The organism is Paenibacillus maysiensis (assembly GCF_000520815.1).
GTDB lineage: Bacteria > Bacillota > Bacilli > Paenibacillales > Paenibacillaceae > Paenibacillus > Paenibacillus maysiensis.
Genome location: NZ_ASRY01000341.1, coordinates 1 through 51,153 on the forward strand (window position 1 = coordinate 1; position 51,153 = coordinate 51,153).

The window sequence follows — 51,153 nt, forward strand, 5'->3', positions numbered from 1 at the left end:
AATTATGTGTCCGTGGCGAATGTGGTCATGGCCTTTAATAAAAAAGACATCGAGAATGTCTTTGATGGTTCCGGTTTTCTGGTTCCCCGTAAAGAGGGACGCAGTGTGACGGCATGTACGTGGACGTCCGCCAAGTGGCTGCATACCAGTCCGGACGATAAGGTACTGCTGCGCTGCTACGTGGGGCGTGCCGGAGCCGAAGAAACGGTGGAACTACCCGATGATGAACTGACTGCGCTGGTACGTAAGGATTTGCAGGACATGATGGGCGTTATGGCGACTCCGCTATTTACGGAAATTACCCGTCTTCGCCACTCCATGCCGCAATATCCGGTAGGACACCCGCAGGCTATCGCCGATCTGCGAGAGGAACTGCGTACAACGATGCCGGGAGTGTATGTTTTGGGTGCTGGCTATGATGCCATCGGCTTGCCGGATTGTATCCGCCAAGCCAAGGAATGGGCCTCTGTCGCCGTCCAAGCTGCGGAACGGGAAGCGGTCAAGGTACAGGCATAATTATAAATGGTTGGAGTACTTGAATAACGAACCCTTCGCGCTCCCAAGCGAGGGGTTCTATTTATACCGAAATTTGATATATAATGGAGAAGGTGTTAAAATCGCCGGATCATTCAAGAAGGTAATGCATATGCAACAGCATAGAAGGAGTGAAGCATGTACCCTCCCAGATCAGAGAAAAATAAAGGTCGAAAGAAAGCAAGGAAGCACAAAATAGGCAAGGCTTGGATCATCACGAATCTTGTCCTGCTGCTTATGATCGTAGGTCTTTTCGGATATTATTACATATTTGAACATGGGAAGAGTAACTCTCTTGCGGAAAACGCCGGACTATTGCAACAGGAGAACAAGGGCAAAACGGATTCAGCGGGTGGAGGACAGTCTTCTAGCCCGGTAAGAGAGAACGTTACAGCCGTTTCAAATGAACCACCGGACGACAGCTCCAATGGAGATGAGCACGCTGCTGACGATAAGACAGAGCAACCTTCTGATACTGATACAGATACAGACAGCCGCCCCGCGACCTCATCTGACACAAATGTTGCCGAAGGCAAATCGTCAGAATCAGGGTCAACTTCTGAGAAAGACGGGCAGTCACCGGACAGCTCTTCAAATAAAGATGCATCGGACAGTGGGAAATCTACTGACCCCAACGAATCGGAGCAGGGAAGGAAAGCCGTATCGGATGGAACAGCTTCACCGACAGTCACGCTTCGTTTTGTAGGGGATGTGCAGTTTTCCGGTAAGGTCGAGCAGCGGTTGGAAAAGAACGGATTTGATTTTCCATATCAATATCTCGGAAATCTGTTTCGCAAGGACGATCTGACGATAGCCAATCTGGAAACGCCGGTTACAACCGCGGGCGTGGGTGCGCTGAATAAAACGTATGTGTATAAGTCTTCTCCCAAGGCGTTGACTGCGTTGGCTGCGGCAGGGATAGACGCTGTAAATTTGGCCAACAATCATATTTTGGATCAGGGCACAGACGGTTTACTGGATACGCTGAAATATTTGAAAGAAAATGGTATAGCGTATACCGGAGCTGGGCGTAATGCAAAAGAAGCGTATGCTCCGCACTATTTTGAGCGTAAAGGTATTAAAATCGCGTTGCTGGGCGCTACACGGGTTATGCCCGAGGCCAACTGGAATGCAGGCGCCAAACAGCCCGGGGTTGCAGGGGCCTATGATTCGACCGCGATTGTGAAGTCGATTCGCGAAGCGCGCAAGCAGGCTGATTTGGTCATTGTCCTTGCCCATTGGGGCAAGGAGCGCGTGACTGTATTGGAGCCTCATCAAACCGAGCTATCGCATGCTTTTATTGATGCAGGGGCAGATCTCGTAATCGGAGGTCACCCGCACGTACTACAGGGGATGGAGCAGTATAGAGGCAAATGGATTGCATACAGCACAGGGAATTTTATTTTTTCTAAATCTACACTACCAGCCACTTGGGATACAGCGATATTTCAGGCAACCTGTACCCGGACTGGGGCTTGCGGCATGAAGCTGACTCCTTATAGGGCGGAGCTGGGGCAACCGATTCCATTGAAGGATGCGGAAGCCAGCAAAATTTTGCAAGGAGTAGCGGCGATGTCACCGGGGAATGTCTCAGTAGGCGCAGACGGTACAGTAACCGCCCGATAGTTGTCGAAGGAATCTTTGGCTTGAAACAACCTGTGGATGGAGGTCATAACCGGAATGGACCATTTGTGCGTGGCTCACCGCGGTTTTTCAGGAATTGCTCCCGAGAACACGTTGGCGGCTTTTAAGCTTGCAATAGATCAGCCGTTTGTGCGCTGGATTGAGCTGGATGTACAACTGTCGAAGGACGGCGTTCCGGTGGTCATTCATGATTTCACGCTGGAGCGCACGACTAACGGCACAGGTCGGGTGAAGGATACGGACTGGAAAGAGCTGAAACGTCTGGATGCAGGTGGCTGGAAAAGCACGGAATATCAAGGTGAAAGCATTCCTGCTCTCGCACAAGTGCTGGATCTGTGTCGTGGCCGCGTATCGCTCAATATTGAGTTAAAAACCGCAGGAGATATGTATCCGGGGCTGGAGAAGGCTGTACTCCGTGAAATTGTGGCGCGGGATATGGAGAATGAGGTGGTATTGACCTCTTTTGAGCGTTCGGCCTTACGTCGGGCCAAGGAGCTGGCGCCTGGTATCCGTACCGGGCTGATTATTGATGCTCGTCCAGACGATCTGGTAAAGCAGTTGGAAGGGCTGCAATGCTCTTTTCTATCCATGGGCTACCCGCGTTTGGATCGAAAGCTGATGAAAGACTTGACCGGACGCGGTATCACTGTCATGGCATGGACGGTGGATGACCGTAGCATGATGCAGAGATTGGCCTCGTTACATCCCGATTTGATGATTTGTACCAATTGGCCGGATCGCTGGGAGCAGGTTTTTTTGCATTCCAAGCACCGGATGTGGCACTATATACGTAATCTATTTATTAAATAATGGGGCTACATGTGCGGGAAGGGTGACGGGTCGTAATGAACGTGGAAATTCGTAATGTTTACTGTGTCGGGCGCAATTATAAGCTGCATGCCGAGGAACTGGGAAATGAGCTTCCCACAGAGCCGATGATTTTTTTAAAGCCTTCTCATGCGGTAGTACCGCTGGATGGAGCAACACTGGAGCTTCCTAAAGATCAAGGAGATGTTCATTACGAGGCTGAACTGGTTGTGGCTGTGGGTCGTAATTACGAACCGGGTATGTCTGCGGAAGCGATTTTGAATGCTTTTGCCATCGGAATTGATTTTACCCTGCGTGATGTACAAAGCGTCCTTAAGAAAAAAGGTCACCCATGGACGGCAGCTAAAGGTTTTAAATCTTCTGCTCCCGTTACACCGTTCTTATCTTTAGAGAAACTGGACACGCTGGAGGAGCAGGAATTTTCATTGCTCAAAAATGGGCAGGAAGTACAGCGCGGCCATATCAAGGATATGATTTTTTCCATCCGGCATATCATTGATTACATAGGGAGCCATTATGGTCTGGGTGAGGGAGATATTATTTTCACAGGCACTCCGGCAGGTGTAGGGCCAACAATGAGTGGAGATCGTTTCGAGCTATTTTGGGGAACTGACCGTCAAGGAAGCTGTACAATCGGTTAAGCTGATCCGTGGATAGTATCAATGAAAATGATTAAAAAGAGTTCTTTTGGTAGTTGGGCAGTATGGAGTGATTCTCGTACGCAAGAATGTAAGGGCCGTGTCCTGTGCCGTAGCATGGGACGCGGTTTTTATATAAGTGTAGAGCGTTGTACAATAATATACGAACTGAAAAATGAAAAACGAGAGATTCCTTTCAAAGTGGGGGTATATCATGGATTGGATCATTGGATTGCTTGGCGCTGCTATAGTGGCGGGGGCTGCTTTTTATAAAAAATCCTTAACCTTATCGGGCTTTGCGGCAGCTGTGCTGATGGGAACCGTGTATTATGGTGCAGGTAACCTGTTTTGGTTTGGGACCTTGCTCCTGTTCTTCATCACATCGACTTTGCTGTCGAGGTTCAAAAAGGAGCGCAAGGCAGAGCTTGAAAAATCATATGCCAAAACCGGAAACCGGGATGCAGGACAGGTATGGGCCAACGGGGGATTAGGTATGCTGCTGTGCCTGGGATATGCGATCTGGCCTCATGTTGCCTGGCAGTTGGCTTTTGTTGGTGTCATGGCTACGGTCACGTCGGATACGTGGGCAACGGAATTTGGCAGCCTGAGCCGCAAGCCGCCTCGCTCGATACTGAACGGCAAGGTGCTGGCACCCGGAACCTCGGGAGGTGTATCTTCTCTGGGGACGGCTGCGGCTTTGGCTGGGGGCGTGCTGATTGGAATAGGGGCATGGGTCTTTGGATACGCCGCAGGAATGCCGGGCCTGCCACTATGGCTGTGGGCACTGATCGGAGGAATATCTGGCAGTGCTGGGGCTTTTGCTGATTCCTATCTGGGTGCTACGGTGCAAAGGATGCGGTTCTGCGCGGTTTGTGATCGGGAGGTAGAGGTAGACTCGCATTGTGGACAACCGACGGTCTATGTGCGAGGATGGCGCTGGATGAGCAATGATCGAGTGAACAGCATTAGCTCCATTTTCGGGGGGCTGGTCGCTCTGGCAGGAATTCTGTTTATACTTTAGTACAGGGTGGTGCGAAGATGGGCGGTATACACGGAGATAAATATGAAGCTATTTTGGACGCCGCTCATACAATCTTCGGCACCAAAGGCTTTTATGAAAGCAAGATTTCCGAGATTGCAGAACAGGCGGGTGTTGCCAAAGGCACGGTATATTTGTACTTCAAAAGCAAAGAACAGCTTTTTACAGCGGTTACGCGCAGAGATTGCGAGCAATACCTGGCCGAAATGCAGGGCGCACTGGCTAACCGCGCTTTGGGAGAGGGACTGCTGCGAATGGCAAATCTGCACTTATATTACTACTACAAGCGCAAGCAGCATACCAAGTTGTTTTTTATGACCCCGAACAATGACCCTGATTTAATGGAGTTTATGCGCGGATTTATTCAGGATTATACCGATATGGTCAAAAACAAACTGGCTTTGGAGGGTGTGCAGCAGCCTGAGCTTCATGCGAAGGCTTTCATTGGCATGATGGAGCGCCTCAAAATGGACATTTTACTGGATAAAGATTTCCGTGAATGCGATCTGGATCAGACGCCTGAATTTGCGACTAACTTGTTTATGTACGGCTGTGAAGCCGGGAGTGGGATACGCAGACCGTGATATTGTAAAGCTAGAAACCGTACTGACCTCGTTCAGATCACGGTTTTTTTAATCATTTGGTGTGACTGTGTTAAAATAAACAAGATGCATCACAAAATAGGGGAAGAGTAGGGAATCCGTATGAATATTATGACCGTTGAACATATAACGAAAAGCTATGGCGAAAAAATGTTGTTTGAGGATGCTTCCTTTGGCATGGATGAACGTGACAAAATAGGGGTCGTTGGTGTGAATGGCACTGGGAAATCAACGTTTTTACGTGTGATTTCCGGCTTAGAGCCACCGGATGATGGCAATATTGCGGTCAACAACGGTGTACGCATTCAATATTTGGCGCAAAATCCGGAGTTTGACCCCGAGGTGAAGGTACTCCAGCATATTTTCCACGGCAACCAGCCAGAAATGAAGGCGGTGCGCGAATATACGGAAACGATGGAGATGCTTGAGCTGAATCCGGGCAGCGAGGAGCTTCAAAACCGCCTGTTGCGAGCAAGCCAGCAAATGGATACGCTCCAGGCATGGCAGTTGGAGAGTGAGGCCAAAAACATACTGACCCGGCTGGGTATCACGCAGTTTGAGGCACGCATGGGAGTGCTCTCTGGTGGACAGCGTAAGCGTGTTGCTTTGGCAGCGGCCTTGATCCAGCCCTGTGAGTTGCTCATTTTGGATGAGCCTACTAACCATATCGATAATGAGTCGGTTGAATGGCTGGAGCAGTATTTGCAGAAAAGACGCGGCGCGTTGCTGATGATTACGCATGATCGCTATTTTCTGGATAGAGTGGCGAATGTCATGCTGGAGCTGGATCATGGTCGACTTTTCCGCTATGAGGCCAACTATACCCGTTTTCTGGAGCTAAAGGCGGAACGCGAGGAACGGGAAGCATCTTCGGAGCAAAAACGGCAAAACCTGTTGCGCAATGAACTAGCCTGGATTCGCCGGGGGGCAAAGGCCCGTTCGACCAAACAGAAAGCGCGTATTGAACGATTTGAACAGCTTAAGGATCAGCAGCCGGAAGCCCGCTCCGGGTCTGTAGACATGTCGGTTGCCTCCACGCGTCTCGGTAAAAAAATACTGGAGCTGGATCACCTATCTAAATCAGTAGGTTCACGTAAGCTGATTCAGGATTTGAGCTATATCGCTGTGCCCGGTGACCGGGTCGGGATTGTGGGTCCCAATGGTAGCGGAAAATCGACTCTGCTGCAAATGATTGCACAGCGCGTAGAACCGGACTCAGGCAGTGTGATCGTGGGACCGACCGTGAAGCTCGGTTATTTTACCCAGGAGCATCAGGAAATGAACGAATCGCTGCGTGTCATCGAATATATTAAGGAAGAAGCCGAAGTGATCCGGACAGCAGATGGTTCGGCTATTACAGCCGCGCAAATGCTGGAGCGTTTTCTGTTTGCGCCAAGCGCGCAATGGACGGTCATTTCCCGGTTGTCAGGGGGCGAGAAACGGCGCTTGTACCTGCTGCGTGTGCTGATGTCCGCACCGAATGTATTGTTACTGGATGAACCGACGAATGATCTGGATATTCAGACTCTTTCCGTGCTGGAGGACTATCTGGATGAGTTTCCGGGTGTTGTTTTTATCGTTTCTCATGACCGGTACTTCCTAGACCGCACGATAGACAAGGTACTGGCATTCGAAGGAGAAGGACAGGTGCGTGTGCATGTGGGCGATTATAGCGAGTATGCAGAATGGATCAGTAAAAATGCTCCATCCGCTGCGAATTCGTCTGTCTCGGCAGGTACTTCTTCTGCTCAGTCTTCCACGTCTAAGTCTGCGGATGCTTCGGATTCAGTCAAGGAGACCACCAAAACCAAGCTTAAATTTACCTTTAAGGAACAGCGGGAATATGAGCAAATTGACGAATTGATCGAACAGGCTGAGGAGAAGTTGGCTAGCATCCAGCGACAGATGGAAGAGTCTTTCAATGATTCCGCACGACTACAGGAGCTTATGGCTGAGCAAACGAAGGCCGAACAGCATTTGGAGCATCAAATGGAGCGCTGGACCTATCTGAACGAGCTGGCCGAGCAGATCGAACAAAGTAAATCTTAAAATACGAAAAAAGTATGATGCGTGAATCGTTTTTCCGCCGTTACTTAAACAAGCAAGTCTCCGTTAAAGATGGAGGCTTGCTTGTTTGTATTTATTCCAGTATATCGGTCGTGGAAATAACTAATGTCCTGACTTGAAAACTCGAAGCTACCTAACAATATGCAAATGTATGAATTTATTAATATGTTTTTCGTATTAATAAGTAGTTTATTATATATTTCTAATATTAAAATTTGCTTGCTATAATCAAATTTATATAGAAGGGAGGAATTCAAAATGGAATATCGTAAACTTGGAAAAAGCGGTTTGGGGGTAAGCGAGATAGCATTGGGAAACTGGATAACCCATGGTGCACAAGTGGATGACACCACAGCGAAGGCATGTGTCCATGCTGCACTGGATTCAGGGATCACAACGTTTGATACTGCTGATGTTTATTCAGAAACGATGGCGGAAACGGTTTTAGGTCATTCTTTAAAGGGAATACGCCGTGAAAGTATTGAACTATGCACAAAGGTTTTTCATCCAACAGGTACCGGACAGAATGATAAAGGGCTATCACGCAAGCATATTATGGAGGCCTGCCATGCTTCCCTTAGACGCTTGCAGACGGATTATATTGATGTTTATTATGCACATCGTTTTGATCCAACCGTATCGCTTGAAGAGACATTTTTGGCATTATCCGACTTGGTTCGTCAGGGGAAGGTTTTGTATGTAGGGGTAAGCGAGTGGACAGCAGACCAGATAAAGCAAGGAGCGGATTTAGCGAGAGAACTAAAGGTTCCCTTCGTGGCAAGTCAACCCCAATATTCCATGCTATGGCGTGTCATTGAAGCTGAAGTGATTCCCGTTTGTGAGCAGGAAGGAATTGGACAGGTCGTTTGGTCACCTCTGGCACAGGGTATTCTTTCAGGCAAATATGCAGTAGACAAGCCGTTTCCCGAGGGTTCGCGTGCTTCTACGACAGCAGGTTCACCATTTTTCGAACGCTTGGCCGGACAATGGTTACGTAAAGAGGTCCTTCAGGCAGTGGAGCAGATCCGGCCGATTGCACAGGAATATGGTTTGACGCTACCGCAGCTTGCAGTAGCATGGGTTTTACAAAACCCGCAAGTGTCCTCAGCTATTATCGGTGCTTCCAAGCCAGAGCAGGTTAAGGAGAACGTAAAAGCTGCGGGTGTTCGTCTGGATGGAGAGGTTATGAGACAAATGGATAGTATTTTAAACGGTGTTGTTGAACGTGATCCGAGTAAAACGGGTTAAGACTACGTGCTGATGGTAGTTTACATGTCTAATTACTCATTACAAGCTGTTTCTTCAACCACCTCCAGAAAATGAGTCAGAACAGCGTCATTCGCATCTGTTTTCCATGCAGCGTAAAGCGGGATGGACGGAGAATCTTCGTGAAAAGAACGAAATACGACATCACTACGTTGGAAAACAGAAACGAAAGAGGGAACAATGGAGATGCCTATACCAGCAGCTACCAAATTAACGATTGTATACATTTGAACGGCTTCCTGTACGATTTGGGGCTGGAATCCGTGTTGTCCGCAAAAGTCTAATATGAGGTCATGAAAAGACGCTCCCATATGAGGCGGAGATAGGATAAAAGATTCTTCCGCTAAAGAACCTAAAGACAAGGTTGGATGGTGGGCTAGCGGATGTGTTGCGGGAAGTACGGCGATGAGTGATTCGTTGGTGTAGAGCCGAGAGGTGATATGTATAGATGGATCTGCCCAGCGCATGAAGCCCACATGAACTTTGCCATCGTGTATGGCTTTCAGTTGTTGGGCAGATGTCATTTCAAACAACATAAGCTTCACGTCTGGACAACGCTCCCGGAATTTCTTTAAGGCGTTAACCATCAGACTGCCAGATGCTGAATCTACAAAAGCGATGGATAAATGTCCGAATTTCCCCTGACTTGCAAGCTGTGTCATCTTAATGGATTTTTCCAATTGAGAAACCATGTTTCTGGATTCTTCTAAAAAGATCGCTCCTGCTGACGTAAGTCGAACTTGCCTTCTGGTTCGTTCCAAAAGTTTCACGCCAAGCTCTTCCTCAAGGCTTTGGATTTGTTGGCTCAAGGGAGGCTGGGTGATATTCAGTTTTTTTGCAGCACGATTAAAATGTAGTTCTTCCGCCACTGCGATAAAGTAACGTAGTTTTTTCAGATCCATAGCTGTGATTTCCTTTCGCTAAGCCTTCGCCGACCTATTCTCCAGTGGAACAGGCCGGTCGTCATCATTCGGATTAAACCGTCACATAAGCCGCAAGCAGACGGGCAGTGTTCACTACAGCCTGCTTGTGCGTACGCTCCATCGCATGGGAGGCGTGTACGCCAGGGCCGATCAGCGCAGCGCGGATATTGTTGCCTGCTTTCAGCGCAGCGGAAGCGTCCGAACCATAGTGCGGATAAATATCAACCGCATACGGGATATTCAACTCCTTGACCAGCTCAATCAGGCGAGTCGTCATGTCATAATCATAAGGCCCGGAGGAATCCTTGGCACAAATGGATACATCCGTCTCCTTGCAACTCAGATCCTCGCCTATGCAGCCCATATCAACAGCAATCATCTCACTGATTCCTTCGGGTATGTAAGCAGCCCCGTGCCCCACTTCCTCATAGTTGGAAATGAGCAGCTTAACGGTATGACGGGGCTTCCAGTCTTCGCGTACAGCGGATTCCAGTAAACCAAACAGTGCAGCCACGCTGGCTTTATCATCCAGATGCCGTGACTTGATAAAGCCGCTGGGTGTCACGACCGGACGGGCGTCGAACGAAATAAAATCGCCTACCGCAATGCCGAGCTGAAGCACGTCTTCTTTAGATTCGACAAGCTCGTCAATCCGTACCTCCATATGGCTCTCCTTGCGTTCAAAGCTACGTGCATCATCATAGACATGCACAGATGGATGGCTCGACAGAATCGTGCCTGTATATGTTTGTCCGCTTCTGGTATGAATCAGGCAGTATTCGTTCTCGATGCTGTTCATCATAAAACCGCCGACAGATGTCAGCCGCAAGGTACCGTGACTGGTTATTGAGCGTATCATCGCGCCCAATGTATCCACATGCGCGCTCAGCGCAACGGTACGGTCTGTTTGCTGGCCCTCCAGGGTCAAGATGGCCCCGCCCTTGGCGTTCCATTCTAAGGGCACCCCAAGGCTTGCGGCTTCCTTACGGATCAGTTCCATCACATGATGTGTGTAGCCGCTGGGACTGGGAGTGTTCAAGAGTTGATTCAGAAAGGTCATGATATAATTTTCGTTCAGATGAATCGTCATGTTGTTGCTCCTCCTCATTTGGACAACCGGTCAAGGTCAGAGGGCGTTTGCTCTGTATCCTTGTCAGATGTAGACACCGCACTGGACGAACCAGACGTGTTATAGGCCGTATCCGCATATGCTTCCACAGCGGGTGTGTGTTCTTCTTGCAGTGTATGAAGCTGGGTGTTTAGACGTTTGAGTTCTCTCTGAAGCTTATATTGACGGAAAATACCGAAGGAACCGACGATAAGCCCTCCAAGAAGAGTGCAGCCGAGAATAAGCAAAATCAAAGGAACATTGACCGTACGAAATAGTAGATTTACTTGGACCGATTTCACGTTAATGACAGCGAATACTGCCGTTAACAAAGCGATAACAAGAGCTGCGATCAGAGACCATTGTGTTTTCAAAATGCCACCTCCTTCCACTACATTATAAAATCCCTTGCCCGTCATGGACAAGGGATTTATCCTTGCATTGTTTTAATGCTGGATTCTAATCGTGTATGGTTTTACTTTCCGGCGGTCAGCTTTTCCATTTCCGTAATAACTTCCTCGAATACGCTCATCGCTTCGCGGATCGGTTGCGGAGAGGACATATCCACGCCGGCCTTCTTCAAAATATTAATCGAATAATCGCTACCGCCGCTCTTCAGGAATCCTAAATAACGGTCAACGGCTGGTTGGCCTTCTTCCAGAATCTGTTTCGAGAAGCTGGTTGCCGCAGAGAAGCCGGTAGCATATTTGTAGACATAAAAGCTGTTATAAAAATGGGGGATACGGGCCCATTCCATTTCAATGTCTTTGTCAACTTTCATGCCAGGGCCGTGATATTTTACATTCAGATCATAGTAAATCTCCGACAAAAGCTGCGGTGTAAGGGATTCTCCCTGTTCAGCGCGTTCATGTACGATTTTCTCAAACTCCGCAAACATCGTTTGACGGAATACCGTTGTACGGAATTGGTCTGCATAGTAGGTGAGAAGGTACATTTTCTCTTTTGGATCGGTAGACTTTTTCAGCAAGTAATCCATCAGCAACGCTTCATTGGTTGTAGATGCTACTTCAGCCAGGAAAATAGTGTACTGGGCATCTCGATATTTCAACGCATTATCCGAGTAATACGAATGCAGCGCGTGTCCCATCTCATGAGCGAGCGTAAACATGCTGTTCAGGTTATCTTTATGGTTCAGCAGCACATAAGGATGAGTGCCGTAAGCACCCCAGCTATATGCGCCTGTACGTTTATTTTCATTTTCGTACACATCAATCCAGCGATCATCGTAGCCTTTTTGCAACGAAGCCAGATAGTCCTTGCCCAGCGGCTTTAGACCTTCCTTCGTTTGCTTTTTAGCATCTTCATACGAAATGTCAAGCTTATATTCGTCCACAAGCGGAGCGAACAGGTCATACATATGGAGCTCATCCACGGCCAGCAGCTTTTTGCGCAGCTTGATATAACGGTGCAGCAAAGGCAAGCTCTCGTGAATGGTATCAATTAGATTGGTGTACACTTCCTTCGGAATATTGTCACCGTATAATGACATTTCCAGTACGGAAGGGTATTTGCGAACACGGGAATAAAAAACATTTTTGTTCACATTGGCACTTAATGTGGAAGCAATCGTGTTTTTATTCTTGGCATAAGTGTCGTACACCGCTTTAAAAGCACGCTCACGAACTTCACGGTGCGGGCTTTCGAGGAATTGAATATAGCTGCCATGTGTTAGCTCAACCTCTTTGCCGTTTTCATCCTTGATTTTAGGGAATTTCATATCGGCATTGTTCAGCATGCCGAAAATGGTTTGAGGTGCTTGAGCCAGGTTACCGACCTGTGCGAGCAGGGCTTCTTCCGACTTACCCAAAATATGCGCTTTCTCCCGTTTCATTTCCTGGAGTGTAAAGCGATAATCTGCCAGCTTCGGATCTTCAATCAAGGCATCGAGCTGATTGTCGGGCAGCGCCAAAATTTCAGGTGTCACGAAAGACAGGGATTCACTGACCTCAACGCCTAATTTTTTGGCTTTTTGCGAAAGGCCCTGATATGTAGGTTCAGCCGTATCCTCGTCATGATGTAGATGGGCGTACACATATACGCGCTCGGTTTTAAGCGATAGTTCATCTTCCAGCTTAAAGCAGTTGACAATTGCTTCAGCTGAATTCAGCTTGCCTTGGAATTGTGTAGCCTTTTTGGCTAGTTGTTTGACTTCTTCGTACTCTTGATCCCATGCATTGCGGTCTGGAAACAGATCTTCAAGCTTCCAGGTATTTTCTACAGACGCGTCTGCGCGTTTTACGATTTCACTCATGGAGAGCCTCCTCTGATCGAACGAAATATGGGGTGGGGCTGCGGCGGTACGGGGCGGCTGCCAAAACGAAGAAACCGCCACGCTGACCGTGAGCAACAGAGCAAGAGGTTTTGTGACATGCATGTAACGGCATATCCTCCTTATACCATGGCTTGTTATGCCATAGTATGACCTCCTGCGCCCAAAAGTATAATTTTCTTTACCTTGGGTCGGAACCTATATTTAATAAGCTGTATACAATAAGATAAAAGGCAAAGCAAACCATGATTACGGCAGTGAGGGCCATCCACTTTTTGAGAGGAGCCGGTAACGTATCACGTTTCATGATCAGCACTCCGCCTAGCGTAAAGGCGAGAATAATGAAGATGAGAAAGCTGTTGGACACCATGAAGCGCTATACCTGTTTGAAAGCGTTCATGATCCGCTGCCACTCTTCCACGTTATCTTGAAAGGATTGCTTGGGAAACCGATTTTCAGCCCAATGCATCAGCGCCGGACGGCTCAAAAACGTGTGGGCTTCTTCGCCCCAGTCATCGGATATTTCTCGTAGAACGATGTAACGGCCCTGCACCTCGACAGTCATCATGTTCCAATTGTCTTTTTTGTATATTTCGTGTTTTTTCATCATATGCATGTCTCCGATTTTAAAGATGTTTTGGTTCATGATACCGCAGTTTCCGCCGCAAAAGCAAATCATTCCAGCCTGTAAAAGCCCTCAAAACATCAATTGCATTGTGAAAAAGCATGAAGTATAATATGGATATTCGCCATAGATGGCGGTATTTTTAGGAGGTTGTTCACTTGAAAGGTACAGTAAAATGGTTTAACGCAGAAAAGGGTTATGGCTTCATCCAAGTGGATGGTGGCGAGGACGTATTCGTACATTTCTCCGCAATCCAGGGCGACGGCTTTAAGACTTTGGAAGAAGGTCAAGCGGTTGAATTCGAAATCACTGAAGGTAACCGTGGACCCCAAGCAGCTAACGTAAATAAACTGTAAGTGTAACTGAATTGTAAGAAATGTTCCGTTCATACGGATGTCTTATATATTACGGTTAAACGATGAATTGAGAGCGCAGTTCCTTAAAATTTAAGGGATTGCGCTTTTTTGCGTAAAAAAGTTTATGATATGAGAAGGTTAAGCAGGATGTGGGTGTTATCGGATTTTTTTTGGATCTCCCTGGATTCTTCGTGTGCTGAATACACCTGCTGAATCTGTGGATATGGCAGTCACATATACGCTATGGATTGGAATGCGGAGGCGGTCATTTTCTATTATGCTTTTGGAAAATGGAAGCAGGCGAGCATGGGGGATGGCTTTCAAGGCGTAAGACCGGGAGAGGATAAGGGGTAGGCAGGGATTTTAACCTATTTTGAAATTAATAAGATTATCAGGGTAAATTTTGTTTAATTTCAATTTTTGTGTATTCAATCATGACAGGTATAAAGCTTTTTTGTGAAAATGGATCGTTTTTCTTAAATATTAAAGAAAAAGTGAGGTTGTTCATTTGTGCTAAAAGGACGATCATATTATAATGAATATGGTTTGGATAGGTATAATTACGTAGACAACAATGTGGAGGCACCGTCATTTGAGTTATGTTGAGCAAGGACGTTATCAAGTTCCGAGAGGCCCCATAGGTCTAATGAGCCGAATGTATAAGCACATTCTCCCTGAAACGAAGCAGGAATTGGCAAATTGGAAATACAAGGCTGAACAGATTCCGGATCCCGAGCTGAGAAGTCAGGCACTTGCAAGCATAGCAGAGAAGACGTTTCACTGTGTAGGCGGGGCGGTGTATGCCGCAGGGAATATGTCTGCCCGGCAGACGTTAATTCCGCTTATTGTGGCGTACCAGACGATTAGCGATTATCTGGACAACCTGTGTGATCGCAGCACGTCCATGGACCCGGATGATTTCAGGCTGTTGCATCAGTCTATGCTGGATGCGGTCAACCCCGCAGCTAAGCCGGTGAATTATTACGCTTTGCGTCGTGAGCAGGAGGATGGCGGTTATTTGACCGGGCTGGTGACAACCTGTCAGTCTTGTGTAAGCAGGCTTCCGGGCTATGAGGCGGCAATGCCTTACGTTCAGGATCTGGCGGGATTATACACGGATTTGCAAGTTTACAAGCATATTAAACCCGAATTGCGCGAACAAGCGCTATTGGATTGGTGGTCGGTTCATAAGGACCGTACACCGGAGCTGCGCTGGAACGAATTTGCTGCGGCTACCGGTTCAACCCTGGGGGTGTTTATGCTGTTTCTTGCTGCTAGCGACCAGCATCTCACGGATGCGGGGGCTGCCTCAATACATGTATCGTATTTTCCACATGTGTGCAGTCTTCATATTTTGCTGGATTATCTAATCGATCAAGACGAAGACCGGAAGGGCGGAGATCTTAACTTCTGCAATTATTATGAAGATACCGACATGATGCTGGACCGGATCGCCTTTGTTGTGAATCGGGCGCGGGTTGATATTGCAGATGTCCCTGCCAGCTCCTTTCACCGGATGATTATCGAGGGATTGCTGGCGTTATATTTATCCGACCCCAAAGTTAGCGAGCAGCAGGAAGTGCGCTCGGTTTCGAAACGTTTAATGAAAAACAGTCCGCTCATGCGTTTGTTTTTCTTTTTAAACAGTCGATGGATAAGAAGGCTTTTATGAACATTTTGAGGAGGTCATAAATCATGACAGCAGTTAAGAAAATCGCAGTATTAACGAGTGGTGGAGATTCACAGGGGATGAACGCCGCAGTTCGCGCCGTTGTGCGCAGCGGCTTGTATTTTGGACTTGAAGTATTCGGGGTTCAGCGCGGATATCAGGGCCTGCTGAATGATGATATTTTTCCGATGGATCTGAGAAGCGTCGGAGATATTATCCAACGTGGGGGTACTGTACTTCAATCTGCCCGGTGTCTGGAATTTATGACCGAGGAAGGACAGAAGCGAGGCGCTGAAATTTTGCGTAACCATGGAATTGATGGCCTAGTCGTGATCGGTGGCGATGGTTCCTATCAAGGAGCTAACAAACTGACCAAACAAGGAATTAAAACAATGTGCCTTCCAGGTACGATTGACAATGACATTTCCTTCACCGACTACACGATTGGTTTTGATACGGCGGTTAGTATCGTAGTGGACGCCATCAACAAGCTGCGTGATACGATGTCATCCCACGAACGTTCTTCTATCGTAGAAGTTATGGGACGTCATTGCGGCGATATTGCTTTGCATGCAGGTCTGGCCTCCGGCGCAGAAACGATTTTGGTGCCCGAAGTAGAGTTTGACCTGAATGAAGTATCTGATCGGATGAAGCAAAACTTTAAGCACGGCAAACGCCACAGTATTATTATCGTTGCTGAAGGCGCAGGCAAAAGTGAAGCCGTGTCACAGGTAATCCAGGAAAACTGTCCGGATTATGAGCCGCGTGTAACGGTGCTTGGACACATTCAACGTGGAGGCACACCAACCGCATTTGACCGTAATCTGGCAAGCCGTTTGGGTGACTTTGCTGTTCGTCAATTGATTGAGGGTATATCGGACAAGGCTTGCGGAACGATTGATGGCAAGCTGGTAGCCACTGATATTGACAAGGTCGTAAATACGAAAAAAGATTTCAATATGGAGCTTTACGAGCTGGCCTTGCGCTTGTCCCAATAATAATTAGCTATTGTATGTACCAGATGGATTCACAGCTAGGAATTCTTAAACTCATGCGGATGACCCGAGTCATCCGCATATTTTTTAACATTTAAAGTTAACATTTAAAGCAGGTATGGAGGGAATAAATATGTATTTGTTCAAAATCGAAGTGGACAGCTCGGAAGGAGCCTTAACCGTTATTCTCGTTGCGGAAAATGAGGAGCAGGCATTTCAGGCGGTGGACCAGCATGTGGAGAGACATTTTCTGTATCCTCCAAAGCTGAACGAAGTAGCTATTGTGGAGAAAAAAAGAATAACTTCGGGTACTGCATATGTCATGGAAACACGCTGATACACGCAAAGGCTAAACAGCCTCTGCGTGTTGTTTTTTTTCGGCAAAACGTCGTTGTACAACTAGCAGGCGGAAGAGAAGGGACACTGCTCCCGCGGCCAAACCTGTAATCAAGCCGATCCAGTAGCCGTAGGGACCAAATGATGTGCAACGTGCGATAATATATCCTACAGGAAGTCCAATAACCCAATAGGCCAGAAACGTAATCAGAAAGGCCGAATTGACATCCTTATATCCACGCAGTGCTCCTTGAGTAGGTGTAGCGATAGCGTCGGATATTTGGAAGAAAATCGCATAGAGCAGGAAATGTTGCGTTAACTGAATAACCTGTGGATCGGTGGAGTACAGCCTGGCGACCTGTTCGCCCCAGATCACAAGCACAACAGCCGTGATCAATGACAGACCAACCGCACTACTGATTCCCATTACGCTGTATATTTTTGCATCCCGCGGCCGTCCTGCCCCCACCTCATACCCGACCAGAATCGTGAGCGCCATACAAATACTGAGCGGAATCATATACAGTGTTGTCGCAAAGTTCATAGCGGCCTGATGAGCCGCAATTGTTGCCGTATTATAATTGCTCATGAAGAGGGTTACGGCTGCGAAGACAGCAGTTTCGAAAAATATCGCAAAGCCGATGGGTACCCCGATTTTGATAAGGTCTTTCCAGGCACTGGTAGCAATGCTGTATATCTTGTGGAAAATCCCGTATTCGGCAAATATCTTTCCCCGATGTGCGGTGATGCCAGCAACAAGCATAACAATCCAGTACGTGGCGGCAGTTGCCACTCCAGAGCCTACACCCCCCAGACGAGGAAAACCCCAGTTTCCATAAATGAGTAAGTAGTTCAACAAGACATTGATAGGCAACGATATCAGCGTGATGGTCATCGTAAACCGGGTTTGTCCCAGTGCATCCATAAAGCTCCGTAGGACCGTATAAGCAAAGAGCGGGGCAATGCCGAAGGCCATCGCACAAAGGTAGTACAAGGCCACATTATGAACCCTCAACTCCAGATTCATCCCGTGCAGAATAGGCTTAACGAGAAAAATACCTGCAATCAGAACAATCATCGATAGAGTGAGCGAGAGCCATAGCGCCTGAATGACGTAGTAAGAAACCTTGTCCTTGCGCTGTGCTCCAACCAATTGGGATACAATAGGGGTGATGGCCATAAGTATTCCGTTGAGGCCTGTTTGTACAGGGACCCACAGACTCACTCCGATGGCTACACCAGCCAAATCGGCAGAAGAAAAGTGTCCCGACATATTAGTATCAAAAAAAGTCATCGCGGATAGTGCAAGCTGTGTTACCAGAATAGGGAGCAAAATGTTAAAAAGCTGCTTCCATTTTTGGGTGTTAGTTAGCGTCAAATGCATGTTTATGTCCCCACTTACTTGGAAGTTATCAATCGTATATATCATAACGTGTCAAATATTTATTGTAAGGGATGTAGCAGTATTTGAACAGCAACAAAAAAGACTGCACCCATGTTCAAACGTATGGGGCAGCCTTGTGAAGCCTTTAAATGATTTGGTGTATTGTGTAGAAATAATGATAAGACCGGGATACATGGATTATTTGTACGTTACTCCGCTAGTATAGCGGTTTGTAGCATTCCAGAGTAAATATTCGTCAACCTTCATATCCTTGAGCGCTCGAATTTGATCCTCGACCTGGGTGTTACCATATTTGGCATAATGACCGTTTCCCAGCCAGCTTGCGGTAAAATCCTGAATCCATGGACGAATGATTGGTTTCAGCTTGCCTGTTGGGTCAAGCTTTTTATGCGTATCTGCCATCGAACCTTTAATGGTCTGGTACGGATTTTTGTCAGGGTCCTTTACACCGAACCAGCCTGTTGTATAGTGACTTGGATAAACCATAGGAGAAATGACATCCACGTTTTCTGAAATTTTGGCGAAATCCTGTCCGATTCCTTCCGCAGCGGGAACGGATGCGGCATACCCGAAAATATCTACCGATACCCGCACACCCAGTGGAGCAAGCTCTTTACGGGCATATTGCACGAACTCAGCGACCGCATCCACACGTGATTGATCGGATTTGGTATATTTCAGCTTGTCCGCTCTTTTTTCAAAGCCTTCAGGGAAACGTACATAATCAAACTGAATTTCCTTGAAGCCCAGCTTTGACGCCTCCTTGGCGATAGCAATATTATAATCCCAAACCTCTTTATTATAGGGATTGACGAACCCATCGCCCTTGCCGTTTTTCCAGACAGAGCCGTCTGGATTGCGGAAGGACATTTTGGGATTTTTGTTGGCTAATACCGTATCTTTAAATACTACAACACGGGCAATCGGGTACACGTTGTGCTTTTTCAATCGGTCCATCAAATCGGAAATATCCCGAATGAATTTTTGCGGCTTGCCCAATTTCAGCAGCTCGGGATTGGTCGTTGGATAAGTGATGTAACCTGCATCATCCTTAATATCAATAACCATGGAATTGAGCTCTGTTTTGTCGAGCAGTTCAAGCAGCTGGGTCATACGCGAACCGCCTGCGCTATAAGCCGTAACATAGATGCCCTTGATAGCAGGAGTCGTCGGCTGTGGGTCAATTTTAGCCGGAGGATTGGAGGCATCCACCTTCATATTACTGTGCTGAGCCTGAATCATCGCACTGCTGATTGTCGTCGCTACCGTATCTTTTACATTTGGTGCGTTGGCTGAATGCTCCCCGTTTCCGCCTATTCCCATTGCTAATAGCATAACTGCCCAAATCATATTCATTTCCTAACTCTCTCCCTTATGTAAGTCGCTTACCTGATTATACGTAAAGTTATGTATCGAAAAACAACGTGGTTGTAACCAATACTGGAATCATCAGGCACAGTCTTACATGATTAACCCAATCCTTGTTCATTGAATCGGTAAAATGGCATAAATAATGCCGCTTTCTTCGCGGCTGCGCAATTGCGACCGGAAGAAGCGGCACTTGGTGGAGAGATTTAATGAAGATACGTATTGTCCTGATGCTCACAAATACTGTACTGAATAATTTCGAGCGCATCCGTGGGCTTGAGAATGGCCATCCCGTCCCGAAGTACAATCATCGAGTTCAGCTCATTCTTTTTGAGAAACGGGAGCATTTCTGGATACCATCTCAAGACAATGTCGGACAGTTTTACCGTTTCCATTTCCACAAAAATCACCCTTTCCTGCTCGAAATCATTCCATAAGAATCATTCGGTACGAATCGGAAAAGCAAAGTGCCTGTGAAATAGCAGGTAAAGCTGGTCTTTATATAATATGGGAACAGCGCACGTATAGTGTACCACAGAAACTGCATTTTGACACTTGGGCTCGTGCTTATCTTCGGCGGAATGAGCCCATAACCCCTACCGTTTCTACGATATTAACGAAAGCAGAAGGGTCTACTTTCTTAATAATGCGTTTCAGTTCTACCAGCTCGTAGCGTGTTGTAACTGTCATCAGCATATCCTTTTCGGTATGAGAAAATGCACCTTCAATTTTAATTTTACTGACTCCACGCGGCGTTGTCAGCATTCGGCTGAGCAGCTTCTCCGTATGCTCAGTAATGATGTAAACGGTTATTTTAGTGTGACTCACATAAATCTGATCCAACACCTTGCCGGTCACGAAAATGGATAACATGGATGCAAGGGCAACATTCCAGTCCTGGTTCAGATATCCCGCTGCCAGAATAACCAGCCCATTCAAACCGACGAGCACAGTCCCTACAGGGAAATCGCGGTAACGGGTGACGATGGAGCCGATAATGTCAAAACCGCCAGTAGACCCCCCCACCCGAAAGGAAATACCAGCTCCAACGCCAATCAGCACTCCACCAAAAACGGAGGCCAGCAGCGTATCTTTAACAAGGGCATGCACAGGAATCCAGGCCAAAATCCATGTTGTGGCGACAACAGACAAAATACTCATACTAATAAATCGTTTCCCTAAAATAAACCAGCCTGCAATGAGCATCGGAATGTTTAGGACAAAATACATCACGCTGATATCGAATTTTGTAAAGTAGCCAATTAACATGGAAAGCCCTGCTACTCCGCCGCTCAGCAGGTGGTGCGGCACGAGAAACAGATTAAAACCGCTTGCTATAGCAGCGGCTCCCAAAATGACAACAAAACAGTTTAAAACTATTTTTAACAACGTTTTTTCACCTCATTTAAAATATACGGACAGTAACTTGCTGGTATTCATGAATTGTTTTGTGTTATAATGCGATGTGGATATTCTTGAGTAGGGACCTTCTGTCCAGAGAAACACTTAAAATTTAAACTGTTTTAAAAAGGATAAATTCGTTTAAGATGTATCGGATAAGGTTACCCGAGTTTATACAGAAAGATGCAGTTATAGGCCTAAATAAACTGTCACTGTATTGGGTAAACCTATACAATAATATCGCTACTTAAGAATACAGACAACATTGTGGATTGTCCACCACATCCACCATTATGAAGGAGTTTGAATAAATTTGACGACATTTGCAGAATTTAATCTTGAACCGAAAGTACTTGAGGCGATTACAGAGCTTGGTTTTGAAGAAGCGACGCCGATTCAATCCCAATCCATCCCTCTTGCGTTGCAAGGAAGAGACATGATTGGCCAAGCCCAAACAGGTACGGGTAAAACCGCAGCTTTTGGTATTCCGTTGATCAGCAAAATCTCTAAAAACGACGACAAAATCAGAGCGCTGATTATGGCTCCAACACGTGAGCTTGCCATTCAGGTAGCTGAAGAAATCGAAAAACTGTCCCGCTTCAAAGGTCTTCGCACTCTACCAATCTATGGCGGTCAAGATATCGTGCGCCAGATTCGCGCTTTGAAAAAGAAACCTCAAATTATCATTGGTACACCAGGTCGCTTGCTCGACCATATTAACCGCAAAACCATCAAGCTGGAAGACGTAAACACCGTTGTTCTGGATGAAGCGGATGAAATGTTGGATATGGGCTTTATGGAAGATATCCAATCCATTCTGAAGCAGGTTCCGGACGAGCGTCAAACGATGCTTTTCTCGGCTACGATGCCTCCTAATATCAAAAGATTGGCTGAACAGTTCCTTAAAAACCCTGAGCATGTTTCAGTTATCCCTAAACAAGTTAGTGCTCCACTGATTGATCAGGCCTACATTGAAGTTCCTGAACGTCAAAAATTCGAAGCTTTGAGCCGTTTGATCGACATGGAATCCCCAGAACTCGCTATCGTATTTGGTCGCACCAAGCGCCGGGTAGACGAGCTGGCTGAAGCTCTGCAAAAACGTGGATATTCCGCAGACGGTCTGCATGGTGACTTGTCTCAGAACCAACGTGATGCCGTAATGCGCAAATTCCGCGACGGAAGCATTGACGTGCTCGTAGCAACTGATGTAGCTGCCCGTGGTTTGGACGTTTCCGGTGTAACTCACGTTGTGAACTTTGACCTTCCGCAAGATCCGGAAAGCTATGTTCACCGTATTGGACGTACTGGACGTGCAGGTAAAGAAGGGGAAGCATGGTCTTTCGTAACGCCTCGTGAAATTGATCATCTGCATTTCATTGAACGTGTAACTCGTCACCGTATTGCGCGTAAGCCGCTTCCAACCTTGGCTGAAGCTTTGGAAGGCAAACAACGTATCATCGCAGAACGTCTCCTGGAGGCTGTAGAAAGCGGTGAGCTGAATGAATACAAAGGCTTGGCTATTCAAATGCTGGAGCAGTATGACTCCGTACAACTTCTCTCCGCAGCTCTGAAGCTGATGACTGGCGAGAAGAGAGAAGCGTCTATTGAGCTGACTCCGGAAGATCCAATTCGTGCAAAACGTCGTAAACCGGATGTTCGTTCCGGCGGACGCAAGCCGTCTAACTACAGTGGACGCAGCAACGGTGGTTATAACTCCAACCGTACTGGTGGCAGTGGTAGTGGCAGCAAAGGCGGATATGGTGGCTACAACCGTGGCAGCAAAGAAGGCGGTAGCTACAACCGTGATTCCGCGAGCCGCAATAGTGGAGATCGCAGACCACGTCCAAGCAGTAGCGGAGAAACTCGTCGTCCTGCAAGACGCGAAGATTCCTCTTCTGAATAAGAATTGAAATAATAGCAAAGCCGAAGTGAATGCTCGCTTCGGCTTTTTGCTATGAGATCAAAAAGTGCAAATTTCTTAGCAACCTGCTTCGACGGTTGAAGTATTGATTTCACTGGCGCATTAGGGATGAAATACGGTATGATATAGTCAACAGCCGGAATTTACAGGCACAGCAACATGAGCCGTGGAACTGCCAGGGCTTGCGGAGGGAGAGACTAACGTTGGAGTTTAAAGGAGCTATGGGTGGTATTTATCGCCTGACTGAATGGATTACCCGACTGGCGGCTACCAATTTGTTATGGGTGTTATGCTCGTCGCCTTTTATGTTCTGTCTTATACTCAAACTACTTGTGATGAATCAGAACTTGGCTAATGAATCTTTACAAATGAATTGGGCGCTGGCTGTTTTGGCACCGCTTACTTTGTTTCCGGCTACATCGGCCATGTTTTCCGTCGTCCGCAAATGGGTAATGGGCGATACGGATGCAGGTGTGCTTCGTACCTTCTTTAAAGGATACAAGGAAAACTATAAGCAGAGCCTGATCGGGGGCATCTTCTACACGCTGCTATTTGTCATTATGTATGTGGATTATACCGTGTATATGACGCAGCTCAGCAATTTGCAAATTGTAGGCATAATCATGCTTATTCTTATCATTATTTTGCTCGTATCCATGTTTAACTTTTTCTCGATGGTTGCTCATTATCATATGTCCATCGGATTACTGATCAAAAATGCGGTTTTGCTGACGCTCATTCGACCGTTTCGTGTATTTTCTACCATGCTCGGCAGCGCGATTGTTATCTTTATTGGAGTCAAATACCCTGTGCTGTTCTTGTTCTTCATTGGTAGTGTGGTGGCCTGGTTCGCTTTCTTTAATTTTTATGGAACGTTCCTCAAAATGCAGGATCAGATGGAAAAGATGAAGCAAAAAGACGAAGAGGCAGCTAGCACGGAAGACAAGAAAGGTGATAACCTTCAAAAATAAAACAGATTTATCCTAGCATTTACTTTCCGAGTGAGAAGCGCTATAATAAGGTCACATCCTGCGATGCACGTTACGGTCATTTGTTGTTTTGAACCAATGACAATGTCTAGGGAGATCAATACGGGTGGACAGCTGAAAAGCCCTGTCAATTCTGACAAGGGGACTTCAAAAGTTTGTCCTGCGATCACCCACCTGCTAAAGCAGGTTCAGAAGACGCTATGGTCGGACGGCATCGGCGGGTACTCTATAACGTAATCAACACACCCTGATACTGCTCCGTGCAGAAACAGGGTGTTTTTTGTATGTAATAATGCTAAAATAAGAAATAAGGTACTAAGGTCGCATACCACAGGTATGATCGGGTTCACTTTGTCGTTTTAACATTTTTATAAAGCGCTTGCAGCAAAGGGAAATCGATGTGCTGTATTCAGCAACGATTATCGTGAAGGAGGAAATGTCTTGTCGTTGAAGAGGACTCTGGTGGGGATTGTGCGCAGCCAAGAAGGTACAAGCGACCGGGTCAAAGACCCCCAAATGAAGACACGCTATTATAGCTTATCGAGAGACAAGGCTTGGGAAGAGGTATCGTCCGTTTTAAAAAAGATTCCTGGATACAAGGTGCTGCATGAGGTGCCATCCGTAGGTGAGATTACGCTTGAGAAGCGAACGGCATTCGGCAGAACTGTCGACATTACCGTTTCTATATTGTCCGTCTCGCCAGTTCGGAGTGCTGTGGATATTTATTCCGCTTCGCGTGGATCGCTGGGGGACATGGGTGCAAATTATCGCATTATTTTGCAGTTGTTTGCCGTGATTGACAAGAAACTGTCTGCTCATAAGGTCGTACAGTGATTGCAGACGTGTGAGCAGCAAAGTGGCAGACCAACGTCAAAAAAGCGAGGAAGGAACCCTTCACTCGCTTTTTTAATTCAAATCAGCCTTAACGTAAGCAGGATGAATTAGACGAGCTTCTTCACCGCTGCAATCGCTTGATCATAGTCAGGATGCTCGGACATTTCGCTCAAATATTCTACATAAACGATTTTATCGTTTTGATCAATCACGAAAATAGCGCGATGATCCAAATGGAATTCCTTAATGAACACGCCGTAGGCTTCGCCGAAGGAATGGTCCTTGTAATCGGACAGTGTCAATACACGGTCAATACCCGCAGCGCCGCACCAACGAGCTTGGGCGAATGGCAGATCCACGCTGACAGTCAGTATTACGACTTGATCTCCGAGAGAATCCGCTTCTTGATTAAAACGACGGGTCTGTGCGTCACACACGCCTGTATCAAGAGAAGGAACAACGCTGATAAGCTTGACTTTACCTGCAAAATCTTGAAGCGTAGCAGCTTCCAACAGATTTTTTTGCAATTTAAAATCAGGGGCCTGGTCTCCAACTTTCAGTTCAGGACCCACGAGAGTCAAAGGATTGCCTTTAAAAGTAGCAGCTTCTTTACGTTCTTGTGCCATATGTAATAGCCTCCTTGGTTTTTAGCATTGGTTATCGTTGCTGAAATCTATTATAATCTTTTATAAAAGACATTGTCCAATTTGAATAAGGTGGAGACACCCCATGAAGGAAGGATTGCCTTGATTTTTTTACGTTATGAGAACTGGAAAAGTTATTTGCGTTTTTACCCGGTTACCTGTTTGATTCTGCTTATCAATATCGTGATGTTTATTGTGCTGACCGTACATGGTGGATCGGAAAATAGTTTGACACTAATCCGGTATGGGGCCTTGATCAATGAGGAGCCGTTTACCGACCAGTTATGGCGGTATTTGTCAGCTATTTTTTTACACGCGGGTTTTGATCATCTTTTCTTCAATTCCTTTGCAATTCTCGTATTTGCTCCACCGCTGGAACGTCTGCTCGGGTCCTTTCGCTACGTGCTGCTGTACCTCGCTACAGGCATTGTGGGGAATGTATTGTCCATTGCGCATTACAACATGGTAGCGGAAACCACGGTCTCTGTAGGGGCGTCAGGAGCGATATACGGTATCTACGGCGCCTTTCTGTACGTTGCTCTGTTTCAGCGGACGCTGATGGATGAAGCTTCACGCAAAACACTGTACACGCTGCTCGGGTTTGGTATCCTGTTTTCGTTCGCTGTGGCGAACATTAACTGGACCGCCCATTTTGGAGGGCTGCTCAGCGGGTTTTTCTTGTATGGATTAATGATCAGATTGACTGGCCAACGTAAACGTCACTAAAGACAGCTTTACCGTAAGTCGGCAGGGCAAGAAAGAGGAAGGGGTTCGTCCAACCTCTTCTTCCGGATGTTGAAAAATAGATTGGAGCGAATAACGGAGTGGAATTACGACAGTTGCAATACTTCATGAAGGTAGCGCAAAAGGAACATGTCACACAGGCAGCCGAGGAGCTGCATGTGGCGCAGTCTGCGGTCAGTCGGCAAATTCATCAGCTTGAAGAGGAGCTGGGGGTTAACCTTTTTATGCAAAAGGGCCGCAACTTGCAGCTTACACCGGTGGGGCAGTTATTTTGCAAACGGGTTGAAACGATTATAAAGGATTTGGAGCGGGCTGTTCTGGAGGTTCATGAGTTTTTAGACCCCGAGGGTGGAGAAATTCGTATCGGCTTCCCGCACAGTTTGGGCATTCATCTTATTCCTACGGTTGTGGCTGAATTTCGTAAACGGTATCCGAATGTTAAATTCAGATTTAAACAGGGGATGTACCCAAGTTTGATTCGTGATGTGTTGGCGGGTGAGGTGGATTTGGCTTTCGTATCCCCTTTTCCGGATCGTCATGATCATGTGGAGGGAGATGTGGTGCTGACCGAGGAGCTGTTTGCGGTTCTTCCCCCTAATCATCCTTTGGCTTCAGCCGGGCACATCACGCTGGATCAGCTTAAGGGAGAAAAGTTCATCTTGTTCAGAGACGGTTACTCCCTGCGTCCGATTGTCTGGCAGGCTTGTCTGGAGGCCGGATTTACGCCTGACATCGCTTTTGAAGGCGAGGAGACGGATACGATTCGCGGATTAGTTGCCGCAGGCATGGGGGTCAGTCTTTTGCCGGAAATGGCGTTGTTCCAGACCAACCCGCTCCAGCCCGCGAGAGTGTCCATTGTTGATCCCGAGGTGACGCGAACCATTGGCTTAATTCACCGTAGAGATGACAAGCTTCCGTTGGTTGCCAAGTCGTTTCGCACTTTCTTGTTGCAATATTTTGGTCTTCAAGGTAGCGGCACTGTGACGGATGGAAGTGCTAAAGTGGATTAATGGACAGGAGAGTATAGGGAATTGGATAAAATATAAAAAGGTTGTTCCTCTACCATCATCATGGCGAAGGAACAACCTTTTTTGCTACAAAAGCGATTAGTCACGGCTGTTGAAGATACCGATCAGGCGAATCAGCTCCAGCAAGGAAACGAGAGCGGCGGCCACATATGTTAATGCAGCGGCATTCAATACTTTAGCTACACCTCGTTCTTCATCACTGCGGATAAATCCTTCAGACACCATAATTTCACGGGCACGGTTGGAAGCATTAAATTCGACCGGTAATGTAATTAATTGAAAAGCAACAGTAGCCGAGAAAAAGATAATGCCTAAGCCAATCAGGTTTGTGTAGCTGAACAGGAACCCGGCAATCAACAGAAACGGTGCAATGCCGGATGCGAAGTTGACAATCGGGAAAATCCGGTGACGCAGCGCTAACATAGGATAATGCTCTTTATGCTGAATCGCATGACCGACCTCGTGACAAGCCACAGCAACTGCGGAAATAGATTTTTCATAATATACAGGCTCGGACAAGCGTACTACGCGTTGCATCGGATCATAGTGGTCAGATAACGCGCCAGGTACAGGTTCAATGGGCACATCGTGCAAACCATTGCGATCCAGCATATGCCGGGCGGCATCGTAGCCTGTCAACCCGTTTTCGTTGGGAACATCAGACCATTTGTTAAAAGTACCTTTCACACGAAATTGCGCCCATAAGGATAAACCGAACGCAAGAATAATCAATATATACATCCCCATCATAAAGCAACCCTCCATTATTATTTCATCAAAACAGCCCGGGGATCTACATCATAGAGCTGTGCTCCAGCAAATACTTCAGAGCTTCGATACAAGCGGCGCTTTGCGGTAGTAGACCCGTAAGCAGCTTGCGTGCTTGAACGGGCTTGAGCTGCCCCAGAAGAGGCTGTAGCTCATTGACTTCGCGCTCCAGGCGCTGCATGTGCATCTCCAGACTTGTTAGCTTGTCGGTAACGTGCTCTTCGCCTGAAACCGAATTCCACTTAGTTAATGTCTGTTTAATTTCCTCAAGGCTATACTTCTCTTGTTTCATTTGGTTAATACGTTCAAGCCTTTTTAAAGTTTCATCATTATATAGCCGATAATTTTTCAAAGACCGTTCTTCGGGTGCGATCAAACCGAGCTTCGTATAATAATCAATGGTCCGTTCGCTGACACCAGCCGTCTTGGCTAGCTCGCCAATTCGATATAGCTTCATATCCCCATCTGTCCTCACCTCGCGCTCTTCATTCAGCCTTCAATATTATGCATCTGCAAACAGAGTGCTTATAAAAATATTTTACATGATTCCCAACCGTACAGTCAAACGTCATGCTTTTCTAGCCCGTGAAACAAGCTACTTTTATAGTTATTAAACGTAACATGAAAAGTCAGATATCACTTTTTTTTCGAACAATAAAAAATATCTTGTCAAGTTTCATGTATTCTGATTATAATGACAATAAGAATTTCACGAAATGTAAAGAAACTTAACATTCGAGGGAGTGGGCTTCATGAGAAAAAAGTGGTTTGTTGCATTACTGGCCATGCTGACGGTACTGGCTTTTCCGGTAGGTGCGTTCGCTGCTGACGGTCCGACAAATATTCAGCTTCAGGCGGGATTAAACACGGCGTTTACCTTCTTGGCATTTATTCTTGTGTTTTTCATGCAGGCGGGATTTGCATTGCTGGAGGCTGGCTCCACACGAATGAAGAATGCGGGGCATGTCGCTGGTAAAACGATTCTCACCACAGGCGTTGCAGCATTATCCTTCTGGGCTCTCGGGTTCGGGCTAGGCTTCGGTAACGATGACGGTAACGGATTTATGGGGCTGACGGGTTTCTTCATGAGCGGCACGGATGCTGCTGTATCGTTTGACTCCCTTTCAAGTCTGGATGTTCCGATTACAATCATGTTTTTGTTCCACTTTGCTTTTGCTGCGGTTTCTCTTTCTATCGCATGCGGGGGAATGGCAGAGCGTGCAAAATTAAGTGTATACATCATTTTCGGTATTTTGTTCTCCATCGTAATCTATCCGGTTGTAGCTCACTGGGTATGGGGCGGCGGCTGGCTTGGCAAGCTGGGCATGCAGGATTATGCCGGCTCGACGGTAGTCCATCTGACAGGAGCTACGGCGGCACTCGTCGCTACATTGCTGCTGAAACCGAGATTGGGCAAGTTCAACAAGGACGGCAAACCGAATATTATCCCTGGACATAATCAGGTATACTCCATTCTGGGGGTTATTATTCTCTGGTTCGGCTGGTTTGGATTTAACCCGGGTAGTGCTGTATCGGCTATGAATGACGGCTTCTTCGGGTATGTGGCGGTAACCACGAATCTTGCGGCGGCGGCAGGTGGAGTGTTTGCCCTGCTGGTATCTTGGATGGTCTATGGAAAAGCGGATATTCCGTCTATGCTGAACGGTGTACTGGCGGCTTTGGTAGCAATAACAGGGGCGTGCGCATTTGTAGCTCCTTGGGCGGCTCTGGTCATCGGTGCGGTAGCAGGGATTATTACCTTCTTCACAGCACAATGGTTTGAGCGTGCAAAAGTAGATGATCCGGTATATGCATTTTCCGTCCATGGTATTGCAGGGATGTGGGGTGCGATATCCACAGGATTGTTTGCTACTCCTGAACTGGTGAAAATAACAGGTGTTGGTCAAGCGGGGCTGTTTTATGGTGGCGGATTTACGCAATTGGGAGTACAGTTGCTTGGACTGGTAGGGACATTTGCTTTCGTATTCGTCATTTCCTTCATTATTCTGGGTGCGATGAAAGCCATTATGGGAATTCGTGTTACGGAAGAAGAAGAAACGATGGGGCTGGATATCAGCGAGCATGGTACGTACGGCTATCCTGAGCAAATGAAGCTGGTTGCCGAGGCTGAGAAGCGTTCTGGGACTGTTAGCTAATATGTAAAATATAAAGAGCCAGTATGGATGAGCGGAGGAGATGGAAGTATGGAACTGCAAAATACGGCACCTTGGGTGAGTTCTGCCGAAGCGATTGATCATGCTGATACGCCTGAATCGCTAAGGCAGGCCAGGGTCGATTCTCAAAAATGGCTGCTGGCTTCCCAAGCCTCCGCTCCGTTATCAGACTGGTTACAAACGGCGAATGATATGCATGACCGCATTGCAGCCAGAGCTGTGCAAATGTGCGAAAAAGGGATGGTTGAGGATGGCTTTGGCCTTCCTCCCGTCCCTTACGCATTTATAGCCTTCGGCAGCATGGGACGCTCGGAGTCGACGCTATGGAGTGACCAAGATAACGGTATGATTATTAGTGACACTGCATCTGTCGGGAAAGAATCATATTTTATGGAGTTCGGCCAAAGGATATCTGCAATGCTGGAGTATTTGGGATATCCGAAATGTGAAGGGAAAGTGATGTGTTCAGAGCCGCTATGGCGCCAAACGTTGTCTGAGTGGCAGGAGCAGCTGGCAAAATGGTCGGATGATTTTGCATGGGAGCCGATTCGTTATCTGATTATCTCTTCTGATATGAGACATATCGCTGGAGACGAGCAATTGTCAGCAGAATGGAAGCGGAGCTTTTATGCGTTGCTGCGCAAGCATCCCGATTTGCCGTCTGCGGTACTTAGAAACACGGTAAGGCATAAAGCGACACTTAATATTTTGGGTCAGATCGTTACCGAGCGCTTCGGGGAGCACGCAGGCGATTTTGATGTAAAATACGGTTTGTACATCCCGTTGGTAAATGCAGTACGGTTTTGGGCTTTGCAGCACGGGGTGGAGGAGACCTCTACGTTGAAAAGGCTCAGGCGGCTCGCGCTGCTGGAAGCAGCACCGTCACCTTTGCTGGATGCTTGCGAGCGGGCCTTTCGGATTGCGCTGCAGCTTCGGATGGCTACTCCGGTGCAGGAGAAGAACGGGCTCTTGGTTAGCAAAGGCTACCTTGCTGTCAAACCGTTAAAGCAAGGTAAGGGCTGGCATGAGCTGCGCGAGGCGCTTTCGACGGTGCGGCGGCTTCATCGTGCACTGCAAAGACAGTTGCGGTTTACGGAAGGGAGAAGGCCATGAAGGAACCAGCGCAGGGAGGCGGCTTTTGGAGCGCTCTTCGCAGAGGAGGGGTACCGTCAGCCATCGCTTCTGTGATGGGAGCTCCTACGGCTCAGCAGATGGCCTTTATCCGTTCCTTGACCCGGGAGCAACGGCGCTCTGAAGTATTACGGACCCCGTTGGAGCGTTTGGAGACGGTTGTTTTTGATTTGGAAACCACGGGATTTTCAGCGCAGCACGGAGATGAGATTTTATCGTTCGGTGCGATTCGGGTTGTCGGGGATACGATTATGGAAAAAGAGCAATTTTACACGCTTGTCAATCCACGTACGGCCATTCCTGAACACATTACGGAGCTTACCGGGATTACCCGGGAAATGACAGATGAGGCTTTGCCGCTTATGGATGGGCTGCATGACTTTATGTCCTTTGTAGGAGGACGGGTGCTTGTAGCGCATGCCAGCGCTCATGACAAGGCATTTTTGAATGCTGCGTTGTGGAAAACCTCTAAAGTGCAACTGACCCACCGTGTTTTGGATACGATGATGCTTGCCAAATGGCTGGAACCGCAGCAGCACCAAACGTACAGTTTGGATGAGCTGCTGACCTATCAGGGCATACCGATTCAGGGGCGGCATCATGCGTTAGAGGATGCGAAAATGACGGCAAAGCTGTGGGTGGCGTACGTTCAGGAAATGCTGAAGCGTAATGTGACCAATTTGGCAGATGTGTATGCTCATTTAAGTCATGCCTGATTCAGTACAGGGCACAAGCTACAAATATAGGACAACATTACAGCAAGTCTGCGATCATTCGTGGATTGCTGTTTTTTTGTGCACCTGTACAGATTGGAAGGGTTAAAGGTGGGAGCAGGATGGGCACCATATGGAGAAGGTGAGAGCCAGATGAAAGGCCGGGTGATTGGACTGTGAAAAAAATTGTTTTTATTAAATTCCTGATGGTAATGCTGGTTGTAGGAGTAGCTTCATCGGGAGGAGCAACAAACATGACTTATGCGGCAAGCGCACCGGCTAAAAATGTGCAAATTCAGGAGGAATATGAGGGTGAGGGAAGACTTGAAACTGGCAAAGGGATAGATACAGGGTTAGATGCTATAGAAGTGATGCAAAAGATACAGCCTGGTCAACCGCTTCCTTCCATGATTTTAAAAGGTTTGGACGGCAAATCCTACAATATAGGAGCCAAGCATAATAAAGCACTGGTGATCAGCTTCTGGGCCTCGTGGTGCGATCCGTGCCGTTTGGAGGCACCTGTACTGAATGGGCTATATAGCAAGTACAAGCATGATGTGGACGTGTATGGGATTAATGTAACACGCTATGATCGGTTGGAGGATGTGCAAAAGTTTTCCCGCTCGCTAAACCTTCAATTTCCGGTTTTGCTGGATGAGCAAGGAGCGCTGTTTGAAAGATTTGGGGGTGCTGCATTTCCGACGAATGTCATGGTTGACCGTCATGGACAGGTACGTGAAATCATAATCGGCATGCTCGGCGAACGTGAGCTGGAACGAAAAATAGAATTGCTGCAAAAAAAGACGGTGTCTTTAGGGGCCGAATAGACCGCAAAAGACACCGCTTATTAAATAAAAAGCATTCATCAAAGAGCAACCATCCAATCAGTGATTTACCAGTCCTTGGGGCGATAGCTCGTTCTGCTGATTTTTTGGAGACGGAGCTTCCAGCAACGCATAACGGAAGCTGTCCACCAGTGCTTCCCAGCTGGCTTCAATTACATTTTCGGATACGCCCACGTTACTCCATACGTCCTCGTAATTTTTGGACTCAATGAGCACACGTACCTTGGCAGCGGTGGCATCCTTTTCATCGAGTACACGTACTTTATAGTCGGCCAGATGCATATCGCGCAGTGCCGGGAAATATTGAGAAAGAGCTTTACGCAGTGCGTTATCGAGCGCGTTGACCGGACCGTTGCCTTCAGCGGCAGTATAAACGCTTGTGCCTGCAACATTCAGCTTCAAGAACGCTTCGGATACAACTGGGCGACCCGCTGTTTTCTCCACCAGCACCTTAAAGGACTCAAATGTGAACATTTCCTTCACTTCACCGCCTGCTTCACGAATGAGAAGCTCCAGCGAAGCATCGGCTCCTTCAAACTGGTAGCCCTGATGCTCCAGCTCCTTGATGCGGCTAATGACCCCACGTGCCTCATTGCTGGACGGATCAAGGGTTATGCCCAACTCCTGCGCCTTAGACACAACATTGCTTTGCCCGGCAAGTTCAGAGACCAGCACCCGTTGCTTGTTGCCTACCAGTTCGGGAGCGATGTGCTCATAGGTTCGCGAGTCGCGCAGAATAGCTGACACGTGGATACCGCCCTTGTGGGCAAAGGCAGCATTGCCGACATAAGGCTGGTTCACTGGCAAATTCACGTTGGCAACTTCGCTGACAAAGCGGGCCGTGTTGTGAAGCTGCTTTAGCTTGTCGGAGTCCAAACACTCGTAGCCGAGCTTGAGCTGCAAATTTGGAATGACGGAGCATAAATTAGCGTTACCACAGCGCTCGCCGTATCCATTAATCGTACCTTGGATTTGTCTCGCGCCTGCTTGCACTGCACTCAATGTATTGGCTACAGCCAATTCACAGTCATTGTGTGTGTGAATGCCCAGCTTTGACCTTGTGAGCTGGCTCTGCAGTGTGGTGACAATTTCCTGTATCTCATGCGGCATGGTGCCGCCATTGGTATCGCACATGACGAGCCAGTCTGCGCCTGCTTCCTCCGCTTTTTTCATGACGGCGAGTGCATATTCGGGGTTATTTTTATATCCGTCAAAAAAATGCTCGGCATCAAAAATAACCTCCATGCCCCCTTGCTTTAAAAAGGCGATGGAGTCGTAAATCATGGACAGATTTTCTTCGAGTGTCGTCTGTAAGGCTGTGTGTACATGAAAATCCCATGATTTGCCGACGAGAGTAGCCGCTTGGGCGCCGGATTCCAGAATCCGTTGCAGGTTGGCATCCTGTGCCGCTATGCTATCTTTACGGCGTGTGCTGCCAAAGGCAACAATCTTGGCCTTTAGTCCCAGTTCTTGAACCCGTTTGAAAAATTCGATATCCTTGCTGTTGCTCCCAGGAATCCCGCCTTCAATATAATGAACACCGAGATCATCGAGTTTTTTGGCGATTTTCAATTTGTCGTCAGCAGACAAGCTAATTCCTTCTCCTTGAGTTCCGTCGCGCAGTGTTGTATCGAAGATAGAGATAGCGGTGGACATGAGGACTCCTCCTTCGCGGATTGCATAGATTGGTAGTGCTTTGCTTTTTTAAGCAGCTTATTTAATGATTTAACGCGTGAAAATAGAAAAGTGTCAACCTGCCTTGATTCGTATGATTTTTGATTATATCAACTTATGACTTCAAATGTAATATATAAATATCATTTTTGACCGCAAAACCTTTATTTTTCATGTAAAATAGGGCATAGCGTTATTTTATAATTTATAGTTAAAAGAAGGGTTGAGCATGAGAGATGTCAGTGCTTATTATCCGGTTGGTGGACGGGTTATTCTGCATGTCGATATGAACGCATTTTATTGTTCTGTTCATGCAGCGGAGGAACCGGAGAAATACAAGGGGTTGCCTACCGCGGTCGCGGGCAGCAGTGAGCTGCGCAGAGGTGTAATCGTAACCTGTTCCTATGAAGCCCGGCGATTGGGCATCTCAACAGGGATGGTCGTCCAGCAAGCCCGGCGGATTTGTCCGCAGCTCATCGTGATTCAGCCTGATTTTCACTTGTACCGTCGTTATTCCAAAGCTTTTATGAGCATTGCTTATTCGTATACACCTATGTTGGAGGCAACTTCAATTGATGAATGTTATCTGGATATTACAGGTTCCAAGCAGTTTGGAACGCCGATGGAGATCGCGGAGGAAATCCAGCGCAGAGTAGCTGACGAACTGGGACTGCCTTGCTCAATCGGAGTGGCGCCCAACAAGCTTCTTGCCAAAATGGCCTCTGACCTGAAAAAGCCGCGCGGAATTTCTGTTTTGCGCTTGCGTGATGTGCCAAAGGTTTTGTGGAATCTCCCCTGTGGTCAATTGTTTGGTGTGGGACGAAAAACGGCCGATAAGCTTCGGGAAATGAATATTCGCACCATTGGCCAATTGGCCAAGGCGGACGAGCATATGCTGATCGACGTATTTGGCGTGACTGGCTCGTGGTTAAAGCTGGCTGCTAACGGGATTAATCATTCTTCGGTCAATACCGAGCGGGAGCCGAACAAGTCTATCGGACACACCACTACCTTGCCCATGGATGTGGTGGGGCTGGAGGAAGCCCAACGGGTGCTTCTCAATATCAGCGATCAGGTAGCCCGCCGGCTTCGACGGCATGGCATGCTGGCAGGAGGTATTCAGCTGACCATTCGGACGCCGGAGATGAAGACCTTTACGCGTTCTCAAGTAAGGAGTATTCCTACGGAAAGCGCAGAGGACATATATAAGGAAGCTTGTGCGCTGTATCGGCGGCATTGGGGAGAGGGCAAGCCTGTTCGCCTGCTGGGAATTACGCTTCAGCAGCTAATCCCGAAGGAAGAAGCTGCCGTTCAAATGGATCTATTTGAATACAAGGACCAGCCCAAAAAGGAAAGCTTGCTGAAGACGATGGATGCATTACGAGACAAGTTTGGCGAAAATGCAGTTCTGACCGCCGGGATGTTGGGAGATGACCCTTCGGTACTTCTTCGGAACTCCAAACTGCGCGGAACTTCGCTGCAAAAAGACAATCTCCAGACGCCTGAGTAAACTTTTGGATGAGTTTATGTGAAGCAGCGAGGCGTAAAGCTATAAGTATTTTTTGGATAAAGGATCAATGAAAATAATTTGTAAAATTTTTTTGTTTGTATTAATATGTGAATAGAATGCAAAAGCTGGTTTGTTTGATTGTATAGGAGGCAGAGAAGAGTTATGGCTAAATACACTTGGGTAGAAAAAGATACATGCATCGCGTGCGGAGCTTGTGGTGCTACAGCGCCGGACATTTATGATTATGATGATGAGGGCCTGGCTGAAGTGATCTTTGATGGGGATGGTAACCAAGGCATCAAGGCAATTTCAGATGACCTGTTTGATGATATGCAGGATGCTTGCGATGGTTGTCCTACAGATTCTATTAAAGTTGCAGACGAGCCTTTCAATAAAGAAGGTTAAGTCTACGCTATCTTGGATAGGCACAGCACCGACAGCACTCTTTGCCGTACAACGGTGAAAAGGTGCTGTCGGTGCTGTTTTTTTTATGTGCTGTCCATATGGCCTGTTTTGACCGATATACATAGTAAAGAATAGGGTAAGACTACACGATCAGGAGGATCCGATGAATCATTCGCCTCATCTTAAATCGTATGTAAAAATGCACCCTGATAATAAAATGGCCTGGTATTTGCTCGGCAAAGAGTATGAGAGCAGTGGTCAGGAGGGGAAAGCAAATTATTGTTTCAATCGCGCGGGTGAAGTGTTCGAAGCCTTCGAGCATAAACAGATTCCGGCAGACGTATGGATGGAGTATCAGGATAAAGTGGTGCAGATGTCCAAGGAGAAGGCGCGGAGAACGGCTCGAACGCGTTATTTGCTAACTACGTTGATGGTACTTCTTCTAATATGGGTACCTTCAGCCAATTCGCCGGGTCATTCGAGGGAAAGTGCATCCGTTCCGCCTGGAACAGAGCGTGTGGCAGCCGACAATGTCAAAGTGGCAGGAGAGCAAGCTTCTGACCCGAATAAAGTGGCTCAGATCGGTGGGCCTGGTGCTGGTGGTGTGTTCACGGCCCAAGCACGCACAGGCAGTTCAGCAGGAACGGCACTTGCAGATATGCTGGCAAAGGCTGGTCGTCTTCCGGCCGAGACTACAGTGCTGGGTATGGAGCAAAGCGGTTCTTGGCTGCTCTGGAGAGATCGTATGCAACCGCTGCTTAGCTTGCAAAACAAAGGTAATGGAGGCTTAGTCGTCCAGTCTTACGACGCAGCAGCTTGTGCTTGTAAGCCGTCTGACAGTGAAAAGCTTCGAAAAGCAGGTCTGCAATGGGCTGCGGGACAGGAAGAACTGGCTGTGCTGAATAGCTCCATGCGTGCTTTTCGTACGCAGCATCAACGTCTTCCTCAAAGTCTCGATGAGCTGACCCGAAGGTTTCCGAATAATATGATGTACGGTACGACAGACGGAATGAAGAAGGCTTTTGCACCTATGCGCGGTTTACTTGCTTCACAGGGACAGAGGGCTGAAGGAGCAGCAAGTCAACAAGCTGGCTCGTCGGCTGAAAGCAGTCCTTTGCTGGCGTCGTCGCTGTATGGACGGCCTTTTCTGGGGCAGCCGCTGCGGATTGTGGTAGACAAGTCGAAGCACAGGCTCGGATTGGTGAGTGGCAATGTGCTGATCCGCAATTATGCTATCGGTTTGGGCGGAGAGCGGACTCCGGAAGGGAAGTTTGTTATTACGGATAAAGTCGTAAATCCGAACGGCAAGTCCAACGGTGAGTTTGGCAGCCGCGGTATGCAGCTGTCTGCAACGAATTATGCCATCCACGGCACGAACGAGCCGGACAGTATTGGCAAAAATGAGTCATTGGGCTGCGTTCGCATGGGCAAACAGGATGTGGAGGAGTTATTTGCTCTCGTACCTTCAGGTACGGAGGTGGTCATTGGTACCGGGGGACTGCCTGATCAAGTGCTTGTGCCTGGCTCCCGATTTACGACTGAGCCGCAGCACGACCAGACCAATCCCCGCAAAACCTATCACTGGCTAAATTAATCCTTAACGCTATTGCTACGTGTAGTTTAACGATTTCCCGCTTGTGCCAAAACAACGACCAGAACAATCACAATGATGAGGAGAACAAAACTGACGGCGGTCCATACAATCGCTTTCTTGTTCACCTCGTCCTTTTTCTTTTGCAGACTTGGCGGCTTGCGCTTGGTCTTCATATCAGCAATCCCTCTTTTCTGACGGGCTATAGCCCTGTCTTACTATGTCCATTGTAAATGGTTTGATTATACATTTTCAATGACATCTCCATGACAACTGAATTGTTCCTGATGCTGCACCTCCGCAAATTACTTTCTTTTTGGTATGGAAAAAGCTAAACTATTTTGTAGAGATGTTTTTTTAGGATTGCGCAAGGGCATAGAACGGAGTGGATGAATCGTGTTGTATCGAAGGATTGTGAAACCTGTTTTTTTCAAAATGAGTCCAGAGACGGCCCACCATGTAGTCATTGACGGGTTAAAGCATGCGGGCTCACTTCTTGGCGGAGCGACAGCGCTGCGGGGAATGTACGGGGTCAAGGAGACGCCGGATTTGGCCGTCGATCTGTTCGGTATTCATTTTCCCAATCCGATTGGACTGGCTGCGGGACTGGATAAAAATGCGGAAGCGGTTGTCGGTTTTTCTTCCATTGGTTTTGGTTTTATGGAAGTAGGCACGGTGACACCTGTGGGACAGCCCGGCAATGACCGTCCTCGTTTGTTCCGGTTGCCTCCCGATGAGGCGTTAGTGAATCGGATGGGCTTTAACAATCTGGGTGCGGAAAGCATGGCTAAACGTCTGGCTACGCTCAAACATCGGCCTGTTCCGGTCGCTGTGAATATTGGTAAAAACAAAAACACGCCTAATGAAGATGCCCATAAGGATTATGAGAAGTGCATTTCCGCGCTGTATCCGTATGCGGACTTTTTTGTAGTAAATATTAGTTCACCGAATACGCCGGATCTACGAAAGCTTCAGCATGGCAGTGAGCTAAAATCGCTACTGGAAGCAGTACGTGCAGAAATGGGAGTACAGGCAACGAAGCATGGCGGAGCCAAGTCAGTGCTGGTCAAAATTGCGCCGGACGTATCGGATGAGGAACTGGAATATATGACAGACGCGATTGCGGCCAGTGGAGTGGACGGCATCATCGCGACGAATACGACAATTTCGAGGGCTGGCCTGACGCACCGGAATGCGAGTGAGACGGGCGGGCTGAGTGGTAAGCCGCTACGTAACCGTTCTACAGAGGTCATCGGACGAGTGTATCGCCAAACCGATGGCAAACTGCCGATTATCGGATCGGGCGGCATTTTCAGCAGTCGTGATGCTTACGACAAAATTAAAGCAGGCGCAAGCCTGATTGAAATTTATACAGCATTGATCTATGAGGGACCGGAAGTGAACCGGACATTACATGCCGGTCTGCGTGAGCTGCTGCGAAAGGACGGCTTTAGACACATTAGCGAGGCTGTTGGTGCAGATCACAGATAAAAAAGTGTTGTCGGAAGAGACAGGAGGTACGGGATGGACGGAAGAGACTGGGGAACATTTTTGCTGCCATATGATCAGGCGGTGGAGGAGCTTAAGGTCAAGTTCAAAACAATGCGTGCGGAGCTGAAAAAGCGCGAGGAATACGCTCCTATCGAATTCGTAACCGGACGAGTGAAAAAAATATCAAGCATCCTCGATAAAGCGAAGAGATTACAGGTTCCTTCTGATCAGCTGGAGACGGGAATCGAGGATATTGCAGGAATCCGCATTATGTGCCAATTTGTTGAGGATATTCGGCGGGTAGCCGAGTACATTCGAAGACGCAAGGATTTGACCGTACTGTATGAAAAGGACTATATAACCAATTATAAAGATAGCGGATACCGTAGCTTTCATATGATTGTGGAATATCCGGTGCAAACAGCGCTTGGATTAAAAATTGTGCTGGCAGAAATTCAGATTCGTACCTTGGCGATGAATTTTTGGGCGACCATTGAGCATTCCCTCAGCTATAAGTATCGTGAGAGCTTGCCAGATAATATGCGTACACGGTTAAAAAAGGCAGCCGAGGCGGCCTTCGTACTGGACAATGAGATGTCTTCGATGCGTCTTGAAATATTGGAAGCGCAGAAGAAGTTCGAGGATGAAGCGAATATTGTATCCAAAGTGCTGACAGGTATGCACCGACTGTATTTCTACCATAAGATCAGTGAAACGATTGATGCGCAGCGCAGGTTTAATGAGCTGTGGGAGCGGCACGACATGGAAGGAATCAAGCTGCTTCACGATGAGGTCAAAGAGATGCTAGAAGCCTCTACCAAGGAAGAAGACAGGGATGAGGATTAAATGACAAACCTTTCCTACGAACCGCTGTACGTGACTTATTTAGTATACTTCAATCGGGATCGGGATTATTTTGAATGTCACGAGGTACTGGAAGAGCTGTGGCTAAAGCTGGACCGTGACCCTGTATATAAAGGTTTGCTGCAAATTGCTGTAGGGCTGTATCACTTCCGTAACGGAAATTTTCGCGGTGGACATATGTTGCTGGACAGCGCGGTACACAAGCTGGAGCATGCGTCTCCGCAGGCGCTGGGCATTAACATGGCGAAGCTGGTGAACGAGGCGCGTGCTTGCGCCCGCCAGCTTGCCGAGGCCGTTGTAGCTGGCACGGAAGATCTCCAGCACCAGCCGCCGGGTTTTCGGGATTTGACGATTGAAATCGTCGATCCCGTGCTACGCCAGGCTGTGGAGGAGGCATCGCCGTCCATACCAGCCAACATCCCGCAGCAGAGAGGCCCGCGGCGTGGGGAGAAGCATGAGCAGCGCCAGCAGGCGCTTGAGGCTTCTGTGAGGCGTAGACAGGCGGCCCGCAGTTCCTCTACCTCGCCTAGTACGAAGGGGACGACGTAATCTGAGGCGTGTCCATGAAAGCAAGCAGCCCGATCCGTTTCAGGGATCGGGCTGCTTTATCGTTCAGTAGCCTAGCCGTGTGGAAGTCGTTTAGGAGGTTGTTTAGGAAGTTACATTCTTTTTATATTTGTCAAAGAAGGCTTTGAAATCGTCGAGTGTGTACCCGTTGTCCGAAGGACTTTCCTTCAACCCGCCTACCATGCGTTCCTTTTCCACGCCTTTTTCGTAATAAATAAGCGTAGGGGTATACTCAATCTTATACTTGTCCCAGCCATCCTCATACTCACGCAGGTTAAATTCGTGCATCGTGACGTTCTCCTGCTTGCTCAAAGACATGAGCTTGGGAGTGGTGGCGCGGCAATGAACACAGTCAGATGCAAAATGATAGACGAAAAAGTTTTCCTTTTTGTCAATTTTGCTTTGCAGATCCTCCGGTTTAATAATCTGCTGATAGTTTGGATCATTCAGCAGCTCTTGGGTGGCAGGTTTTAACGAGGCTGTGGAAACGCCATACAGCTTGTTTTTAGTGCCTGAATTCAAAGCGAGCAGCACCCCAAGCAAAATGACGAGCACAACAAAAAAGCCAATGACAGGTATAAGCTTTTTTTTGTTGGATTTTTGAGCGTTCAATGCAATCTCTCCTATCAAAATTCAAAATATGTAGCTATGAATCTCATTATTATACAACATTACAGTTTGTAGTGGAAGTTTGTAAATCACACGGATATTGCAGCTTAACATGTTGATTATGGTACAATAAATTTTATTTTAACAGGACAGGATGATTACAATTATGGGTGTACAGCTCCCTACAGCATTTGTGAAGCGCATGAAGCAATTGCTCGGCGACGAGTTTGAGGCTTTTATGGCTGCTTATGACCATACGCCTCATGCCGGGATACGCGTCAATACGTTAAAAATTTCGGTGCAGGCGTTTAAGGCGATTTCGCCCTTTGAACTGCGGCCAATTCCGTGGTGTGATACAGGTTTTTATGTTCCGTACGGCACCAAGCCGGGGTTACATCCTTATTATCATGCGGGACTGTATTATGTGCAGGAACCAAGTGCAATGTCTCCAGTAGAATTGCTAAATGTTGCTCAGGGTGAGGCTGTATTGGACTTGTGCGCTGCACCGGGCGGGAAATCGACCCAAATTGCGGCCAAGCTGCAAGGAAGCGGTCTGCTCGTAACGAATGATATTAGCGCGGATCGAACCAAGGCGTTGGCTAAAAATGTGGAATTATACGGTGTGCGAAATGCCGTGGTACTGAATGAAAGCCCGGATCGAATCGCAGATGCCTTCCCTCATTTTTTTGACAAAATATTAATTGATGCACCTTGCTCGGGTGAAGGGATGTTTCGCAAGGATGAGGATATGGCGAAGCAATGGGAAAACCATTCGGTGGACAAATGTGTAGTTATGCAGCGGGATATTTTGCGAGTGGCAGCATCTATGTTAAGTAACGGTGGAAGAATTGTTTATTCGACCTGTACCTTTGCGCCGGAAGAAAATGAAGGGATGATCGCAGAGTTTCTGGAGGCACATCCTGATTTTGATGTTGTTCCTGCTCCTTCAGGAACGGGTTTTGCTCCAGGTCACCCGGAATGGGTGAGTGAAGCGGTTGCGGTAGACCATCCGGAACTGCGTGGAACGGCACGCCTTTGGCCCCATCTTATAGAGGGTGAGGGTCATTTTATCGCTGTGTTGCAACATCAAGGCAGTCGTACAGCTACAGCGGATAATCAGGGAACGGTCGAATCCTTTAAATCCGCCGACAAGGACGAAAAGGCTTTGAGCATAGGTACAAGCGTAGGTGTGGATCGTACTCGTAAGAAGCAGCGGCTGTCCGTCAAGGAAGCGCCGACGCCAGGTGGACAGAGCAGGTCTGCAACTGGAGAGCACAAACGAAGTGGCAAAGGGATGGGCGGGAAATCGGGTAAAGGAGCGAATGCACGCGGCTTCGGCACCAACAAATCTCGTTTCGGCAAAGATGCGGCAAAATGGGCTGAGAGCGGACAACATGATGTACTGGAGTCCTATCTCTATTTTGTACAGGAGCAGCTTGAGGCGTCATTTGCAGGCCATATGGTAGTTTACGGAGATCGGATTTATCAGTCGCCGCTGGAATCTCATCGTCTGGACGGGCTTAAGGTGGTCCGTCCGGGCTGGTTTATGGGAACAGACAAGAATGGTCGGTTTGTGCCTTCGCACCCGCTGGCGGTGGCTTTGCGTCCTTCTGAGGTGGTCAGGAGCATAAACCTCTCCAGTTCAGACACAGAAGCCATCCGTTATTTGAAAGGTGAAACGTTATCCATCCCGGTCCAGAGAATGACGTTGCGGAACGAAGCACAGCCCAAAGGCTACGCTCTCGTATGCATTGACGGATATTCTGCCGGATGGGGCAAATGGCAGGACGGTATGCTCAAAAATGAATACCCTACAGGCTGGAGGTGGACATCGGTATGAGTGGGAAAGGAAGACAGACGCAGCGTTTGGACAAGGTTCTAACCCATATGGGATACGGTTCGCGCAGTGATATCAAGAGACAGGTAAAGCAAGGGATGATTACCGTGAACGGTCGGACTACCAAGGATAGCGGCTTGCAGGTTCATCCGTACAACGATCAGATTGAAGTGAACGGGGAACGGGTTGTTTTTCGGGAGTACATTTATATCATGTTGCATAAGCCACCGGGCGTTATATCCGCTACCGAGGATACAAGAGAGCAGACGGTGCTGGATTTACTGAGTGCGGAGGAACGGCATTTTGAGCCTTTCCCGGTAGGACGGCTGGATAAGGACACGGAAGGGCTGCTATTGTTAACGAACGATGGCAAGCTGGCGCATGAACTCTTATCTCCACGACGACATGTTCCCAAAACGTATGAGGCTACGGTGTCGGGACATGTGACGGAAGAGGATATACGTCAATTTGCAGCAGGGGTGGAGTTGGATGACGGCTATGTTACCCTTCCGGCCCAATTGACCATTCTTCGTCATGAAAAAGCGCAAGGGGCAGATGAAGAAGTCATTTCATACATTTCACTTGTGATCCATGAAGGAAAGTTTCATCAGGTGAAGCGCATGTTTGAGGCGGTTGGCAAAAAGGTTACGTATTTGAAAAGAACGGCGATGGGTCCGTTAACGCTGGATGATCAGCTACCCTTGGGCAGCTATCGTGAGCTGTCAAACGAGGAGTTGGCATGGATCGGCCGGGATTTGGCATCTGCAACGTCAGAGGCTTGATGGATATAGTGAAGCAGCAATGACGCACAGGCTCTTATGGGAGTTCCCTGTGCGTCATTTTACTATACAGACTATGATTTACAGCTAACATATGGGAGACTGCATGTTTATTGTGCGCGTGCCGCCCGGCTTTTTTTTACTTCTGCTGCCTTATAAGCTGTGACCTTGTTTTTGCCCGTTGTTTTGGATATGTACATAGCCTGATCGGCCTGTTTAACCAGTTCATCCGGGTTCATTTCCTTCTTTAACGTGCTGTGCCCGACGCTGATGGTCACGATGCTTTCATCGGCGACCCGTTCACGGATTCGTTCCGCGACCTGTCCGACCTTGGCCCGCCGATCAACCACCATCGCGACCAACTCCTCACCGCCGTATCTTCCGGTTAGTCCGATTTCATCCAGTTCTTCTTCCATAATCTGTGCAACCTGTTTAAGTACATCATCCGCGCGGGCATGGCCCTGCGTATCATTCAGCTTTTTGAAATTATCAATATCGCAAAAAATGACCGACACGCGGATTCCCTGCTCCATATATCGCCGCAATCGCCCCGAAAAGTATTTACGGTTATACAGGCCAGTCAAACCATCAGTAATGGAGGAACGGTAAATCCGTTGAAGCAGCTCCACAATCCGTTCAAACAGGATTAGAAACAACGTAGTGTAATACAGCAATGGCAAAAATGACATCCATAGGACTGTGCTTGTTGCAACTTTTTCAGCCGGAATGTCGGCTCGCAACCACAGACAGCCAAGCCAAAGCAAATAGAACAGCAAGCCCAGTGCAAACTTTTTGGGCTGACCGATTCGTGGGATGATGAACACTAGGCTTAAAGTAAGCACAATGAGTCGATAAAGCAGGGTGAACCCGACGAGATTTGCTGCGCTGATCCAACTGGGCAGCAATCCGGCAGCCCATGCACTAACTGGCAATATCAGTAGCGCTCCCAGCAATAGCAAAGACCATGCTCCTGCACGTTTTAGCTTCCGGTAGAGCTGAAATACGGCGGCATTGGTAAGCACGAAGGCAGCAGCCTCCAGCGTATTTTGCCACACGATTCCTTGCAGCGGCATTGTGCCGCCACCTGCCGAATAGAGATTCATGGCTTCATATGTCATAATAAAAATAGTGGCAACCGAAAAAAGGATATAGGCTTTTTTTCGCTGTCTGCTATATATGATCACGCACATCAGCGCCATCATGAGTATAATATACAAACCGCAGGCGGCACTTACAGCTCCGGCCAGAGATGGGAAACCGAAGGTTCCCGATAAGGACAACAACGTCAACGTCACCGACTCCATCTGTATAGATAGTCAGTCTATTGAACGGGGGATATCGTTTCCGATACAATAGACAGGATTTATTCCATTTAAAATGTTATAATTTTCTTTTGTACTTAACAATTATTCTCAATATATCATTTTTCAGAAAATCCGGAAACCTATACATACAACCTGTGTTCCGGGCAGTACAACGCTTGAAAGGGGAAGCACGTCATGAAATTGCTACAGGCTCTCTTTTTCCCACCCGAGCAACCGGGCGGCGTTTCATCTATGATTCCATATCTGCAAGAGCGATTTATGTCCTCGCGTTGGGAAATGGAGCTATTTTCAATCCCTAAACGGATTCGCAACAAGGGCAGGGATGAAGTGATATTTGATACCTTTGACTGGACGCAATATGAACAATATCCGATTGTCCAAAAATATATTCAGACGTACCGTGACTATTTGTGGTGGACCCGGCTTCGCATTCAGAAGCCCTTTGATCTCATTCATGCTCATCACCCGATTGCCGGGATTGCTATGAAAACTGTTTTTCCCGACATCCCGCTCGTTCAGACGATTCACTCTTCTTATGAGAAGGAGTTAATTCTAAACGGTAAAATAGAGGAGAACGGTCCCGAGCATCAATTTCTGGTGTCCTTGTATCGGGAGCTGGAGCATAAGGCCGATCGCCTGATTGCAGTATCTCATTCTTTCCAGCATTACTTGACGCCTTATGTACAAAATCCGCAAGATATTGTGGTCATTCCGAATGGATATGATGAGAAACGTTTTAAGCCCATACCACATGAAAATGAAGTGACACAGCTTATAACCGTCTGCCGCCTCGTCCCAGCTAAAGGATTGGATATTTTGTTACAGGCCTGCGCTGAGTTGAAAAAGAGAAATCAGCATTATGTGCTGCATATTATCGGAGATGGTCCCATTCGACCCGAGCTGGAAGAGCTGGCGCGGCAGTTGGATATTTACCATGAAACGATCTTTTATGGATACACGCTTCATCCAGAAGAGTTTATGCCTTTTTTTGATGTGTTTGTTTTGCCTTCACGAGCGGAGGCCTTTGGTTCCGTGTTTGCGGAGGCCGCTTTGAGCTGTTTGGCTTTGGTGGGTACAGAGGTGGGAGGAATACCGGAGCAAATTGAGGATGGCGTAAATGGTCTGCTTGTGCCACCCGACAGTCCGGGGGCACTTGCAGACGCATTGGAAAAGGTTATCGCAGACCCTGCCTATCGTTATGAGCTGGCGCGATCTGCCTGCGACAAGGCTAAATCGAGCTATTCCCTGAGCAGGGCTGTCAATGAGCTAAAGAAAATGTATTTGAAATTCCAGCCCTAACCATGGCGTGTACCACCTGATTTTGAATCAGAATGCCGAAAGCTGGAGCGAGGACGTGAGGAACGGAAGGGTCCCCCACGTCCTGCCATGATCAGCTTGCTCACCCACATCAGACTAAGCATCCCGAAAATGGGATATAGAACGGACAGCAGTGAGCTGAAACCAAACTGACTGATTAGAAAACATGTGAGCATAATGAATAGTGTGATGAGCTTAGGCGAAATTTGGATATGCTGGCGGATTTGCAGACTGACACCGTAAATGTCGGCCACAAAGGTACTGAAGATTTCCATGAAAATGAGTAAAATATAAATGATTTCGACCAGGGCCCCCAGACGGTAAGCAATGCTTCCCATCGGGATCTCAAATTGCCGAATTCCCGGCATATGTGCCGACATGGCAAAGTGAGCAGACATGAGCATAAACCCGACGCCAATCCCGCCCAAAACCCCGCCCCAGCGAATCGTTTTGCGGGAAAAGGTTTGACTGCCGAGTGGTACAAGCACAGCTTGGGCCATTGCCAGATTGAAGGAAGTATACAGCAGCGGAGAAATCCAGGCTCGCAGTATACTATAATCGGACGTATTTGTAATAAAGCTCTGCGGGTTTGGCATGGAGAGTGTGCTGTTAATGAGCAGGATAGACATAATCATCATCATAGGGACAACAATGGTGTTCATATGCAGGATAGCCTTGATTCCTTTGCTCAGCAGTAGATATGTTCCGATCAGTGTAATGAGCAGTCCGGTCTGGTAATGCAGGTGGAGGCGTTCAACGAAAACAGAACCCGCTCCTGCCAGCATAACACTGTTGACACCAATGAGTATGATGAGCGTGAACCAGCTAATCCATTTGCCGGCTCTGGCTCCAAAAAGGTGCTTGTTCAGATCCTCGTAGGACCGAGCTGAAATATCGTGAGCGATCAGCATCATTTTCGTACCCAGCCATACAAATATGAGTGTGGACAGCATGATGGTGAGTGTAGCCCAACGTCCGTACTGTGTAAAAAACTGCAATATTTCTTGTCCGGTAGCAAATCCGGCACCGACGATTGTTCCGATGTATGTAAAAGCAATCTGCAAAACATGAATATTACGTTTCATCCCCAGTCCCTCCTTGCCTGCTTGAATAACGCTGTAGCGAGCATATAATACAAACTATGTTCAACTGAAATGGGACATGACTGGATGAGACTGAAAATAATTATTTTGAATTTAACGATTAGCTTGACGGGAGCGTAATTTATGGGTCAAATCCTTGCATGGATACTGGAATACGGATATTTGGCAATGTTCGGCTTGCTTGCCCTTGGAGTAGCTGGTATGCCGATACCTGACGAAGTGCTGATGATCGCCTTCGGCGGGCTTGTGTCTCAAGGACACTACAACTTTATTGCCGCGCTGGCAGTCACATTTTCCGGAAGTATGACTGGCATGATGCTCAGTTATACGCTCGGTCGTTTGCTTGGCAAGCCGCTGCTGCACCGATACGGTAAATGGGTGAGGCTTACGCCATCGAGAATTGCTTCTTCCGAGAACTGGTTCGGACGCTACGGCACTTGGGGCATTCTGTTCGGTTACTTTGTCCCTGGCTTGCGACATGTGTCCTCATATCTGGCAGGTACGACCCGTTTGAGCGTCTTTCGCTATATGATGTATGCATCGGCGGGCGCATTGCTGTGGTGCGGTACGTTTCTGGGAATTGGACATGCGGTGGGCATGCACTGGGAACAGGTGGCGAAGCTGATGGAAAGGGTGACACATCGGGTAGGGCTGGCAGTCATTCTTCTGATTATTTTGGGAGGAATAGTCGCGTGGTTTTGGAATAAGCGTAAAAAAAATGTCACATGAACGTATGGGAAAGCAAGCTATGGCTTGAAAACGTCAGGTGATGTATGGTACTTTTACCGCATAGGAATGCCGTGGGAGGTCATGGAATGGAAGTATTAAAGGAACGGATTTTAAAAGAAGGCGTCGTTGCGTCGGATCAGGTGTTGAAGCTGGATGGCTTACTTAATCACCAGGTTGATCCGGAGTTGACGATGGAAATGGGACGAGAGTTCGCAGCCCGTTTCCGGGAAGAGAATATCACGAGAGTGGTAACCGTGGAATCCTCAGGTATTGCCATAGGTTTCGCAACAGCATTGGAGCTGGGTGTACCGCTGGTGTTTGCCCGCCGCAAAAAAACTTTATTGGCCGACCCGGACGCATTATGCGAACGTGTGCCTTCATTTACGAAAGGCATTGTCACGGACATTATGCTGTCCCGTCAATTTATTCATGAGCATGACCGTGTTCTGTTCATTGATGATATTATCGCCAATGGTGATGCCGCAAGAGGTATGGTCAAAATCATTCAACGCTCCGGTGCGGAGCTGGTCGGATTCGGCGTGGCCGTGGAAAAATGCTTCCAGGCTGGAGCGAGAACGATCCGGGAGCAGGGTATACGGGTAGAGTCACTTGTCAGAATTTCATCGTTAACGGACGGCAAGATCGAGTTTGCCGAATAGTAACAATTCAGAAACTGCTGATCCTTATTTCTAATAATAACCTTTGCATGAGCTTCAATTTCGCTTATAATATAGATAAGGTTTTGGGAGAGGAGGCAGCAACATGGGGAAAGAGCAATTGACCGAACAGTTTTTTCTGGAAAAACTGGCAGCGGCTAAAGTACATTTTGAACGTGCCTTGGATTGTAAGCATACGGAATTTGACGATTTGTATCCCTATATGATTGAACATCCTCAGTTTTTTTGGTACAAACGCTATGTGGCCTGGTCTGAGTTGTTGACGTTGGTTAACTTATGCGAAGAATTGTCCTTCTCTTGGAAAGAAGAATTTACTGCCCACCAAGTGGAGTACGTAGATCAGCGAGTGTTGTCTGCACAAGTGCTGGACTTCTGGTACGAGAAGAACGATACAAAAGAACATGATCACAGTGTAAATCAATCGGGATAATTTGTTGCTCTGTTGGCAATCCATATAAGTAGTAAGAGGGAAGAGACCTAAATGATTTTGTTTAGGTCTCTTTTTAAACTTTTTAATGTGCATAAATGATAGCCGCAATATTAGAAAAAAGTGTATAAGGAGGGACAAGGATGATTAAGGATGAAGATTTAGATGCCTATCGGCTCTCCGGTGAGAAGGTACGCGTCGTGCGGGATGGACTGGAGTCCAACGATGTGATTGGTATTGTGCTGGCGTGGGACGAGGAGCAGGTGCTTATTCGCCGCCAGAATCGGCGTGTGGTCAAGCTGGATCGCAGCTATACATATCAGCCTTTCAGCGAGCCGCGTCATAATCCAGTAGAGATGGATTAGGGGAATGGGCTTCGGGTTGGCTGGATAAAAGGGTTTGAAGTGACTGGAAAAAATAGGTGTACGCCTTGATGGCATATGCAGCCTGTAAACCGGGCACAGTACATAAGAATATACTCCATATGAGAGGGTGTGCTGTGTCTTGACGGTTATGAATGAAAAAATACATGCGTATAAGGATCAAATCAGTCATTTAGAGAATAAGTTGCCTGAGGTAGTCCAAGCATATCACCGTTTTACCGGAGAGTGTTTTCAAGCCGGGAGTCTGGATGAAAAGAGCAAGCAACTGATCGCTCTAGGTATTGGTTTGTTTGCCAATAATGAGGTATGCACATTTTATCACGTTGATGAGGCTCGGTCCAAAGGAGCTAGTGATCAGGAGATTATGGAGACCATAGCTGTAGCTGCAGCGGTAGGCGGAGGACACGCTCTAAGCCAAGGGGTTACACGTGTACAGAAGGCGCTGCAATAAAGCGAATTATTAATGGATATGCTTCACACTCATTCATAGCGGGTAGGAATGGATAACGATAGCTGATTATGTAAAGAAGCTTCCGAGCACGGTTGTGCCTGCGGAAGCTTCTTTCGTTTGCGGGCTGTGCGGGGATTATGCACTTCCGCTTGCAGCAGAAGCAGCAGGGCGAAGCGATTTACGCTTATAGGCCGAGGAGGATGTAACCAGACTTCGTTCAACAAACCGTAGGGGCTTGGAAGCTGAGCGGCTGTCTGGAAACTCGGGGCGTTGCTTTTCGGGTAAAGGGAAGGCAGCTGTATGAGGCATAGAGGTAGAAAGCCCCAGATAAGCGCGCATTCGTTCATACATTTCTTTGCGGAATGCAGGCATAGCCATACTGAACTGCTCTTTATTTCCTTTACTTATATAGGTGGCGTGGACGCCTGAGTGGTTTTGTTGTATGTCCAAAACACGAATATGACATTTATTAAATTCATGTTTTATTTCAGATACTGTACTTGCTCAAAATCAGTTCCATGAAATGTAA

Annotated in this window: 54 protein-coding genes and 1 other RNA gene; 36 read left to right on the top strand and 19 right to left on the bottom strand. The window is 47.5% G+C overall.

Features of this window, described 5'->3' with window-relative positions; translation table 11 throughout:
- The 8 genes from hemG to L696_RS0127140 all read left to right on the top strand — a co-directional run.
- Positions 1-516: protoporphyrinogen oxidase (gene hemG, locus L696_RS0127105; RefSeq protein WP_025686438.1), on the top strand; the 516-nt coding region annotated here is incomplete at its 5' end.
- Positions 517-672: 156 nt separating this feature from the next.
- Entirely contained in the window at positions 673-2,160 is a 1,488-nt protein-coding gene (locus L696_RS0127110; RefSeq protein ID WP_025686439.1) for a CapA family protein, read from the top strand.
- 54 nt (positions 2,161-2,214) lie between these two features.
- On the top strand, positions 2,215-2,988 hold the full coding sequence (locus tag L696_RS0127115) for a glycerophosphodiester phosphodiesterase (RefSeq protein ID WP_025686440.1): 774 nt from the start codon (positions 2,215-2,217) through the stop codon (positions 2,986-2,988).
- 35 nt (positions 2,989-3,023) lie between these two features.
- Positions 3,024-3,647 carry a fumarylacetoacetate hydrolase family protein gene (locus L696_RS0127120; protein WP_025686441.1) on the top strand — a complete coding sequence of 208 codons (624 nt, stop codon included), beginning with the start codon at positions 3,024-3,026 and terminating at the stop codon, positions 3,645-3,647.
- A gap of 211 nt (positions 3,648-3,858) precedes the next feature.
- The gene (locus L696_RS0127125; protein ID WP_025686442.1) at positions 3,859-4,665 is read left to right on the top strand and encodes a DUF92 domain-containing protein; all 807 of its coding nucleotides are present in this window, start codon (positions 3,859-3,861) and stop codon (positions 4,663-4,665) included.
- A gap of 17 nt (positions 4,666-4,682) precedes the next feature.
- Entirely contained in the window at positions 4,683-5,267 is a 585-nt protein-coding gene (locus L696_RS0127130; RefSeq protein ID WP_025686443.1) for a TetR/AcrR family transcriptional regulator, read from the top strand.
- A 120-nt stretch (positions 5,268-5,387) separates the two neighbouring features.
- The gene (locus L696_RS0127135) at positions 5,388-7,334 is read left to right on the top strand and encodes an ABC-F family ATP-binding cassette domain-containing protein (protein WP_025686444.1); all 1,947 of its coding nucleotides are present in this window, start codon (positions 5,388-5,390) and stop codon (positions 7,332-7,334) included.
- Positions 7,335-7,610: 276 nt separating this feature from the next.
- Complete coding sequence (locus L696_RS0127140; RefSeq protein WP_025686445.1) at positions 7,611-8,600, top strand: aldo/keto reductase family protein; 990 nt, start codon at positions 7,611-7,613, stop codon at positions 8,598-8,600.
- A 32-nt stretch (positions 8,601-8,632) separates the two neighbouring features.
- Here the strand turns inward: L696_RS0127140 and L696_RS0127145 are convergent, their stop codons facing one another.
- The 6 genes from L696_RS0127145 to L696_RS0127170 all read right to left on the bottom strand — a co-directional run bounded on the left by L696_RS0127145 (position 8,633) and on the right by L696_RS0127170 (position 13,549).
- On the bottom strand, positions 8,633-9,520 hold the full coding sequence (locus L696_RS0127145) for a LysR substrate-binding domain-containing protein (protein ID WP_025686446.1): 888 nt from the start codon (positions 9,518-9,520) through the stop codon (positions 8,633-8,635).
- A 73-nt stretch (positions 9,521-9,593) separates the two neighbouring features.
- Positions 9,594-10,631 (bottom strand): M42 family metallopeptidase, encoded by a 1,038-nt coding sequence (locus L696_RS0127150; protein ID WP_025686447.1) that lies wholly within the window; start codon positions 10,629-10,631, stop codon positions 9,594-9,596.
- A gap of 14 nt (positions 10,632-10,645) precedes the next feature.
- Entirely contained in the window at positions 10,646-11,068 is a 423-nt protein-coding gene (locus L696_RS0127155; RefSeq protein ID WP_025686448.1) for a LapA family protein, read from the bottom strand.
- Positions 11,069-11,124: 56 nt separating this feature from the next.
- Positions 11,125-12,921, bottom strand: coding sequence for an oligoendopeptidase F (gene pepF / locus L696_RS0127160; protein WP_025686449.1), 1,797 nt, complete (start codon positions 12,919-12,921; stop codon positions 11,125-11,127).
- A 199-nt stretch (positions 12,922-13,120) separates the two neighbouring features.
- On the bottom strand, positions 13,121-13,309 hold the full coding sequence (locus tag L696_RS32275; RefSeq protein ID WP_025686450.1) for a hypothetical protein: 189 nt from the start codon (positions 13,307-13,309) through the stop codon (positions 13,121-13,123).
- Positions 13,310-13,315: 6 nt separating this feature from the next.
- Positions 13,316-13,549, bottom strand: coding sequence for a hypothetical protein (locus tag L696_RS0127170; RefSeq protein WP_025686451.1), 234 nt, complete (start codon positions 13,547-13,549; stop codon positions 13,316-13,318).
- A gap of 173 nt (positions 13,550-13,722) precedes the next feature.
- Here L696_RS0127170 and L696_RS0127175 point away from each other — a divergent pair, with 173 nt between their 5' ends.
- From L696_RS0127175 to L696_RS0127195, 4 genes are all read left to right on the top strand, one after another.
- Positions 13,723-13,920 carry a cold shock domain-containing protein gene (locus L696_RS0127175; RefSeq protein WP_010348936.1) on the top strand — a complete coding sequence of 66 codons (198 nt, stop codon included), beginning with the start codon at positions 13,723-13,725 and terminating at the stop codon, positions 13,918-13,920.
- Between the two features lie 592 nt (positions 13,921-14,512).
- Positions 14,513-15,592, top strand: a complete 1,080-nt coding sequence (locus L696_RS0127185) for a tetraprenyl-beta-curcumene synthase family protein (protein WP_025686452.1) — start codon at positions 14,513-14,515, stop codon at positions 15,590-15,592.
- Positions 15,593-15,615: 23 nt separating this feature from the next.
- Positions 15,616-16,587 carry a 6-phosphofructokinase gene (gene pfkA, locus L696_RS0127190; RefSeq protein ID WP_025686453.1) on the top strand — a complete coding sequence of 324 codons (972 nt, stop codon included), beginning with the start codon at positions 15,616-15,618 and terminating at the stop codon, positions 16,585-16,587.
- Between the two features lie 130 nt (positions 16,588-16,717).
- Positions 16,718-16,921, top strand: a complete 204-nt coding sequence (locus tag L696_RS0127195; RefSeq protein WP_014280850.1) for a DUF3906 family protein — start codon at positions 16,718-16,720, stop codon at positions 16,919-16,921.
- Between the two features lie 12 nt (positions 16,922-16,933).
- On the opposite strand, the gene L696_RS0127200 is transcribed toward L696_RS0127195, so the two are convergent.
- The 4 genes from L696_RS0127200 to L696_RS0127215 all read right to left on the bottom strand — a co-directional run bounded on the left by L696_RS0127200 (position 16,934) and on the right by L696_RS0127215 (position 21,082).
- Positions 16,934-18,304 (bottom strand): MATE family efflux transporter, encoded by a 1,371-nt coding sequence (locus L696_RS0127200; protein ID WP_025686454.1) that lies wholly within the window; start codon positions 18,302-18,304, stop codon positions 16,934-16,936.
- Between the two features lie 198 nt (positions 18,305-18,502).
- Positions 18,503-19,681 (bottom strand): putative glycoside hydrolase, encoded by a 1,179-nt coding sequence (locus tag L696_RS0127205; protein WP_025686455.1) that lies wholly within the window; start codon positions 19,679-19,681, stop codon positions 18,503-18,505.
- Between the two features lie 218 nt (positions 19,682-19,899).
- A complete protein-coding gene (locus L696_RS0127210; protein WP_081750805.1) occupies positions 19,900-20,088 on the bottom strand; it encodes a hypothetical protein in 189 nt (62 codons plus the stop codon).
- 172 nt (positions 20,089-20,260) lie between these two features.
- Positions 20,261-21,082 carry a YitT family protein gene (locus tag L696_RS0127215; protein WP_025686457.1) on the bottom strand — a complete coding sequence of 274 codons (822 nt, stop codon included), beginning with the start codon at positions 21,080-21,082 and terminating at the stop codon, positions 20,261-20,263.
- A gap of 325 nt (positions 21,083-21,407) precedes the next feature.
- On the opposite strand from L696_RS0127215, the gene cshA reads away from it, so the two are divergent.
- The 4 genes from cshA to L696_RS0127230 all read left to right on the top strand — a co-directional run bounded on the left by cshA (position 21,408) and on the right by L696_RS0127230 (position 24,838).
- A complete protein-coding gene (gene cshA / locus L696_RS0127220) occupies positions 21,408-22,997 on the top strand; it encodes a degradosome RNA helicase CshA (RefSeq protein ID WP_025686458.1) in 1,590 nt (529 codons plus the stop codon).
- Between the two features lie 221 nt (positions 22,998-23,218).
- The gene (locus L696_RS0127225; protein WP_025686459.1) at positions 23,219-23,986 is read left to right on the top strand and encodes a YesL family protein; all 768 of its coding nucleotides are present in this window, start codon (positions 23,219-23,221) and stop codon (positions 23,984-23,986) included.
- Between the two features lie 52 nt (positions 23,987-24,038).
- A non-coding RNA gene (gene ssrS, locus L696_RS30045) (6S RNA) lies at positions 24,039-24,232 on the top strand.
- Between the two features lie 213 nt (positions 24,233-24,445).
- On the top strand, positions 24,446-24,838 hold the full coding sequence (locus tag L696_RS0127230; protein ID WP_025686460.1) for a DUF1499 domain-containing protein: 393 nt from the start codon (positions 24,446-24,448) through the stop codon (positions 24,836-24,838).
- Between the two features lie 107 nt (positions 24,839-24,945).
- On the opposite strand, the gene tpx is transcribed toward L696_RS0127230, so the two are convergent.
- Positions 24,946-25,464 (bottom strand): thiol peroxidase, encoded by a 519-nt coding sequence (tpx, locus tag L696_RS0127235; protein WP_025686461.1) that lies wholly within the window; start codon positions 25,462-25,464, stop codon positions 24,946-24,948.
- A 120-nt stretch (positions 25,465-25,584) separates the two neighbouring features.
- Here tpx and L696_RS0127240 point away from each other — a divergent pair, with 120 nt between their 5' ends.
- On the top strand, positions 25,585-26,208 hold the full coding sequence (locus L696_RS0127240; RefSeq protein ID WP_025686462.1) for a rhomboid family intramembrane serine protease: 624 nt from the start codon (positions 25,585-25,587) through the stop codon (positions 26,206-26,208).
- Positions 26,209-26,306: 98 nt separating this feature from the next.
- A complete protein-coding gene (gene gltC, locus L696_RS0127245) occupies positions 26,307-27,236 on the top strand; it encodes a glutamate biosynthesis transcriptional regulator GltC (RefSeq protein ID WP_025686463.1) in 930 nt (309 codons plus the stop codon).
- A 96-nt stretch (positions 27,237-27,332) separates the two neighbouring features.
- Here gltC and L696_RS0127250 read toward each other — a convergent pair whose 3' ends face one another.
- Complete coding sequence (locus tag L696_RS0127250; RefSeq protein WP_025686464.1) at positions 27,333-28,004, bottom strand: zinc metallopeptidase; 672 nt, start codon at positions 28,002-28,004, stop codon at positions 27,333-27,335.
- A 43-nt stretch (positions 28,005-28,047) separates the two neighbouring features.
- Complete coding sequence (locus L696_RS0127255) at positions 28,048-28,479, bottom strand: MerR family transcriptional regulator (RefSeq protein ID WP_049827539.1); 432 nt, start codon at positions 28,477-28,479, stop codon at positions 28,048-28,050.
- A 295-nt stretch (positions 28,480-28,774) separates the two neighbouring features.
- Here L696_RS0127255 and L696_RS0127260 point away from each other — a divergent pair, with 295 nt between their 5' ends.
- From L696_RS0127260 to L696_RS0127275, 4 genes are all read left to right on the top strand, one after another.
- Positions 28,775-30,178: an ammonium transporter gene (locus L696_RS0127260; RefSeq protein ID WP_025686466.1), complete on the top strand. Its 1,404-nt coding sequence runs from the start codon at positions 28,775-28,777 to the stop codon at positions 30,176-30,178.
- A gap of 48 nt (positions 30,179-30,226) precedes the next feature.
- Positions 30,227-31,309 (top strand): DUF294 nucleotidyltransferase-like domain-containing protein, encoded by a 1,083-nt coding sequence (locus L696_RS0127265; RefSeq protein ID WP_025686467.1) that lies wholly within the window; start codon positions 30,227-30,229, stop codon positions 31,307-31,309.
- Complete coding sequence (locus L696_RS0127270) at positions 31,306-32,043, top strand: exonuclease domain-containing protein (RefSeq protein WP_025686468.1); 738 nt, start codon at positions 31,306-31,308, stop codon at positions 32,041-32,043. Before L696_RS0127265 ends, L696_RS0127270 begins: the two co-directional genes overlap by 4 nt.
- Before the next feature lie 173 nt (positions 32,044-32,216).
- Positions 32,217-32,867 (top strand): TlpA family protein disulfide reductase, encoded by a 651-nt coding sequence (locus tag L696_RS0127275; RefSeq protein WP_025686469.1) that lies wholly within the window; start codon positions 32,217-32,219, stop codon positions 32,865-32,867.
- A gap of 57 nt (positions 32,868-32,924) precedes the next feature.
- On the opposite strand, the gene cimA is transcribed toward L696_RS0127275, so the two are convergent.
- Positions 32,925-34,541 carry a citramalate synthase gene (gene cimA / locus L696_RS0127280; RefSeq protein WP_025686470.1) on the bottom strand — a complete coding sequence of 539 codons (1,617 nt, stop codon included), beginning with the start codon at positions 34,539-34,541 and terminating at the stop codon, positions 32,925-32,927.
- A gap of 247 nt (positions 34,542-34,788) precedes the next feature.
- Between cimA and L696_RS0127285 the strand changes: the two genes are divergently transcribed.
- The 3 genes from L696_RS0127285 to L696_RS0127295 all read left to right on the top strand — a co-directional run bounded on the left by L696_RS0127285 (position 34,789) and on the right by L696_RS0127295 (position 38,068).
- Positions 34,789-36,069 carry a DNA polymerase IV gene (locus tag L696_RS0127285; protein ID WP_025686471.1) on the top strand — a complete coding sequence of 427 codons (1,281 nt, stop codon included), beginning with the start codon at positions 34,789-34,791 and terminating at the stop codon, positions 36,067-36,069.
- Positions 36,070-36,231: 162 nt separating this feature from the next.
- On the top strand, positions 36,232-36,474 hold the full coding sequence (locus L696_RS0127290; RefSeq protein WP_014280869.1) for a ferredoxin: 243 nt from the start codon (positions 36,232-36,234) through the stop codon (positions 36,472-36,474).
- Positions 36,475-36,637: 163 nt separating this feature from the next.
- Entirely contained in the window at positions 36,638-38,068 is a 1,431-nt protein-coding gene (locus L696_RS0127295; protein WP_025686472.1) for a L,D-transpeptidase, read from the top strand.
- A 26-nt stretch (positions 38,069-38,094) separates the two neighbouring features.
- Here L696_RS0127295 and L696_RS31340 read toward each other — a convergent pair whose 3' ends face one another.
- Complete coding sequence (locus L696_RS31340; protein ID WP_014280871.1) at positions 38,095-38,241, bottom strand: hypothetical protein; 147 nt, start codon at positions 38,239-38,241, stop codon at positions 38,095-38,097.
- A gap of 220 nt (positions 38,242-38,461) precedes the next feature.
- Here L696_RS31340 and L696_RS0127305 point away from each other — a divergent pair, with 220 nt between their 5' ends.
- Genes L696_RS0127305 through L696_RS0127315 form a run of 3 tightly spaced genes read left to right on the top strand, consistent with a single transcriptional unit; the run spans position 38,462 to position 40,969 of the window.
- Positions 38,462-39,556, top strand: coding sequence for a quinone-dependent dihydroorotate dehydrogenase (locus L696_RS0127305; RefSeq protein ID WP_025686473.1), 1,095 nt, complete (start codon positions 38,462-38,464; stop codon positions 39,554-39,556).
- Between the two features lie 33 nt (positions 39,557-39,589).
- Entirely contained in the window at positions 39,590-40,402 is an 813-nt protein-coding gene (gene yjbM / locus L696_RS0127310; RefSeq protein ID WP_025686474.1) for a GTP diphosphokinase, read from the top strand.
- Positions 40,403-40,969, top strand: a complete 567-nt coding sequence (locus tag L696_RS0127315) for a DUF309 domain-containing protein (protein ID WP_025686475.1) — start codon at positions 40,403-40,405, stop codon at positions 40,967-40,969. It abuts the gene before it with no gap.
- Between the two features lie 102 nt (positions 40,970-41,071).
- Here the strand turns inward: L696_RS0127315 and L696_RS0127320 are convergent, their stop codons facing one another.
- Entirely contained in the window at positions 41,072-41,599 is a 528-nt protein-coding gene (locus L696_RS0127320) for a thioredoxin family protein (protein WP_025686476.1), read from the bottom strand.
- Between the two features lie 163 nt (positions 41,600-41,762).
- On the opposite strand from L696_RS0127320, the gene L696_RS0127325 reads away from it, so the two are divergent.
- Both L696_RS0127325 and L696_RS0127330 read left to right on the top strand, forming a co-directional pair.
- Positions 41,763-43,436: an RsmB/NOP family class I SAM-dependent RNA methyltransferase gene (locus tag L696_RS0127325; protein ID WP_025686477.1), complete on the top strand. Its 1,674-nt coding sequence runs from the start codon at positions 41,763-41,765 to the stop codon at positions 43,434-43,436.
- The gene (locus tag L696_RS0127330; protein ID WP_025686478.1) at positions 43,433-44,215 is read left to right on the top strand and encodes a pseudouridine synthase; all 783 of its coding nucleotides are present in this window, start codon (positions 43,433-43,435) and stop codon (positions 44,213-44,215) included. The genes L696_RS0127325 and L696_RS0127330 overlap by 4 nt, the downstream gene beginning before the upstream one ends.
- 107 nt (positions 44,216-44,322) lie before the next feature.
- On the opposite strand, the gene L696_RS0127335 is transcribed toward L696_RS0127330, so the two are convergent.
- Positions 44,323-45,501: a GGDEF domain-containing protein gene (locus L696_RS0127335; protein WP_025686479.1), complete on the bottom strand. Its 1,179-nt coding sequence runs from the start codon at positions 45,499-45,501 to the stop codon at positions 44,323-44,325.
- A gap of 210 nt (positions 45,502-45,711) precedes the next feature.
- Between L696_RS0127335 and L696_RS0127340 the strand changes: the two genes are divergently transcribed.
- Positions 45,712-46,836 (top strand): glycosyltransferase family 4 protein, encoded by a 1,125-nt coding sequence (locus L696_RS0127340; protein WP_025686480.1) that lies wholly within the window; start codon positions 45,712-45,714, stop codon positions 46,834-46,836.
- Here the strand turns inward: L696_RS0127340 and L696_RS0127345 are convergent.
- The gene (locus L696_RS0127345) at positions 46,833-47,939 is read right to left on the bottom strand and encodes a YkvI family membrane protein (RefSeq protein ID WP_025686481.1); all 1,107 of its coding nucleotides are present in this window, start codon (positions 47,937-47,939) and stop codon (positions 46,833-46,835) included. The two genes, L696_RS0127340 and L696_RS0127345, sit on opposite strands and share 4 nt — an antisense overlap.
- Before the next feature lie 141 nt (positions 47,940-48,080).
- On the opposite strand from L696_RS0127345, the gene L696_RS0127350 reads away from it, so the two are divergent.
- The 5 genes from L696_RS0127350 to L696_RS0127370 all read left to right on the top strand — a co-directional run bounded on the left by L696_RS0127350 (position 48,081) and on the right by L696_RS0127370 (position 50,624).
- Positions 48,081-48,686: a DedA family protein gene (locus L696_RS0127350; protein WP_025686482.1), complete on the top strand. Its 606-nt coding sequence runs from the start codon at positions 48,081-48,083 to the stop codon at positions 48,684-48,686.
- A gap of 86 nt (positions 48,687-48,772) precedes the next feature.
- The gene (locus L696_RS0127355) at positions 48,773-49,345 is read left to right on the top strand and encodes a xanthine phosphoribosyltransferase (RefSeq protein ID WP_025686483.1); all 573 of its coding nucleotides are present in this window, start codon (positions 48,773-48,775) and stop codon (positions 49,343-49,345) included.
- A 103-nt stretch (positions 49,346-49,448) separates the two neighbouring features.
- The gene (locus tag L696_RS0127360; protein ID WP_007429850.1) at positions 49,449-49,793 is read left to right on the top strand and encodes a hypothetical protein; all 345 of its coding nucleotides are present in this window, start codon (positions 49,449-49,451) and stop codon (positions 49,791-49,793) included.
- A 140-nt stretch (positions 49,794-49,933) separates the two neighbouring features.
- The gene (locus tag L696_RS0127365; RefSeq protein ID WP_025686484.1) at positions 49,934-50,155 is read left to right on the top strand and encodes a hypothetical protein; all 222 of its coding nucleotides are present in this window, start codon (positions 49,934-49,936) and stop codon (positions 50,153-50,155) included.
- Positions 50,156-50,294: 139 nt separating this feature from the next.
- Positions 50,295-50,624, top strand: a complete 330-nt coding sequence (locus tag L696_RS0127370; RefSeq protein WP_025686485.1) for a carboxymuconolactone decarboxylase family protein — start codon at positions 50,295-50,297, stop codon at positions 50,622-50,624.
- Between the two features lie 135 nt (positions 50,625-50,759).
- Here L696_RS0127370 and L696_RS0127375 read toward each other — a convergent pair whose 3' ends face one another.
- The gene (locus L696_RS0127375; protein WP_483414263.1) at positions 50,760-51,110 is read right to left on the bottom strand and encodes a YhjD family protein; all 351 of its coding nucleotides are present in this window, start codon (positions 51,108-51,110) and stop codon (positions 50,760-50,762) included.
- Positions 51,111-51,153 lie beyond the last annotated feature (43 nt).

Coding starts and splice junctions, on each gene's coding strand:
- L696_RS0127250 (WP_025686464.1), bottom strand. CDS start 28,004: ATGATGGGGATGTATATATTGATTATTCTTGCGTTCGGTTTATCCTTA.
- L696_RS0127200 (WP_025686454.1), bottom strand. CDS start 18,304: ATGCATTTGACGCTAACTAACACCCAAAAATGGAAGCAGCTTTTTAAC.
- pepF (WP_025686449.1), bottom strand. CDS start 12,921: ATGAGTGAAATCGTAAAACGCGCAGACGCGTCTGTAGAAAATACCTGG.
- L696_RS0127125 (WP_025686442.1), top strand. CDS start 3,859: ATGGATTGGATCATTGGATTGCTTGGCGCTGCTATAGTGGCGGGGGCT.
- L696_RS0127345 (WP_025686481.1), bottom strand. CDS start 47,939: ATGAAACGTAATATTCATGTTTTGCAGATTGCTTTTACATACATCGGA.
- L696_RS0127255 (WP_049827539.1), bottom strand. CDS start 28,479: ATGAAGCTATATCGAATTGGCGAGCTAGCCAAGACGGCTGGTGTCAGC.
- pfkA (WP_025686453.1), top strand. CDS start 15,616: ATGACAGCAGTTAAGAAAATCGCAGTATTAACGAGTGGTGGAGATTCA.
- L696_RS0127365 (WP_025686484.1), top strand. CDS start 49,934: ATGATTAAGGATGAAGATTTAGATGCCTATCGGCTCTCCGGTGAGAAG.
- L696_RS0127155 (WP_025686448.1), bottom strand. CDS start 11,068: ATGACGGGCAAGGGATTTTATAATGTAGTGGAAGGAGGTGGCATTTTG.
- L696_RS0127340 (WP_025686480.1), top strand. CDS start 45,712: ATGAAATTGCTACAGGCTCTCTTTTTCCCACCCGAGCAACCGGGCGGC.
- L696_RS0127330 (WP_025686478.1), top strand. CDS start 43,433: ATGAGTGGGAAAGGAAGACAGACGCAGCGTTTGGACAAGGTTCTAACC.
- L696_RS0127270 (WP_025686468.1), top strand. CDS start 31,306: ATGAAGGAACCAGCGCAGGGAGGCGGCTTTTGGAGCGCTCTTCGCAGA.
- cimA (WP_025686470.1), bottom strand. CDS start 34,541: ATGTCCACCGCTATCTCTATCTTCGATACAACACTGCGCGACGGAACT.
- L696_RS0127195 (WP_014280850.1), top strand. CDS start 16,718: ATGTATTTGTTCAAAATCGAAGTGGACAGCTCGGAAGGAGCCTTAACC.
- L696_RS0127140 (WP_025686445.1), top strand. CDS start 7,611: ATGGAATATCGTAAACTTGGAAAAAGCGGTTTGGGGGTAAGCGAGATA.
- tpx (WP_025686461.1), bottom strand. CDS start 25,464: ATGGCACAAGAACGTAAAGAAGCTGCTACTTTTAAAGGCAATCCTTTG.
- L696_RS0127170 (WP_025686451.1), bottom strand. CDS start 13,549: ATGATGAAAAAACACGAAATATACAAAAAAGACAATTGGAACATGATG.
- L696_RS0127130 (WP_025686443.1), top strand. CDS start 4,683: ATGGGCGGTATACACGGAGATAAATATGAAGCTATTTTGGACGCCGCT.
- L696_RS0127355 (WP_025686483.1), top strand. CDS start 48,773: ATGGAAGTATTAAAGGAACGGATTTTAAAAGAAGGCGTCGTTGCGTCG.
- L696_RS32275 (WP_025686450.1), bottom strand. CDS start 13,309: ATGGTGTCCAACAGCTTTCTCATCTTCATTATTCTCGCCTTTACGCTA.
- L696_RS0127265 (WP_025686467.1), top strand. CDS start 30,227: ATGGAACTGCAAAATACGGCACCTTGGGTGAGTTCTGCCGAAGCGATT.
- L696_RS0127285 (WP_025686471.1), top strand. CDS start 34,789: ATGAGAGATGTCAGTGCTTATTATCCGGTTGGTGGACGGGTTATTCTG.
- L696_RS0127350 (WP_025686482.1), top strand. CDS start 48,081: ATGGGTCAAATCCTTGCATGGATACTGGAATACGGATATTTGGCAATG.
- L696_RS0127150 (WP_025686447.1), bottom strand. CDS start 10,631: ATGACGATTCATCTGAACGAAAATTATATCATGACCTTTCTGAATCAA.
- L696_RS0127110 (WP_025686439.1), top strand. CDS start 673: ATGTACCCTCCCAGATCAGAGAAAAATAAAGGTCGAAAGAAAGCAAGG.
- L696_RS31340 (WP_014280871.1), bottom strand. CDS start 38,241: ATGAAGACCAAGCGCAAGCCGCCAAGTCTGCAAAAGAAAAAGGACGAG.
- yjbM (WP_025686474.1), top strand. CDS start 39,590: ATGGACGGAAGAGACTGGGGAACATTTTTGCTGCCATATGATCAGGCG.
- L696_RS0127295 (WP_025686472.1), top strand. CDS start 36,638: ATGAATCATTCGCCTCATCTTAAATCGTATGTAAAAATGCACCCTGAT.
- L696_RS0127290 (WP_014280869.1), top strand. CDS start 36,232: ATGGCTAAATACACTTGGGTAGAAAAAGATACATGCATCGCGTGCGGA.
- L696_RS0127205 (WP_025686455.1), bottom strand. CDS start 19,681: ATGAATATGATTTGGGCAGTTATGCTATTAGCAATGGGAATAGGCGGA.
- L696_RS0127115 (WP_025686440.1), top strand. CDS start 2,215: ATGGACCATTTGTGCGTGGCTCACCGCGGTTTTTCAGGAATTGCTCCC.
- L696_RS0127360 (WP_007429850.1), top strand. CDS start 49,449: ATGGGGAAAGAGCAATTGACCGAACAGTTTTTTCTGGAAAAACTGGCA.
- L696_RS0127315 (WP_025686475.1), top strand. CDS start 40,403: ATGACAAACCTTTCCTACGAACCGCTGTACGTGACTTATTTAGTATAC.
- L696_RS0127210 (WP_081750805.1), bottom strand. CDS start 20,088: ATGGAAACGGTAAAACTGTCCGACATTGTCTTGAGATGGTATCCAGAA.
- L696_RS0127120 (WP_025686441.1), top strand. CDS start 3,024: ATGAACGTGGAAATTCGTAATGTTTACTGTGTCGGGCGCAATTATAAG.
- L696_RS0127260 (WP_025686466.1), top strand. CDS start 28,775: ATGAGAAAAAAGTGGTTTGTTGCATTACTGGCCATGCTGACGGTACTG.
- L696_RS0127325 (WP_025686477.1), top strand. CDS start 41,763: ATGGGTGTACAGCTCCCTACAGCATTTGTGAAGCGCATGAAGCAATTG.
- L696_RS0127145 (WP_025686446.1), bottom strand. CDS start 9,520: ATGGATCTGAAAAAACTACGTTACTTTATCGCAGTGGCGGAAGAACTA.
- L696_RS0127135 (WP_025686444.1), top strand. CDS start 5,388: ATGAATATTATGACCGTTGAACATATAACGAAAAGCTATGGCGAAAAA.